The organism is Reichenbachiella agarivorans (assembly GCF_025502585.1).
GTDB classification, from domain to species: Bacteria; Bacteroidota; Bacteroidia; order Cytophagales; family Cyclobacteriaceae; genus Reichenbachiella; species Reichenbachiella agarivorans.
In genome coordinates, this window is record NZ_CP106679.1 from 1,683,770 (window position 1) to 1,741,440 (window position 57,671).

Here is a 57,671-nt window from a genome sequence, read left to right on the forward strand (position 1 = left end):
GTAGTGAATAGTATATGAGAAATAGTCAATTGAGGGCATATAAAGCATGTGCTAAGCTGATTGCTGTTCATCCCTCGAATGCTATTTGATAGAAATTGACAGGCTTCTTTCCTTCTAAGTAGAGGATTCACTCTATTTGCTACAAATTACAAAAGCGGGTTGACAGTCAGTCCACTTTTGGTCATAACGAATTAACTAAACAGTAATGAAGAAATACGATATATATGGCATTGGTAATGCCTTGGTAGATTTGGTATTCGAAGTAGATGAGAAATTCCTATCTGACAATGAGGTCGAAAAAGGTCTCATGACGCTAGTAGAAGAAGACCGACAAAAGCAACTGATCAGCCAGATCCAAGTAAGCGAAAGCATGATGAAAGGCGGTGGATCAGCTGCCAACACGGTCGTGGCTGCTAGCCAATTTGGTGGCACTTGTTACTACTCTTGCAAAGTGTCCAACGATGATTTTGGGACTTTCTACCTCAAAGATTTGAAAGACAATGGCGTGGATACCAAACTTATCCCTGAGACAGCTCCAGCAGGTATTACAGGTAGATGTTTGGTCATGACGACTCCTGATGCTGAGCGTACGATGAATACTTTCTTGGGTATCACCTCTGATTTTTCGGTGGCGGAGATCGACGAAGAGGCGATCAAAAACTCTACTTACATCTACTCTGAGGGATATTTAGTGCCTTCTCCTTCGGGTCGTGACGCCATGAAAAAAGCTATGGAAGTCGCCCGTGCCAATGGTGTGAAGGTTGCACTTTCTTTTTCTGATCCCAGTATGGTCAAGTTTTTCAATGCGGAGATGAAAGAAGTAGTGGGTACCGGGGTTGATTTGTTGTTTTGCAATGAAGAAGAAGCGATGCTCTTTACTGATACGAAAAACATCTTGGATGCCAGAGAAGTATTGAAGGGAGTGGCTAAGAAATTTGTCATCACGATGGGTAAGAATGGTGCGATGATATTTGATGGGGATACCTTCGTCGATATAGAGCCGTATGCAGTAGACGCCATTGATACGAATGGTGCTGGAGACATGTTTGCAGGGGCATTTATGTACGGCATCACGCACGGTCACAGTTATGCCGAAGCGGGAAAGTTGGCCAGTTTGGCATCTTCCAAGGTCGTCTCTCAGTTCGGTCCAAGGCTGGAATGGTCGCAGGCCAAAGAGATTTTGAAACACTTAACAGAATAAAATATTTAAGACCCAAGACCCAAGATTTTGAATTGGTTCTTGGGTCTTGGGTCTAATTTCGCTACCGTTTACATAATATGTTTCGGTGTAGTTTTGATCTATATCATATATTTGTTTTAAATGATAATAGATACAAGACACATGAAGCAATTATTAACCATTTTATTTCTTTCACTGGCAGTCTCGTCAGTTGCGCAAAAGAAAATTACGGTGGAAGATTTCACCGAAAAAGGCACTTTCAGATCTGACTACCTGTCCAGTCTCAACTGGATGAATAATGGTCTGTACTACTCTGCCTTGGAAGACAACCAAATCCTTCGATACAATGTCACCACTGGAGCATCAGATTCGATACTAGTGGATGGTAACAAACTCAATATCAAGATTTCGGATTACGAATTCAGTGACAATGAAAAGAAAATCTTGTTGTTGACGGAGCAAAAATTCATCTACAGAAGATCCTACACAGCAGAGTATTATGTCTATACGTTTGAAGGGAGCGAATTGAAGAAACTTTCAAATGGTGGCCGTCAATCTTATGCGACATTCTCGCCAGACAATTCTATGGTGGCCTTTGTGAGGGAGAATAACCTGTACTATGTCAAGCTTGTCAACATGTCTGAATATGCAGTGACCAAAGATGGTAAATTCGGAAGCATCATCAATGGCAGTACAGATTGGGTGTACGAAGAAGAATTGTACCTAACCAAAGCATTTGAGTGGTCTCCAGACAGCAAAAAAATTGCTTTCTTCCGTTTTGACGAAAGTCAGGTCAAAGAATACAATCTGCAATATTGGGACAATGGAGCCCTCTATCCCCGTGACTACAGATACAAATACCCAAAGGCAGGCGAAGACAACGCTGTGGTGGAGGTTTTCATTCATCAATTGGCTAAAAACGAAAATGTCAAGGTAAAAACAGGCAAAGAGACAGACGTCTATTATCCTAAAATGCAATGGACTCAGGATGCCAACATGCTGTCCTTGATGCAGCTGAATAGATTGCAAAACAAGCTAGATATCTACCATGTCAATGCACAATCTGGTGTGATGACCTTGGTGTTTACAGACAAGTCCAAAACCTATTTGGATGTGACCTATGCACATGAGCTGATTTATCTCAACAATGGGACACATTTTCTTTATTCAACCGAAAGAGAGGGCTACAAGCATTACTACCTACACCGTATGGACGGACAGATGCAAAACCCTATCACCAAAGGCAATTGGGAGGCGGAAGAGTTTGTTGGTTTAGATCAATCTTCTAAGACGCCAGTGCTATACTACATTTCCACAGAGGGATCGTCGATGGAACGCCACTTGTACAAAGTAGACATCAAAGGCAAAGGTAAAATGAAATTGAGCACCAAAGCAGGAACCAATTCTGTGGATATGAGCAAGGATTTCAAATATTACATTGCGTATAACAGTTCTAGTACTACACCTTTGGAGATTTCTTTGGTTTCAACCAAAACCAATAAGCTGATCAAAGTACTCAAAGACAATCAGGCGCTCAAAGATAGAATCCAAGCGTATCAACTCAGCGAAAAAATCTTTTTCCAGATTGACGGGGCAGATCAGAATCAGTTGAATGCCTACATGTTACAACCTGCCAATATGGACAGCACGAAGAAATACCCTGTCTTGATCTATCAATACAGCGGGCCTGGATCTCAAAACGTGACCAATAGCTGGTCTGGTGGACATTACTACTATCACCAAATGCTGGTACAGAACGGCTACATCGTAGTATGTGTAGACTCTCGTGGGACTGGCGGACGCGGAGAGGCGTTCAAGAAAATGACTTACATGAATCTAGGAAAAATGGAAGTAGAAGACATGTTTGCTAGTGCCAAATTCCTAGGTAAGATGAGTTTTGTGGATTCAAATAGAATTGGTATCTGGGGATGGAGCTATGGAGGACACATGTCGTCTCTGGCCATGATGACTGGCGATGGTATCTTCAAAGCAGGTGTAGCCGTGGCACCAGTGACCAACTGGAGATTTTATGACACCATCTACACCGAGCGCTATATGAGAAAGCCTCAGGACAATCCAGAAGGTTATGACAGCAATTCTCCCAACACCTATGCTCAACAGCTCAAAGGGAATTTTCTACTAATCCATGGCACAGGTGATGACAATGTCCATTTCCAAAATGCAGTGATGCTCCAAGAGAGTTTGATTCAGGCCAACAAGCAATTTGATTCATTTTATTATCCAGACAAGGCACATAGCCTATATGGAGGGAAAACACGGACACATCTTTACACGATGATGACCAACTGGATTATGAGCAATTTGTAAAATATAACTACCTTTGTCTTGCGAAAGCAATCCCTTGGTTTACAAGGGATTGCTTTTTTTATACTCTATAGATGAACAGAAAATTTTTCATTGTTGCAAACCCATATTCTGGAAAGGGTAAGGCCCAAGCTGCACTGAGTATGCTCAAAAAGAGGCTGGACAAGGAAAATTTTTACTACGCTATATTCATCACTCCAAAGAGCGAAATCTTAGACGAATTTATAGAGGAAAACCTGTTTACCGATACGACAGATGTGGTCGTGATCGGTGGAGATGGCACAATCAACGCGACACTCAATGCACTCCGCGGAAAAGATATGGTGCTCAGTTTTATCCCTGTGGGGACAGGCAACGATTTCATCAAGACCATTCAAATAGGCAATGATCTGAGTGAGCAAATTCATACGATTATCCATGGTGGAGAAAGAACCATTGATATTGGTATCTGCAATAACCGAAAATTTATCAATGGTGTCGGAGTAGGCTTTGATGGACAAATTGTACATGACGATTTACGATCCAAAAGTATATTTTCTGGACATCTCAAATACCTCTTGCTCGTACTGAAAATATTAGGAAGTTATCGATCAAGAAAGTTTGTCTACTACATGGATGGACAAAGATTGGAAATGAACCTGATCCTAATGGCTGTTCACAATGGGACTACCTTTGGTGGGGGCTTCAAATTGAATCCAGATTCTAAAATTGACGATGGTTTACTCAATATCTGTACTGTTGGCAGAATCTCCTACTTCAGGAGATTTTTTAATGTAGGAAAGTTTAGCTTTGGAACTCATGGTCGATTACCAGAGGTCAATTTTTATCAAGTGAAGCATATCCGTATTGAGACCAATGATGCATTAATGGCTCATATCGACGGAGAGTTTTTTGGTCATCCTCCTTTTGAAATAACGGTGGCAGAAAAAGCGCAGCGAATCAGAGTAAAGAGATAGACTTTTTGCTATTAATCATTTATGAAGAGTTTTCAAAAAGAGATTTTATTGCCAGCCTATCGACGAGGTTTTCATCTCGTAACAGAAGAAATCTTAGCTCATATTCCTGAAATCAAGTCGATTGAGATCGGAATATTCCACGTATTTATCCAGCACACGTCTGCAAGTCTCACAATCAATGAAAATGCTGATCCCACAGTGAGGAAGGATTTTGAAAGCCACATCAACAAAATGGTACCAGAGGATGCTCCATACTACCGTCACAACTATGAAGGGTCAGACGATATGCCCGCTCACATCAAGTCTTCTATGATGGGGAGTTCCGTCTCTATCCCCATCACACACGGGAAACTCAATATGGGTGTCTGGCAAGGCATCTATCTCTGCGAACACCGAAACCACGGAGGCTCTAGGAGATTAGTGCTCACTGCGATGGGGAATTAGAAACAGGGGCAAAGTTCAAATCTTGAATTCATTCTAGCTTTTCATCATAAACCACTTCGCCAGCGTCTTGTAATTCACCTTGGTGCCGTGCATGAAGATGCCCACTCTGTAGATTCTACTGGCGAGCCAAGTTGTGAATAAGAAGCCTCCAATCGTCAATAACATGGACAAAATAATCTGCCATGCAGGTACATCAAACGGAATCCTCATCATCATGATCACTGGGGATGTAAAGGGAATCATTGACAACCAGAAAGCAAAGCTTCCGTGGGGATCGTTGATTACGGCTGACAACACTACCACAGAGAAAATGAGTGGAATGGTCACCGGAAACATGAACTGCTGTGAATCTGCGTCACTGTCCACGGCCGAACCAATGGCCGCAAACAAAGCACCATAAAACAAATAGCCAGCTATGAAGTAAAATACAAAACACGAAATAACCAAAGGCAGATTAATATGCCCTACAGCATTCATGGATTTTTGAATCACCTCTTGAGTTTGCGAGTTGTTGGCTGCCATGGGTGTCGTCTGGTTGGCTTGACTGATGGCTTCCATCTGCTCTGGAGTTGCATCACCTACTACGAATGAACTGATGCCAGTGACAATCGCACTTGATAGCGCCACCCAAAGCAAAAATTGGGTCAGACCTACGCTACCTACTCCTATTATCTTGCCCATCATAAGATGAAAAGGTCTGACCGAAGCAATGATTACTTCGATAATTCTGTTTGTTTTTTCTTCGATCACGCCACGCATGATTTGCGCACCATAGAGGAAGATGAAAAAATAAATAAGAAAGGCACCTAAATACCCTACTGCAGTAGCCGCTCCTGTGCTGCTTTCATTTTCGTCTCCCGACTCAGAGAGGTTGACCGTCTGAACATAGACTTGGGCTTTCAGTCCATCCAAAAACTCTTGGTTGAGTCCTGAGTTCAACAACTTAATATTTTCAACTCTATCTCTCATCATTCCCTCCAGACTGGCTTGAAAACTAATGCCCGGGTTTTGAGTAGCGTAGAATTTGGCACCTTCAGGGTTTTCGATAGTCATTTCTGGAATGTACAGCAGTCCAAATACATCATTGCTATTGAGGGTAGATTTGGCCGATTCTAGATCTTCATCGATGTACTCATAGGTGGTATTGTCATTGCTTACAAACTCATCGGTAAACAACCCAGACTCATCTAGGATTTGTATCACCTTGTGATCCCCTTCGCGAGTAGCCAACCAGATAGGGACAATAAACAGACCTGAGAACAAAAGAGGCCCTAAAATTGTCATAATCAAAAAGGATTTCTTTTTGACTCGTGACATATATTCTCTTTTGATAATGAGTAAAATCTTATTCATGGCTGGTGGGTTTTACAGTGGAAATGAAAATGTCATTGATGGATGGGATTTTTTCGTTGAGAGAAACCAAAGTTGAGTTTTGAGTGATCTTGTTGACCAAATCATTTACGCCGAAGGAATCCAATAACTTGATTTCAGACTGCATCACTCCTTCCTGTTCGTGACTATTTACAATGTCAAACTGATCAGAAGGACTCAACTGTTGGCCAGTATATTCGACGATGAATGTATTGTCTCGGTAGCGATTTTTGATCTCCTTTTTAGAACCTGAAATGACCAAACTGGCGTGATGGATCAAAGCTATGTCATCGCACAGCTCCTCCACAGATTCCATTCTGTGTGTCGAAAAGATGACAGTGGTGCCTCTGTTTCTCATTTCCAATATTTCATCTTTGATCAGGTTGGCATTGACTGGATCAAAACCAGAAAACGGTTCGTCTAAGATGATCAAACTGGGGTCATGAATCACCGTCGCTATAAACTGAATTTTTTGCTGCATGCCTTTGGACAAATCCTCGACATTCTTATTCGTCCAAGAACTGATTTCTAATTTCTTTAACCAAAATTTGATTTTGTCTACTGCATCAGATTTGGACATTCCCTTGAGTTGTGCAAGGTATAGGAGTTGTTCTCCCACTTTCATCTTTTTGTAGAGTCCTCTTTCTTCTGGGAGGTAACCGATTTTTCGGATGTGTTCTGGTTCCAATTTGGAACCGTGAAAAAGAACCTCTCCAGCATCGGGCATGATGATTTGAGTAATGATTCTAATCAGGGTGGTTTTACCAGCACCATTGGGTCCTAATAGTCCAAATATGCTGTTTTCTGGGATTGAAAATGAAATGTTTTCGAGGGCTTGGTGGCTACCATAGGCCTTAGAAATTTCCTTAATGTCTAATAAATTCAAGTCAAGTCGATTATGTGATACGCTAGTTTAGTACCATTTGACAAAAATTTCTTACAAGATTGGAAATTTATTTTACGTACTCGAAGGTTATATTGCCTAATGCCACGTCTATGACGAATTCCATCAGGTTTTTTGCATTGGGTTTGTAGCTTTTGCTAGCATAGATGCCATCGCCTATTTTTTCAAACCCTTGTTCGAGGGAATACTTGCACAAAGGAGAGCTCTTGAAGCGGATGATTGCTGGGAACTCGGACTCTGGGACAATGACTTTGAGCGTACCTGCACCGATGCTTGCATTGACAGTACATTTCTGACTGACCCCTTGTCCAAAATCCAGTACAGCTGTCCCAAATCCCACTTCGGCAATTACATGATTGGCTCTAGCCAGGTGCATCTTTTGTGTGACCAATGTACCCAAGTCTACTATTACCGAAAATGTATCCATTTGACATCTGTTCATTCCGCCAGCACTGTAGTTGATGTTGACATCTGCACTGCCAGATTCTATTTTAAAATGGGCCACTGAGAGGTTGGATAGGTCGATGTAAGTGTCACCCACTCCGTAGTTCAAATTGAGCTTGTAGATTTTTTGGTCTGTGAGGTAGACTTTCCAATAGTCCTTTTCTGAGGCACTGCTTTCACTCCCGAAAACATTGTAAGTGATGGCGTGACTTAATCCCCGCTTGTTGTAGTCTTCTAGTTCTAGGTTGACCCAGTTGGTCGCTCCGCGGACGGATGATTTGAATGTAGGATTGACATCAGAAAGGGAAGGATTACCATATATGGTGAGGGGATCTTGGTGGTGGGAGGGTTTGACGAAGCAAGTGCCAGAAGTGGCCTTCATGGAAAAATCAACAGTGTCGTAGGAAGCATCGTTCTTCAAAGTATAAAACTTCTTCAGTTGACAATGCCCCTCAAATCCCCATGCACATGCTGCCAAAGCAACCAACAATATCCTAAACATGAATGTAGTTACGGAAAACAGAACTTTCTGGTTATAAATCATCTTGAATTACTTAATTCAAGCGGTAATTGCAAAAAATAGTAACAAGTGAAGTACCAACCCTTCACTCTTTTTCTTATCAATACTGGGTCAATTCACGTATTTTCCCAATTATAAACCTCGAAAATAAAATGAAAGGGTTGAAATCAAAAATTCCAGCCCTTTCATTCTCCATTTTCTATCATTCCTTTAGCTCGGATCAAAAGAATTCTTTGATTTTCTCGAAGAATCCTTTATCTGTCTTAGAAGGATTTGGCGCAAAGTTGTCAGAGTTGCGCATGCTTTCGAGTTTTTCACGCTCATCTGCCGTCAAGGTCTTGGGAGTCCATACGTTGACGTGGATCAACTGATCTCCTTTGCCATATCCATTGATATCCTTGATTCCTTTGCCTCTGAGACGAAGAATTTTGCCACTTTGTGTTCCTGCATCGATTTTGATCTTGACCTTGCCATCGATGGTGGGGACTTCTACAGAAGTACCTAATACTGCATCTACGAAATTCAAATAGAGATCAAAAACAATGTTGTTTCCATCTCTTTTGAGGATTTCTTCTTCCTTCTCTTCTATGACGATGAGCAAATCACCAGGTACTCCACCCCCTGGGGCTTCATTTCCCTTGCCAGACATAGAGAGTTGCATGCCTTCTACTACACCAGCAGGAATTTTGACTGAGATGACCTCTTCTTTGTATGTCAAGCCTGAGCTATCTACCCCTGGAGGTTTCTTGTCTATGGTTTGTCCTGCGCCATTGCATGAGGGGCAAGTTGATGCAGATACCATCTGTCCTAGCATGGTGTTGACGACCTTTTGTACCTGACCTGAACCTTGACATTGGGGACAAGTTCTGAAAGTCACGCCATCGGCAGCCACTAGTCTGTTTACCTTTATTTTTTTCTCTACACCGTGTGCGATGTCTTCGAGAGACAGTTTCAGTTTGATACGAAGGTTGGTGCCTTTTCTTCTGCGCTGACGTCCACCGCCTCCACCGAAGAAGCTTTCGAATCCTCCGCCTCCACCTCCGCCACCGAAGATGTCTCCAAACTGAGAGAATATGTCGTCCATAGACATACCGCCTCCACCATAACCACCCCCACTAGAGGCTCCACCCATTCCCGCATGACCAAACTGATCATAGCGTTGTTTCTTTTGTGGGTCGCTCAAGACTTCATAGGCTTCAGCAGCTTCTTTGAAACTCTCTTCTGCCTCTTTGTTGTCTGGGTTTTTGTCTGGGTGATATTTGATAGCAAGTTTACGATAGGCCTTTTTGATCTCATCAGCCGTCGCGGACTTGCTTACCCCCAATACCTCGTAATAATCTCTTTTTGCCATAATTATGCGCCTGTTACCACCTTAGCAAATCGTATGACTTTGTCGCCAAGTAGGTATCCCTTCTCCACTACATCTACGATCTTACCTTTCAATTTTTCTTCTGGGGCTGGGATCTGTGTGATGGCTTCATGTTTTTCCAAATCAAACTCACCTCCGATTTCAGCCTCTACTGCTTTTACTCCTTTGGACTCCAAGATGCTCGTGAGCTTGGCGAACACCAAATCCACGCCTTCTTTTACAGACTTCAAATCAGCCTCTTCGGTCATAGACTTTCCTGCTCTTTCGAAATCATCGACTACAGGAAGCAATGCCTGAAGCAAGCTTTCGTTGGCCGTGGTGATCAAATCCAATTTCTCTTTGGAAGTTCTTCTTCTGAAGTTTTCAAACTCAGAATACAATCTCAAATATTTGTCTTGAGACTCTTTCAACTCCGCTTGCAACTTATCTTCAACAGAAAGTTCTTCTTTCTGCTCTTCCTTTTCTTCTTCTTGAGATTCAGTACCTTCTACTTGATCTAGTACTTCTTCGTTGATCTCTGCTTCTTGAGACTTATTGTCAGCCTTGTTTTTGCCTTTTGCCATTTTTGTCAAAAATTAATTGCTTCCGTACATAGTCAATTACTTTGCCAATGTCGGATTTGTGTCATTATGTCTTGAAATGTGAAAATCTGTGTCTTTCAGCGCCTGCTTAGTTCAATTTTTCCCAAAGCATGTCTTTGAGTTTGTCCAAGTTGTAGTGGGCTACACTGGATATGAAAATGGATGGGACTCCTTTGGGCAATTCCTTCTTCATCTCGTCTATCAAGTCCTCGTCCAACATGTCAGACTTGGTGATGGCCAAAAGGCGCTCCTTGTCTAGCAGTTCGGGGTTGTACTTGGTCAACTCGCCCAGTAGAATGTCATAGTCCTTTTGGATATCGTCCGAATCAGCAGGTATCATAAAAAGCAGCATCGAGTTTCGCTCAATGTGTCGGAGAAAACGAATGCCCAATCCCTTGCCCTCAGCGGCACCTTCGATAATCCCTGGGATATCGGCAATCACAAAAGATTGACTGTCTCTGTATCCTACTACACCAAGGTTGGGTACCAAAGTGGTAAATGGATAATCCCCAATCTCAGGTTTGGCGGCTGACATCACAGATAGCAAGGTAGATTTGCCTGCATTAGGGAAGCCGACAAGGCCCACGTCTGCGAGGACTTTGAGCTCCAACAGTACCCAGTGCTCTAAACCATCTTCACCAGGCTGAGCATAGTGCGGAGTCTGGTTGGTAGCAGTTTTGAAATGGAAATTGCCCTGCCCACCTCGGCCTCCTGGGGTCAGTATGATTTCTTGACCTTCTTCTAGGATCTCTACGATGGTTTCACCTGTTTCACTGTCTTTGGCAACTGTGCCTAGCGGTACTTCGAGGATGATGTCTTTGCCCTCAGCACCTGATCTACAGCCTCCTTCGCCAGGACCACCATCATCTGCCAGCACATGCTTTTTGTAGCGCAAGTGCAGGAGAGTCCAGAGCTGTCTATTGCCGCGTAGGATGATGTGGCCACCTCTGCCACCATCGCCTCCGTCTGGTCCGCCTTTAGGGACGTGTTTTTCCCGACGAAAATGAACCGAGCCTGCTCCGCCTTTACCAGAGCGGGAACAGAATTTTACGTGATCGATGAAGTTTGATGATGCCACTTGATGAAGTTAAACCTGACTGAGTCAGGAGTTATTAGAAAACTGTTAATTGAAAGTAGTCAAGAAAGTCTCAACCATTGTGTTTTTGTAACGAAGAAAGGTTGCCTTGCAAAGTTTATATACTCTCAGGACAACCTTTATTTTCTTATATTGATCAAAATCAGAATTTGTCTATGACAGCACTGATCTCCTGAAATATATCATTTATACTACCTACTCCGTGTATTTGGTTGAACTTGTTTTGCTCATTGTAAAAATTGGCAACAGGGAGTGTTTCGTCTTTGTAAACCTGAATTCGGTTGTTGATTTTTTCTTCGTTTTGATCGTCTGCTCTGCCAGAAGTTTTTCCTCTATCTAGGAGTCTTTTCTTCAATTCTTCATCCGGAACCTCCAAAGCAACCATACCACTGATGGTTGTATCAAATTCCTTCAGCATGTCGTCCAAAGCTACGGCCTGAGGCACTGTCCTAGGAAATCCATCGAAAATGAAGCCTTTGGCATCTGTAGTCGAAGCAATCTTGTCTTTGACCATGTCGATGACAAGAGAATCAGGCACCAAATTGCCCTCATCCATGTATTTTTGAGCCAATTTGCCCAAATCGGTTCCTTCTCCGAGATGTTTTCTGAATAGGTCACCCGTGGATAAATGTGCCAAATTGTATTTTTCAATCAATTTTTCACTCTGAGTTCCTTTCCCTGCACCTGGAGGGCCAAATAGTACTACGTTTAACATAATGTGTTTAATATATGCGTAAAGCTTGAAAAAGGGGTCAAATATAACAAAAATCCATTCAGAATCTTACTCCTCTATTTGATAGAGGTCGACCAATGATCTACCATATCCTTTGTAGTCCATGCCGTAGCCTATGACGAAATCATTTGGAATGGATTTTCCGATGTAGTCTATAGGGATACTTTTATTGTAAACATCTGGCTTGTGAAACAAAGTCAGGATCTTGACGGATTCGGCGCCTTCGTTTTCTAGCGAGGAAATAATGTGTGCGAGTGTGTTGCCCGTATCGACAATGTCCTCTACGATCAAGACGTGTTTTTGATCCAAATCTTCATCCAGGCCAATCAGTTTTTTGACCTTCCCAGTTGATTTTTGACCGTCATAAGAGGCCAATTTCAAAAAACTGATCTCTGGGTCAATGCTCATTTTCTTGACCAAATCAGATAGAAAAATAAAAGAACCATTGAGAATCCCCAGCAAAACCACCGTCTTGTCTTGGTAGTCTTTGCTGATTTGATCTGCCAGTTGGCTGACAATTTCTTCTATCTCCTTGTTGTCTAGGTATTTCTTGAATTTTTTATCCTCGATTTGGATCATGATGGGTCGTCTTATTTTAGATCGGCAATTTACAGGTTCTCCATGAGATATTTGTACAAATCGATCATTGCCTCTATGTCCTTTTTATGAACTTTTTCGTCGGGAGAGTGGACGAAGTCTTCTGGTGCTCCCACAAAGCACCAATCGATGGGGTAAGGCGAGGCTTGGATTTCTCGTCCGTCACTACCTCCACTGCGCTCCACCTCGATTTGAAACGGCACATCTGATTGCTCTGCCAGTTCTATGATTTTGTTGATGTAGGACTTGCGAGGCACGCTCATGTCGCGCATAGAGATGACTACTCCTTTACCTGGCAGTACGCCCTCCGTCACCCATGTGATGTCGGATACCAATGCCTGTTTGACATGGCAGTGCTCATAAATGAACTTGCAAAGAAACGGAACCGTGCCTCCTCCATGCTCTTCGCCACAAGAGAATACAATCAATCCATCTTTGAGTGTCTCTGCAACCTTGAGGGCAGAGAATACCCCTAGTCGGTTATCTAGGTAGCAGGATTGTATGTAATTTTTGGTTTCACGAAAATCACACTTGAAGACCAATTCTGTCCCAGTATCGATCCCACGACCGAAATCATAGAAGAGATAACCCTCGTCTTCTTTGAGTTTGCACTCAATAGGCCCCATACTGTCCTGACCCACGAGTTCATAGCCCGTCTCAGCTTCGGGGCTACCGATGGGTACCAACTGGTTTTCATAGCGGACGGTGAAGCCAATCGAATCTAGGTGAGCGAAGATGGCTGTGCGTGGTTTTCCGAATTTGAGAATCAAACAATCTTGGAAAGCTGCACCATGAATCAACTCCGGCCGGGTGTGCCACGAGGAACTGTTGGTTTCCACGTATTCGATAATAAAATCTTTCATAGCGATCTCATTGCCAGATGGAGCAAACACCTCGCAGAGTTCGTTGAGCAACTGATAATCTGAACTATCCATATAAATTTTATTCTGGACACAAAATTCATTCTTTTTCGTTCATATCAAACCACATTGTTGTTTTACTTCGCACACTCATGGTCACAGAAATCCTCAAATATCTCAGTATTTATCTAGGCAGTATGCTCAAAATCATGGTTGGCCCTGTACTAGGTCTGACCTATGACTACAATATTTTCATCACAGGGACGCTGACTGCACTTGGCATGATGACGAGTGTGTACCTGATCACTTTTTTTGGAGCCAATATTCGTCACTATAGTCAGGCAATCTTGAATAGAAAACGCAAAAACATATTCTCCAAAAAGACACGTCAGTACGTGAGGATCTGGCAAAAATACGGTGTGCCTGGAATCGCCTTTCTTACCCCAGTGCTTTTCATGCCTATCGGTGGAGCAATTATCGCCAATGCCTTTGGTGGCAAAAAGGCCGACATTTTCAAATACATGTGGATCAGCAGTTTGTTTTGGTCGTATTTCCTCGCATGGCTGGTTAGGTTCGCAGGAGACCTGCTTCCTTTTTTGGGCTTGACTGGAGGTGTATGAACAAGGTACCTATCCGTACCAATTCAAAAATTAAGACTATACCTTATACAAAAAAAGACAGCTACACACATGTGCAGCTGTCCAAGCAATTCGCCAATTGCTACAGTCATGAAGTCTTAATGTCTGTCTTTTCTTAGGTTTTGGTAGAAGACTTTTGTTTCTGCGTATTTCTCTTGTCTTTTGATTCTTCCAGCTACACCAGCGAGGTTTAGAGAAGCCTTCATTTCCACAACTGGCAATTGACTGATGAATCTTGCAGATACTCCTAGTGCTAGATTTTCTTTGACGTAGTATTCTGCGATTGCTGCAAAGGTGATGACGACTTTGTCTGTGTCAACCATGCCTGCTCTGGCATTGATTCCTGCGACTAGGTTCTTTGTACCTAATAAATATAGAGTAGTGTAAATGCCTGTGTAATTGGCAGAAGTAGTAAATGAATTTGAAGTGTCTGAGTTTTCTGAATTTTCATTTTTACCTAGGTAACGGTTTCTTTCATAGTAGGCCCCAACTTCGATGTCTCCAATGGTACCTGGTAGCAAGAATCCCATGGATGTACCTATGTCACCGAGTCCACGGCTAGGCATAGAGTAGAGAGAGAGTTTTAGGTCTTGTCCGAAAGTATAGTGAGTGATAGAAACCAAGATTGAGATTGCGATAAATACTTTTAGCTTTTTCATGATATTTAGATTTTGGCGTTTTGTAATTTGTTATAATTCAAAAGTCGCTCAACAAAGGCTCAATTGTAACTCGTGATTTCCGTAATTAAATCTTTGCTAGATTCTCGTATACTGGGGTATACTATTGAAAAAGGTTGATTAGGTAGGGTTTGTGTAGGTTTATCAAGCGAAAGGCTGCCGCCAAGTCCACTTCTTGTGTTTCATTTTGTGCAACATTGAGATTGTGGTAATCCTCTACACTTCACAAAATCAGCTCAATGGCGATGATCTCTATATCTCTCTCCCATGTAAGCTTTGTTCGACTCTCATGTAAACTTACTTCGGGTGTCATGTAAGCTTACATTGAGGCTCATGTAAGCTTACATGAGGGTTCAAGTAAACTTACTTCAAGGTCAAAGTAAGTTTACTTCAGAATTTTGCTTGCTACTCCGCTGAGAAACCCTCGTTTTACCCACGATTTCGCAATTATATGATTGATTGAGGGCAGCAAGGGCTTTTCTCAATCCAGATGATAGAGTAATCGAGCCATACCAAAGGCAGATCCATCCATCACTTCCTATAAAAAAACTCTCCCCACTGTCTGAAAAATCAAAATTCTTTGCCTTGATTTCCTACCTTTACTTCATGAGTAAACCTGATAAAAAATTATTCCTGTTGGATGCGTATGCATTGATCTACCGTGCGCACTTTGCCTTTAGCAAGAACCCCAGAATCAATTCCAAAGGAGTCAATACCAGTGCCGTTTTTGGTTTTATGAATTCTCTCTTGGAGATTTTGAAGAAAGAAAAGCCTACTCATATAGGTGTCGCTTTTGATACGAGCGCACCGACTTTTCGCCACATTCAGTTCCCTGAGTACAAAGCACACCGCGAAGAAACCCCCGAAGACATCCGTACAGCTACGCCGCTGATCAAGGATATCTTGAAGGCCATGAACATCCCGATTCTCTTGCTGGATGGTTTTGAGGCGGATGATATCATCGGCACGCTCGCCAAGGCTGCTGCTCGCAAGGGTTTTGAAGTATTCATGATGACACCCGACAAGGACTATGCACAGCTGGTCGAGGAGCATATCTACCTCTACAAACCTGCCTACATGGGCAATGGTGTGGATGTATTGGGGATTCCCGAAGTGCTGGCCAAGTTTGAGATCGAAAGCGTAGATCAGGTACGTGACATCCTCGGACTGGAAGGCGATGCAGCGGACAACATCCCTGGCATCCCTGGAGTGGGCAAGAAAACCGCCATCAAGTTTCTACAACAGTATGGTTCGCTCGAAGGACTGCTTGCCAACACAGCAGAGCTCAAAGGCAAGATGAAAGAAAAGGTCGAAGAGTTCGGCGCACAAGGCATCTTGTCCAAAGAACTTGCGACCATCAAAATTGACGTACCGATTGTCTTTGACGAGGATGATTTGATCCACTGTGAACCCAACGAAGAAGCAGTCAAAAAAATATTTGAGGAACTGGAGTTCCGCACGATGCTCAAGCGAATCTTTGGAGAAGACAGCAGTGCTGCAACACCAGTGACAGAGGGCAAGAAAAAAACTACAGCTACCGATACCCAACAGTTGGGACTCTTCGGAGCAGTAGAATCCAAGCCTGTACAAGAGGAAATGCCCAGCGAAAAAGGCAACATCGCGACCGTGGAGCATGAATACCACCTAATGGACTCGCCTGCACTCAGAAAATCCCTCGTCAAATACCTGCTGCTGCAGGAGGAATTTTGTTTTGATACCGAGACGACCAGCATCAACCCTGAGGAGGCCGAATTGGTAGGGATAGCCTTTTGCTACCAAGCACACGAGGCATATTATGTGCCACTACCCGAAGATCAACAGGAAGCACAAGCCATCGTAGAGGAGTTTCGTACCGTGCTAGAAAACGAAGAGATTGTCAAGATCGGTCAGAACCTGAAATATGACATTCAGGTGATGAAAAACTATGGAGTGGAAGTCAAAGGCAAGCTCTTTGATACATTGCTGGCTCACTATCTGATTGACCCAGATTCCAGACACAAGATGGATGTGTTGGCGGAGAACTACCTGCACTACACTTGCATCCCGATCGAAGACCTGATCGGCAAAGGCAAGTCCCAACTCAACATGCGTGACATTGATGTAGATCGGGTGGTGGATTATGCCGCAGAAGATGCTGACATCACTTTCCAACTCAAACACAAACTAGCACCCTTGATTGCAGAGAATCAATTGGAAAAACTCCTGCATGAAGTGGAAGAACCTCTGAGCATCGTGCTGGCCGACATGGAATACGCAGGCGTCAAGATCGATCTAGACGTATTGGCAGCCATGTCCAAGGACCTCAATGGACTCAGTCTCACTGCTCAAGACAAGATATTCGAACTAGCAGGCGTAGAATTCAACATCAACTCACCCAAGCAAATGGGAGAAATCCTCTTTGACAAAATGAAGTTGATCGAAAAACCAAAAAAGACCAAAACAGGCCAATATGCCACGGGAGAAGAAATCCTGTCCAAGCTGGCCAGTGAGCATGAGATTGCTGATCGGATATTGGAGTTTAGGGAATACCAAAAGCTGAAATCTACCTATGTAGATGCCTTGCCTCTGTTGATCAGCAAGAAAGATGGCCTGATCCATACAGACTACAGACAGGCTGTGGCTGCCACAGGCCGCTTGAGCTCCAACAATCCCAACCTACAGAATATCCCGATCCGTACGGCAAAGGGAAAAGAGATCCGAAAGGCTTTCGTCCCTAGGAGCAAGGATTTCAAAATATTCGCAGCGGATTATTCTCAGATCGAGTTGAGGATCATTGCGGCATTCGCCAAAGACGAAAGCATGATTGATGCCTTCAAAAACGGCAGAGACATTCATGCCACTACCGCATCCAAGGTCTTCAAGGTACCCATGGAGGAGATGACTCCCGACGTGCGACGCAAGGCCAAGGAAATCAACTTCGGACTCATCTACGGTATTTCAGCTTTTGGTCTATCCCAAAACATAGGCATCAGCCGTACCGAAGCTGCCGAGATCATAGAGGCCTACTTCAAGGAGTTTCCCGGTATCAAACGCTACATGGACGATACCGTCAACCAAGCCAAGGAACTGGAATACGTCGAGACCATCATGGGGCGCAGGAGATACCTGCGAGACATCAACTCTCGCAATGCAACCGTCCGTGGATTTGCCGAGCGAAACGCCATCAATGCTCCGATCCAAGGCAGTGCCGCAGACATCATCAAAGTAGCCATGATCAACATCCACGACTGGATGAAAAAGGAGAAACTCAAGTCCAAGATGACCATGCAGGTGCATGATGAATTGGTCTTTGATGCGCATGTCGACGAACTAGAGTTGCTCAAAGTCAAAGTGGAGGAATTCATGAAAAATGCCATCGCATTGGATGTACCGATGGAGATAGGAATGGGCGTAGGAGACAATTGGCTAGAGGCGCATTAATCAAGGACTTAGCGCTTTCTGAAAAAATGAATTTGCGTCGGATTATAAACCATTGAAATGCTTCAAAAAAAACACTTTTGTCATTTTGATGTAAGGAAACCAGCATGCAAATAATCTAAATAACAATCGTTTAGGTTTCTTCTTACATGTCAACACCATTTTTGTTGTGTTAAAATCAGCCTCTTCATCAAACCAATACACTTGAAAAGCTGCTATTTCTTAATAGAAAGCCAGTCAGGTTTAGTACGATGGCAGAGGTAGCAAATAATTCAAATAACCCTGATTTGAATTATCAGGATTTCATATAAATTTGGTAAACTATACATTCTAACCTAACATGAAAAAACTATTCTTAGCACTTTCCATTGTGCTGCTATTGCTTGCTGGCTTTGCTGGTTATATCAACTATCAAGGTATCCCTAGCTACGAAGTGAAACTCACAGACTACCACGCCTCTATGACTCCCGAGGCGATTGAAAGAGGCAAAAAATTGACCTTGATGCTTTGTGCAGGGTGTCACATGGATCGACCTACTGGCAAATTGATTGGGACACAAATGCTAGATGCTCCTCCAGAATTTGGTAAGATATACTCTCGTAACATTACCCAAGACAAGGAGCATGGCATAGGCGACTGGACAGATGCGGAGCTCCTGTATCTGCTGAGAACAGGTGTCAAACGTGATGGACAATACATTCCTCCCTACATGGCCAAACTCACTGTGATGGCAGACCAAGATGTGGATGCGATTATTTCTTTTCTTCGATCTGATGATCTATTGGTTGCTGCTGATCCTAGTCCAGGTCACGATTCTGAGGTTGCTTTTCTGACCAAATTGCTCAGCCATCTGGCGTGGAAACCTATGCCTATGCCAACACAAGAAATTCCCATGCCAGACAGCACCAATGAAGTACAATTGGGTAAGTACCTTGCACAAAATTTGGAGTGCTTTTCTTGCCATTCAGCAGATTTCAAAACGAACAATTATCTCAACCCTGAGAAAAGTGACGGTTATTTTGGAGGTGGAAATGCGACTTTGAATCAAAAAGGTCAAGTGATCCGCACTGCCAATCTCACCCCTCACGAAACGGGGTTGGGTGATTGGACACAAGAAAAGTTTGTGAAGGCATTGAGGTTTGGATTGAAGCCTGGGGAGCATGCTCTTCGTCCTCCGATGTATCCATATACACATCTGACTGATGGTGAAGCTGCGGCCATCTTCAAATATTTACAAACCATAGACCCCATAGACAATAAGGTAGACAGGGTATTTTATGATTAATGACATGTCCTTAGTCAATTAAGTAAACTGCGCAGATTGACTGCTTAGGTGGTTTTTTCTTTCTAGGTGATTCACCTATTCGTATAGAGGAATACATGAAATTGAAGGAAAACCATGTTTGTACGTATAAATAATATCCAATTTCTCATTTTTTAGCATCTACTTTGCATCTCCAACCCGTAAGTATGGTCGTAGGTCTGAGCAAGACTAGATCGCAGCACTTAATATCTAAGCAAAATGAGAAAAATTATTGCAGCATTAATTTTAATGTCATGGGTGACGTATGCGTCATTTGGGCAATGCCCAACTAGCGGAACAATTACCTCCAATTGTACAACAACGGGAAACCTAACAGTTAGTGGTGGGACACTTACTGTTAATTCAGGTGTCATCGTTACAATAAGTGGAACACTTAATTTGAACAATGGGGGAACCATCAATTCTGCTACTGGTGCAGTCATAAATGTAAACACATTATCTGAAGGGTATGGCGGGCCAAACTCAATAAATGGCGGCACACTCAATGTGTCAAATACTATGACAGTAGGAGGTGGTGGTGCTTTTACTATGAATGGAGTTGATCTGACAGTAACAGGATCTATATCTGTTTCAGGAACCACAATACAAATATTAAATTCTAGTGTTCAATCCTCTTCTTTTGAAACGAACTTAAATAGTTTCATAGTGACTAATAGTACACTGACCACAACTGGAACAGGAGAATTAGAAATTGAAGACGCAACGATCTCCAATTCTACTTTTAATGTTGGTGGGTTTCTCGAGGTTGCTGGTGGAACGAATACTGCTTCAAACTCTGTTTTCAATGTAGGTCAAGGATACGCAGTAACTACTGGTGTTACAGGTATGACTATGAATGGGGGAGGATCCTTAGCACTCACCGATAACTCTACAATGGATATTATCGGAGATGTCACAAACAATGAATTCTATATTGACAATTCAGATGTTGTAATATCTGGTGATTTTGATAATGCTGGAAATGAAGTTCTGGTAGTAAGCAATGGTGGTACTATTAAAATTGGTGGAGACTATAACAATAGTGGTAGTGGTAACACAACTGTAGAAGACGGTGGAATTCTTGAAGTAGATGGTGATTACAACAATTCTGGAGGAGGTAGTACGGATGTTAATGGTGGTGGATTAGTTGTTGGAGGAACGTATACTGGAACGGCCCCTACCGGCACTGATGGAGCTGAAGGTTGTAGTGGAGGAGGAGGAGGGTGCTGTGGAGCAGCATGCTATTCACTTCCAGTTGAGCTAATTAATTATCATGTTGAAACCAAATTAGATCAAGTTAAATTAACTTGGCAAACAGCTACAGAACAGAACAACGACTTTTTTAATATTTACAGATCCAACAATGGCAGAGACTTTGATCTTATCACAAGTATAGCTGGAAATGGAACCACCAATGAAATCTATAATTACCAATATATTGACTACCCTCCGATTGCAGGTATTTATTATTATCAACTAGAGCAAGTGGATTATGATGGGAAGAATGAGTTTTTCGCTATCAAGCAAATAAATTTCAATTTGGCTCAAGCCAACCAAGAAATGCTGATTTATCCTATGCCCTTGAGAGCTACTGAGGATTTTTATATTCGTTATCCAGAAAGCAACGAAAGTGTTTCTGCTAGATTGTATGATCTCTCAGGTAGCATGCAATTGGAACTAAACATCGAGCGAGAATCTGATCGGATCAAATTTTTGACATCTGAGTTGGGACTCAGATCGGGTATCTACATGGTTCAGATCCAAGTGGGACAACACATCACCAACCAAAAGATTAGATTGAATTAAAGAACCAGAGTTCGATTTTGAATAACCCTTCAAAGGCTTCTTTGAAGGGTTTAGTAAACCATTCGTTTTGTCTATGATCTGGAATGAGAACTCTTGAAGGGTTTTTCTGCTCCGTTTATCAAAAGGTTATTTGGTCATTTTAATTTTGCCCTATTGTGGATCATGAGTTCTCTTTAGGAATCAAACTCAGGTTAGGAGCTAGTGCTCTCAAGATATGGTGCCAAGAGCCGGGGTATTAGACAAAGTCTGATGTTCTGGCTCTTGGTCTTTGGAATTGTGCTATGTGGTGTGAGGCAACTTAATGTTCATTAAAGTTGTAAGCCTCTTTGGTTTCTTCTAACTCGCTCAGAAGCAAACAAGTCTCAGACAATTGATTTTCGAGTAGAGACTTTAAAAATACATCATACTCCTTGTCGTTGGATCGAAGGAGTGTTCTGTACATTTCGATCAATTCCTCCTCTCTTCTGACTAGAAAACTGAGGATTTCGCCCTCGTTGTTTTGTATCAGGATATGCTCTACCTCGATACCTATTTTCTCCAAAGTAGCTTTGAGGCGATTGGCTAGGCTGAGATTGTGGTGTTCGATATCTACTTCTACGAGTTTGCTGATGTCTTCAATAAATTTTGTCTTTCGATCTGCGAGCATCAGTATTTGTTCGGTCATGGGTTCGTCGTGTACACGAGATGATGCTTTGCAATAAATCTCCCTGGCTAATACGAGTTTGTCAATCAGGTTTTGTAATTCTGGGGTGAGAGCCTTCATAGTTTTGATAGTTTTATTGAAAATGGAATCACAGGTCGTGATTCATCTGGTAGACGATCGACCAAGAACTATGCCGAGGGCTAATGGGTTGGATAGGGCACGTTTTTCACCCAAAAGTGAGGGTAATTGATGAATTATTCCACACATTTTGAGTCACGATTGTTGCGTTTGTTGCCCAGTGGTTCAACAGCTTTGGAGACTTGTCTACAAGCTCATTCTTTCTTTAAACTTGGAGGCTTGGCGTCTACTCACCTCGACTTTGTCTCCTCCTTTGAGTTCTACCATCAGGCCACCGTTGAACCAGGGTTCTATTTTTTCTACCCAACTGAGATTGATGATGTGCTTGCGGCTGGCACGAAAGAAAGCTTTGGGATCAAGTTTCTCATCCAGTGCGTTGAGGGATTTGTGTATCATAGGCCGCACCGAATCAAAATAGACTTTGATGTAGTTGCCGTCGGACTCGAACATTCGCACCTTGTCCAAGCGTACAAACCAGCACTTTTCGCCGTCCTTGACGAATACTTGGTCTGTATGGGATAGTTTCTGCTGGGGTTCTCCAGCATGAATGGTCGATTTTTTATGCTCATCGAGGAGCTTTTGTACTACTCTTGCCAGACGATCAGTCTCGATGGGTTTGAGCAAGTAGTCGAAGGCATTGACTTCAAAGGCCTTGATAGCATACTGATCATAGGCTGTGGTGAACACAACCAACGGCGTCCTGTCTAGCTCTGCCAGTAGATCAAAGCCGGATTTTTCGGGCATCTGTATGTCTAGGAATATCAGGTCAGGTTGGTGCTGGTCTATCAGTTCCAATGCTTCGTCTGCGTTGGTTGCCTCTGCGACTATTTCGATTTCGCTGTGAGTCTGTAGTAGTGAGGTGAGTTCTTTTCTAGCGAGCCTTTCGTCATCTATGATGATTGCCTTCATATCAGTATTCCTTTGGGATGCTTATTTCGGTCAGCACGACATTGTCTTCTTCGTTGAAGATCCGCAGTGTTGCCTTGTTTTCATAAATCAGTTTCAATCTGTCCACCGTATTTTGTAAACCAGTACCGTGTCCTTTTTCCAGTGTATTGGATGCATTGTAGTGTCCATTGTTGCGAATCTGCAAGATCATGTTCTCTCCCTCATAATACGTCTTCACAGCTACTTTTCCTCCATTTTTTAGTTTGGAAATCCCATGTTTGACACTGTTTTCTACGAGCGTTTGAATCATCATGGGCGGCACTTTGTTGGTCAAGGTTGCCACATCCAAATCAAGAGCTACGGTTAGTCTTTCCTCAAATCTAATCGACTCCAATCCAAGATATGCCTTGACAGTTTCCATTTCCTCCTCCAGTGAGACCAATCTCTTTTTTTCTACAATGAGTGTATTCCTAAAGATACTGGATAGTTGTGTAATCGCCATCTTGGATTTGAGGGGGTCTTCGTCCACGAGTGCCTTGATGCTGTTGAGTGCGTTGAAGATGAAATGTGGGTTGAGCTGCGATCGCAGGTGTTGGAGTTCAGCTTCTTTGATCACGGCTTCATATTGCAGTGACTTGTTGTATTGTTCGAAAAACTGATAGGTAAAATAGACCAACGACCATAGGAAATAAATAGCCATTGGACCTAAAATCCCAAACAAAATATTGATGATCCGAAACTCTACGGACACCATCAAGATCCCCATGAGATAAGAGACCAACAGCAGCAAAAAATAATTAACCACAGACAACAGCAGGTTGCTGGCTATCACAACTGGAATCAGTTTGGAAATACGAAATGACACCCACTTTCCTCGTTTGATCACGGCGCGTAGCAGATGAGTCGATAGCACGTAAAAAAGAATCTGTAGCAGGACGATCGAAAACTCCTTGCCATCAAATCGTCCACTCTGAAAAAAGTAGATCCCAAAATTGAGAAGTCCATAAATCGACCATCCCATAATCTGACACCACCAATAGATACTCTGTTTTGTCATCGACATGTTGCCAAGGTAGTAGATTTACCAGAAAGGTAAAAGCTACAATAAGATGTGGTGATGGTTTTTATGATTAGCGGTGACATGCTTAGATTGAGTAAGGAAATCAGCTCAAATGAATCTTTACACCTAAGACTTTCTCAAAAAACATGTGAATTCTAAAGGTCTGTTCTGCACCCAGTTTTTGTCCAAATTGAGATAGCAAGTAAAGCAAGGCTCCCACGATGACGAAACATGCTGCAACCCAAATTGCCCAAGGATAAGAACCGAGCATCAACTGAGAATAACCGTATATCAGCGCAAAGAGACCTAAAATCCCTGCCGAAGCATAGCTAAATGTGAAAATGGCCCAAATAGATGGACTAGGTCCATAATAACCCCGGACTACCGTTTTGTCCAACTCTTCGTCCAAATTCAAATTGAGTTGGGGAGACCAAAAATGTTGTTCTGCCGCAGGAATCCTGATCACCAAGGTATGATGTGCAAACACAATTTGACAGGGGCATTCAGCAGACTCCTTCTCTGTTTTGAACAGTGTCTTGATTTCCTCAACGCTGTATGCAGAATCTATCTTGAATCGGGGTCTGACACGGATGCTGGTCATTGGACAGGAAGTAGGTCCTTGGGTCTGGATAAATACCTATCTCCTATCCATGTGTAGACCCAACCAAAGGTGGCGCAAGAGATGTGAATGAAAGAGATATGACCATTGTTGCCCAAAACTGTCAAATTGAAGATTTCGAAGGCAAAAACGAGCGACCATAAGAACCACTTCTTGCTGCTGTAGTAAGAGAGTGCCCCGATGATGGCAAATATACCAACAGAGCCTCCCATCCAGCTACGTGCAAATCCATAGCTTACAAAATGATGGTCTGGCCAATAGAGTAGCAAGGTATTGAACAACGAACCTGTGAATAGACCTATGAAGACATAAGAAGCAAAGTAAATCTTGATCGTACTCTTGGTACCATGCTGCTCTTCGTAGGATTGTACTGGGAAGAAAAATCCAAAAATCGTCACAAACAAAATGTGTACAAAATCATTGTGAAACCACGCCGTGGTAAAACAAGTCATCATAAAGTGCCCAAAATCAGATTTGAATTGTCCCATCCACATGGTCATGCTACACATGAATTGGATTTCCCATGGGCCATCACAGTTTTTACGTGAAGCAAATCCAAAAAATGCGAGAAGAATCCATACGATAGCAAGGTACGACAGGGTGAATTTTCTTGACCACAACCACTCTCTGAATGAGGTCATGTTTTCACCATACTTGTTGGTCCATGGCCACTGATAGGGCACCCAACGTTTGTCATATTTCGTCTCCTTCATCTCTACTTTATCCACCATTCCCTGTTCTAGTTGAGATGCAAAACAAGTTAATTTGTTAAGAATTGGACAACTCAGTAGCCAAATATTTGGCTGTGTAACAATTATTTAACGCAACGACCTCTTCTGGTGTCCCTTCTCCGACTATCATACCGCCGCCTACACCGCCTTCTGGCCCGAGATCAACGATATGGTCAGCTACTTTGATCACGTCGAGGTTGTGTTCGATGATCATGACCGTGTTGCCTTTCTCCACTAGGATATTCAATACCTCCAATAGCAACTTGATGTCTTGAAAGTGGAGTCCCGTCGTGGGTTCGTCCAGTACGTAAAAGGTCTTGCCAGTGTCTTTTTTAGAAAGCTCAGTTGCCAATTTCACTCGCTGTGCTTCTCCTCCTGACAGAGTGGTAGCATGCTGACCTAGCGTGACATAGCCTAGTCCCACATCACTCAAGGTCTGGATTTTACGAACAATTTTGGGTTGGAACTCAAAAAACTCGACTGCCTGCTCGACAGTCATATCTAACACATCGGCTATTGACTTGCCTTTGAAGCGTACCTCAAGTGTCTCTCGGTTGTACCTTTTGCCTTTACAAGTTTCGCAAGGGACGTGTACGTCTGGCAAGAAATCCATTTCGACGAGTTTCATCCCAGCCCCTTCACAGTTTTCGCATCTACCTCCCTTGACATTGAATGAAAATCTACCAGGTTTGTAGCCTCTGATTTTCGCCTCAGGCAACTGGGTGAATAAACTCCTGATATCTGAAAAAACACCTGTATATGTCGCTGGATTGGATCGTGGTGTTCGGCCTATAGGTGACTGATCCACCTCTATGATTTTGTCCACGTGATCGACTCCTTCGATTGACTCAAAGGCCAAGGGTTCTTTCTTGGATCGGTAAAATTTCTTGTTGAGGATGGGGACGAAAGTCTCATGGATCAAGGAAGACTTACCACTACCTGACACCCCTGTCACCGCAATCATTTTGCCCAAAGGCAACTTCAAGGTCACATTTTTGAGGTTGTGTCCAGTAGCTCCAGTAAGTTTGATTTCTAGGCCATTGCCTGCACGCCTGACCTTGGGGACTTCAATTTTCAATTTCCCATTGAGGTAGCCTGCCGTACTGGTGTTGTTTTTGAGGAACTCTGCTGGTGTACCCTGTGCTACGACCTGACCACCATGACGACCAGCACCTGGACCAATGTCGATGATGTAGTCCGAGTCCAGCATCATGTCCTTGTCATGCTCCACGACGATGACGGTGTTGCCTAGGTCGCGTAGGTCTTGCAGCGCCTTGATCAGTTTCACATTGTCCCGCTGATGCAACCCAATGCTGGGCTCATCCAAAATGTACAACACACCGACCAACTGCGTACCAATCTGAGTCGCCAAACGGATGCGTTGTGCTTCTCCACCAGACAGTGTTCTCAACGGACGATTCAGCTCTAGATAATTTAAGCCTACGTCCAGCAAGAAGCCCAAACGTTTTCTGATTTCCTTCAGAATCTCTGCTGCGATCAGGTTTTGGCGTTCATTCAATCTTTCTTCTACATCCACAAACCACTCGGTCAGTTCCTCTATATTCATGGATGCCAACTCAGCAATGTTCTTCTCTGCGATTTTGAAATGCAAAGACTCTTTTTTCAGTCTCTGTCCTTCGCAGCTAGGACAGGTGCTGCTGGAGGTAAAATCTTTGATCCATTTTTGGATTTTATCTGTACCTGTTTCTTGTTGCTTTTCGAGGAAGTGAACAATGCCCTCAAATTTTGTATTCCAGTCTGTACCAGGATATTTTTTGGAACTAACAGCCACAGGCTCATCTGCACCATACAATAAGACATCCAGCACTTCCCTTTTCATGTCTTTGATTGGGGTGGTCAATTTGTATTTGTACTGTTTGAGTATCGCTTCTATTTTTTTGAAAATCCAGATATCTCTGAAGTCTCCCAAGGGAGCAAATCCTCCGCGGCTGATGCTCAATTCTGGGTCTGGAATGATGTTAATCTCTTCTATCTTATCAATTTGTCCCAATCCGTTGCATTCTGGACATGCGCCATAGGGGGAATTGAAAGAGAACATGTTGGGGGCAGGGTCGTCGTAGGCCAATCCTGATTTGGCATCCATGAGATGCTTGGAAAAATGGTGTTCCTTGCCTGATTCATCTAGCACCATGATGATGCCCTTGCCATGATGAATGGATGATTTGATTGAGGCATTGATGCGTGCACGATCCTTGTCGCCGACCTTGATGCGATCGATGACAATCTCAATATCGTGCGTTTTGTAGCGATCCACTTGCATCTTGGGTGTCAAATCCGTGATCTCACCATTGATTCTGACTTTGGTGAACCCCATCTTGGCGATTTGCACAAATAGTTCTCTGTAGTGTCCCTTTCGACCTTTGACTACTGGAGCAAGCAAGGTAATTTTTTGACCATCGAAATAGGAAAGCACATGATGAAGAATCTGTTCTTCGGTTTGTTTCTCCATTTTCTCACCAGTGACGTAAGAGTAGGCAATGCCTGCTCTGGCATACAGCAAGCGCAGAAAATCGTACACTTCAGTCACAGTACCAACAGTCGAGCGAGGATTTTTGGAGGTAGTTTTTTGTTCGATAGAGATCACAGGTGACAGACCGTTGATTTTGTCTACATCTGGGCGCTCCATGTCGCCCATAAAGCTCCGCGCATAGGCAGAAAAGCTCTCCATGTACCGGCGCTGACCCTCGGCATAGATTGTGTCAAAGGCCAATGAAGACTTGCCACTACCGCTGATTCCCGTGATCACGACCAATTGCTCGCGCTTGAAGCGAACATCTATATTTTTGAGATTGTGCTCTCTCGCTCCGAAGACCTCTAGGTAATCACTGTGCTCGGGCACCCATGAATTGTTGTCTTCTTGCGTTTTGTTTTCTTTTACCTGCATAACTATTCTGCGCTTGATACCAGTACGGTAAATTTCTGCCCTTTTTTGACTGTCATCTTATAATCCCTGATCCATGGATTGAGTTGCTTGAGTTCGTAAAAAGTCATCTCATGACTCTCTGCAAAATCATTCCAATCCTCTATATCCTCCTCTACCGACACGGGTCTTGATGCGGGCATTTGATACAAATCTGTGCTGTCCACCGCAAAACTATAGTCTGCGGGGTTCTCCAAGAGATTTTTGATCGCGATGATTCTAAAAACGTAGCGAGACGGCTCTTCGCTGACAATCATATCGTAGTAGCTTTTGGCTCTTTGGTTTTTTGCTACTTGTGATACGCCCCTCATTCCCATGTTATAAGAAGCAGCTGCCATGGTCCAATTCCCGAATTTTTGATGGGCCTTTTTAAAGTACTTGGCGGCTGCCACAGTGGATTTGATAGGGTCATAGCGCTGGTCTACTTGGTGGTTGACGATCAGACCAAAATCTTTGGCTGTCCCGCTGAGAAACTGCCAGAAACCTACAGCATTGGCAGGGGAAATGGCGTTTTGAAGTCCGCTCTCTGCTACTGCCAGATATTTGAAATCTGCAGGGACACCGTTGGCCCGAAGGGTCGAATCTATCACAGGCAGCCACTTGTTGGCTCGCTTGATGAGGATGATGGCGTTGGAGTGCCAAAAGGCGTTGACCTGAATCTCTCTGTCTAGGCGCTCTTTGACGTCTGGTCGACCCATAGGGACTTCTTCTCCCGCAAAACTGATTTGCTCTGGGAGTGAATATCCAGAAATGACGGCATTGTTGAGGCGTGGAGTCACAGGTTCTAGAGGCAAAAGTGCTTCTGTCTGCAATTCTTTTTGTGCTGGCTCAGGCTTGATGAAGTAAATCAATACCCCACCCAGCACCAGACCCAACAACAAATACCGAATTTCTTTGAGCATACTTTAGATCAGAAAATTTGGTGAAAGATTGTAGTTGTTGTAGAACTCGTCGATCACAGCCACTGCATCGGATGCCGTGTCTACGATGTGAAATAGATCCAAATCTTTGGGACTGGCATTGCCATTTTTTTCTATGATGACGTTTTTGATCCAATCGATCAGTCCCGACCAAAACTCTGTACCGACTAAGATGATTGGGAATTTCCCGATTTTTTCTGTCTGAATCAAGGTCATTGCTTCAAACAACTCATCCAGTGTACCAAAGCCACCTGGCATGACGATGAAGCCTTGTGAATACCTCACGAACATGACTTTGCGGACAAAGAAGTAGTCAAAGTTGATGAATTTGTCTTGATCAATGTAGATGTTGCCATTTTGCTCAAAGGGTAGTTCTATGTTCAAACCGACAGATTTTCCAGACTCACTGTGTGCGCCTTTGTTGCCAGCTTCCATGATGCCAGGTCCCCCACCTGTGATCACGCCATAGCCATGTCGGACTAGTTTGGCGCCAATCTCTTCGGCCATGTGATAGTAGGGGTGGTCAGGCTTGGTTCTTGCCGATCCAAAGATGGATACGCAAGGACCTATTTTAGCTAGTTTTTCAAAGCCTTCGACCATTTCGGCCATCACTTTGAATATGACCCACGAATCAATGCTTTTGATTTCGTTCCAATCCTTTTTTTTGAAGGCCTGTCTGATTTTTTTTTCGGTTTCTCCGTTGATAGAGTTTTCTCCCATTCCCATTTCCTTATGCTATTTTGATGAATCTTTTTTCGCAAGGAGCGCAAATTTACACATTATCGACTTCAAGCTCAGTCTGAAGTGAGAATATCCTTGATGGCGTCCTCTGCGCTAGTGAATTTAAATTTGAAGCCACTGTCGATGACTTTTTGATTGGATATATGGTGACCTTCCAATACGATCTCAGCCATCTCTCCTAACAATATTTTGAGTACAAACTCAGGCACATTGGGCATCCAAAGAGGTCTGCGTAGTGCACTGGCGATCAATTGTGTCAACCGAAGATTGGTGACGGGATCATTGCCCACGGCATTGTACGCCCCTACGGTCGCCTTGTTGTGCATGAAATATTCGATCATGGCCGCCAAATCATCTACATGTATCCAGTTGCAAATCTGATTGCCACTACCGAGTGCCGCACCGACACACCATTTGATTGGTTGTGCGATTTTATCCAATGCACCTCCTCTGGAGGAAAGTACCAAGCCAATGCGTGGTTTGACCACTCTGATGCCTAAATCCGCAATTTTGTCTGCCTCTTTTTCCCAGTCAATGGTTACTTCGGCCAAAAAGTCTTTTCCTTCTGCATCGTCTTCTTTTGACCAATGAGAAAAGGGTTCATAGCCATAATAGCCAATAGCAGAGGCACAAATAAATGTTGCAGGTTTTTGTTTGCGCTTGGACAGAACTTCATAAAAGAGTCTTGTCGAGTCAATTCTGCTGTCATAGATTTCCTTCTTCCTTTTTTCTGTCCACTTGTGTTCGGCGACACCTGCACCTGCTAGATGAATGATCACTTCTACGCCATCCAACGCTCCCTCTTCGATGTAGCCAGACCGAATGTCCCATTCGAAAACTTCGGCGGTCAAATGCTTAAAATGATTGCGGCTTAGCAGTCTGACAGTGTGACCTTTAGCAATTAACAATGCCGTTAGATGAGATGCTACCAAACCATTACCCCCTGTTATGAGTACTGTCATATGCAAATGTGTTTTTATTGACTTAATTCAATATTAAATCTTTAACGAGATACATTATTAAAGTTATTCACTATTTTAGGAATTAGTCTAAATCAAAATTTAGTTAATGGATTTTTCTCTTGAGTCATATCAGCAACTAGTCATACTCAGCCTTGGATTTGCTGTGATTTGCATCGCAGCGTCTCGAATTGCACCCATCTTTCAGAAGATCAATTTGCCTATCATCACGGGGTTTTTGGCAACTGGGGTTTTGGCAGGCCCGTACATTTTGGATCTGGTGCCCAAGGAATCAACTCATCAACTCAATTTTATCAATGAAATTGCCTTGGCATTTATTGCATTTGCGGCGGGATCAGAGTTGTATCTCCGTGAATTGCGCTCTCGCTTTAGAAGCATCAAATGGAATACAATTAGCCAATTGGTTTTTACTTTCGGGTGTGGTAGTCTGTCTGTATTTTTTCTTTCTGACCTGATACCTTTTATCAAGGGGATGGATTTCAGTACCAAACTCAGTGTGTCATTGCTTGCTGGGGCAATTTTTGTGGCGAGATCACCTACGAGTGCCATCGCCATCATCAACGAACTCCGAGCCAAAGGGCCACTGACACAAACTGTGTTGGGCGTCACTGTGTTGACGGATTTTTTCGTCATTATTCTTTTTGCGGTAGCCATGTCGTTTGCCGTCAGCCTGTCAGGAGGCAACAGTTTTAACTACATCAGCATTATTTTACTATTGATTGAAATTGCCGTGTCGTTGGGTATTGGGTTTTTGTTGGGAAAGGTACTCAATATGACTATTTCGCTTAGGATCAGGCGGTTTGTCAAGTCTATCTTGATCATTGCGCTGGGTTATTCTGTGTATTTGCTCAAATTCTATTTGCAAGAGTTGTCGGCGGGATTTATGTCTCATGCCTTTACGATTGAGCCATTGATTATTTGCATCATTGCGAGTTTTTATGTAGCGAACTACACGAAAAATCGTCCGGAATTTCTGTCCATACTGGACAAAACTTTTCCCCTGATCTATGCAGCATTTTTTACTTTGACTGGGGCATCTCTTTCGCTCTATGCACTTATGGATGCTTCGTTGGTGGCTTTGTTGTTTTTCTTCATCAGGCTTTTATCTATCATGGCGGGCAATTATTTCGGAGGAATGATGGCGGAAGACCCATGGGCTCAGATCCATGTAGGGTGGATGCCCTATATCACGCAGGCAGGTGTTGCACTAGGATTGACTGCTGTGGTTTCTAATGAATTTCCTTCGTTTGGACCTGATTTTGCGGCTTTCATCATTGCCATCGTTGTGATCAATGAAATCGTAGGTCCACCTCTGTTCAAATACGCCATCACCAAGGCTGGTGAAAACCGAAACAAAGGTTCGTTCAAATATGACGGGATACGCGATGCTATTATTTTCGGATATGAATCTCAAAGTGTTTCGTTGGCTCGTCAGCTGATGAACAATGGCTGGCAAGTCCAAATCGCTACCCGCAAAAAACCAGAAGAAATAGAGGTGCCTGATGGGATTGTTCTCAGACACATTGAGCAAGTCGATCTTGAAACACTCAAAGTCATGCATGCTGACAAATCAGAAGCGATTGTTTGCCTCATGTCTGACCGACGAAATCTCGAAGCTTGTGAATTGGCCTACAAACATTTTGGGACACCAGATATGATCGTCAGGCTTGGCGATAGATCATATTATGATAAATTTTTGGCACTAGGCGCCAGAGTGGTCGATCCTTCTACAGCAATCGTCAGTTTGCTCGATCACTACGTGCGATCACCACAGGCTACCTCTCTCTTGCTGGGTATGCAGCCAGGTCAGGATACCAGAGACATGGAGCTACAGGATCCAAGCTTGCATGGGATCACGCTGCGTGATCTTAGGTTACCTTCTGACGTATTGATTTTGTCCATCCACCGTGGAGGACAAATGATTATTTCTCACGGATTTACGCGGTTGAGAGTTGGAGACGTAGTGACTTTTGTTGGGTCTACCGAGAGTCTCAATGTGATGCAGTTGAAGTTTGATCACTACTCCTCGTAAGCCCAGTCGATACCTGTCTTCATGTCTTTGAGGACAATTCCTTGGGCTTTGAGGCTGCTGCGTAGGACGTCTACTTTGTCGTAATCTTTTTGCTCTTTGGCCGCTGCATATTCTTTGATTACTATGTCCATCAGGCTTTCTACATCTAGATTAGATTCTTCTTTCAATCCCAAAATGTCCAAGACGAACTCTTCGTAGGTTTGCTTCATGCGTTGGAATGTCTCAATACCGATTTCTGCTATGGTTAGATTCTGTGTATGGACATTGTTGATTTTCTTGAGCAGGTTGAACAAATGGCCGATGGTCAATGCGGTATTGAAGTCATCATTCATGGCGCGGTAGCAGTTGTCACAAATTTGATTGATTTGCTGTGCTGCTTTTTCATTGAGTGCTCCATCTGTGTCGGGCAACTCAATATTTCTCAAGGTCTTTAGACCATTGACGAGTTTTCTGTAGCCTTTTTGTGCGGCAAACAATGCTTCGTTGGAGAAATCCAAGGTGCTCGCATAGTGTGATTGCAACATAAAGAACCGTACAGTCATCGGGCTATAGGGTCTATCCAATAACTCATGCTTCCCGCTAAAAAGCTCGTGTGGCAAGAAAGAATTATTGAGCGACTTGCTCATTTTTTGGCCATTCACCGTGAGCATGTTGGTGTGCAACCAATACTTCACTGGATCGTGACCATGAGCTCCTATGGATTGTGCCATTTCACACTCATGGTGAGGAAATTTCAAATCCATTCCTCCACCGTGTATATCAAAGGTCTTGCCTAGATATTTGGTTCCCATGACGGTACATTCCAAATGCCATCCTGGGAATCCATCGCCCCAAGGAGACCTCCACCTCATGATGTGATCGGTACCTTCGGCGGACTTCCACAGGGCAAAATCTACAGACTCACGTTTTTCGTCTTGTCCGTCCAATGCACGGGTGTTGGACAACAAATCTTCAATTTTTCTTCCCGACAATTTCCCGTAGTTGTGATCTTTTTGGTAGGCATTGACATCAAAATACACCGAGCCATTGACTTCATACGCCAGTCCTTTTTCGATGAGCAGTTCTATCAACTCAATTTGCTCCAAGATATGTCCTGTTGCACTAGGCTCAATGCTCGGAGGTAGCGCGTTGAATTTTTCCATCACTTGATGAAAATCCTGGGTGTAGCGTTGCACTACTTCCATGGGTTCGAGGTTTTCCAGTTTGGCTTTCTTACCAATCTTATCTTCTCCCGCATCGGCATCATTGACCAAATGCCCCACATCGGTGATGTTGCGGACATAGCGCACCTTATAGCCCAAATGCTTGAGGTATCTAAAGATCACATCGAAGCTGACAAAAGTCCGGACATTGCCCAAATGCACATCGCTGTACACCGTCGGTCCACATACATACATCCCCACGAATGGAGTGTGCAAGGGTTCGAACAATTCTTTTTTACCAGAAAGGGAGTTGTGAAGTCTTAAGTCCTTGAGCATTGAAATGTTTTTTTCAAAAATTGAAGTGCAAAACTGCTTATACGAGTTGAATGAAAAAAGTTATGACATCAATTTGTTCTATAGATGAATTATACATTTGAAACTTTTTCTGAAATACGCGATCAAAAATGATCGTATGTCGCAAACCTATCTAAAAACCAGAGTACGATTTTGAATATCAGTGTTTTTGAAGAGATTAGCACACCATTCATTTTGTTTATGATCTGGTAGAGAACCCTTGAAGGGTTTTTCTGTCCTTTTTATCAATGGTCATTTTAGTTTTGCCCTATTGTGGATCATGAGCCCTCTTTAAGAATCGAACTCAGGTTAAAAATAATAAAGTTGGTCATGAGAATAAATCTCTGTTCATTTTCGACACTTCGTAATTGCATTATCTTTATACTTGAATCAAAATTCTCATTGAATTAATGAAAGGAATAGTTGTCACGGTTCTGGTATCTATGTTTTCGATATGTGCGATGGCACAAACCGATGGCAACTATGAGTACTCAAAAGAAATCATTTGGGGTATCAACAAAAACACCAATGGAGGATTGATTGGCGGTTTTATGCTCAGATGGTCAAGTGCCAGAAGCGAAAAGAAATTTCGAAACATTGGGATTGAATTGATGAATGTCAAAGATCCCCATGAGAACAGAATTTCCAATGGACAAAGTCAGTTCATCTACGGCAAGTCGCACTACCTCTATGCCATTCGCGCACAATATGGCTTTGATCATCTTTTGTTCAAAAAAGCACCTGATCGAGGCGTTCAAATCAATTTTAATTATTCCCTAGGCCCTACGATTGGTGTCATTGCTCCATATTATCTCCAAGATTTTGACGGCAACAGTCACCCTTTTAGCTATGAGCAGTTCCCTACATGGACATCTGTAGCACGAACAGGGTTTTTATTCCAAGGCCTAGGAGAGTCATCATTGACCGTGGGGGTCAATGCACGTGCCGGTCTATTATTCGAAATGGGTGCTTTCAAAAGCAACGTCACAGGTTTTGAAATTGGGGCACTCGTGGAGGGGTTTGCTCAAAAAATCGAACTGATGCCCAATGAGGAGGATAAAGCACTGTTCGTATCTGCTTATATTACCATATTTTACGGAAGAAGGAAGTAAAGTCCGCTGCAGACAATGATTAGGCTATGAAAATAAGTCTATAGTGTGTTTCTTTGCGCAAAGGAAAAAAAATGATTGAATTACCGGTAATCGAACAAGAAAAGGCAAAGAAAAGGCAGAAACCAGATTGGTTGCGTGTCAAGCTACCCGTAGGTCAGGCTTATGCCAATGTGAGAAAGATCGTAGATGAAAACAAACTTCATACGATTTGTGAAAGCGGTAATTGTCCCAATATGGGGGAGTGCTGGGGAGAAGGAACAGCGACTTTTATGATCCTTGGCAATGTATGTACCCGAAGTTGCACTTTCTGTGCAGTAGCTACTGGTCGTCCCCCAGAATATGATGTCAATGAACCCCTCCGTGTGGCGGAGGCGATTAAGACCATGGGTGTGAAACATGCGGTTTTGACTTCTGTCAACCGAGATGAACTCAAAGATCGTGGTGCCGAAATCTGGTATCAAACTGTCGTAGAGACCAAGCGTCTAGCTCCGCAAACTACCATAGAAACTTTGATACCTGATACCAAGGGCAATTGGGATGCACTTTATCGCATGATCGATGGTGGACAAGAAGTGGTCTCTCACAACATGGAGACTGTCGAAAGATTGTACCGAAGAGTGAGACCACAAGCAAGGTATCAACGCAGTTTGGATCAAATCAAATTGACCAACGAATATGGCAAACGTACCAAGTCAGGGATCATGCTCGGACTAGGTGAGACCGAAGATGAAGTGTTCAAAGCCATGGATGATTTGGTTGCGCATGGTTTGCACATCTTGACCTTGGGTCAGTACCTGCAGCCAACCAAGATGCACATTGAGGTGGCTGAGTTCATTCACCCAGATCAGTTTGATAAGTACCGTGAGGAAGGATTGAAACGTGGATTGAAATATGTGGAGTCAGGGCCATTGGTGAGATCGTCCTACCACGCAGAGCGCCATGTCAATGTGCCTATTTAGTCTTTTGATCTAAGTCACTAATTTTTTCAATATCCTATCTAAATCACTCCGATTCCTGTGAATTGGGTTTTTAGGTGAAGGAGATACACTCATAGGTTCAGTCTTTCACACTGAGCCCTAATCATTTAGGAAACGCATGCAGAAAAAAGACTCCCCGTTGGTCTCCATCATCATGGCTGTCAAAGACACCGCGCCCTACCTACCTGCTTGTTTGGATTCGATCATCGACCAAACCTATACAAACTGGGAACTCATAGCTGTCAACGACCACAGCAGCGATGCGACACCTGAGATACTTGACACCTACGCCCAAAAAGATCCACGTATCAAAGTATATAATAGCGACAGACCCAAACTGATCCCAACTCTACAGGTGGCTTATGCTCAAGCTACGGGTACACTGATCAATCGAATGGATTCTGATGACAAGATGCCCGATTACAAACTAGACGTATTGGTCAAAGAGTGGAACAAATATGGCAAAGGACATGTGATAGGAGGAGGAACTGAACACTTCGTGGATGAAGGAGAGGTTGGGGATGGGTTTCGGAGATATGAGGTCTGGCTCAATGATGTCGCTCGGCGTAGTGCCCACTATGAAGAGATTTATACCGAGTGCGTGATCCCTTCTCACTCTTGGATCATCCACCGTGATGATTTTGACCAGGTGGGGGCATTTGATCCGATCGTGTATCCTGAGGACTATGACCTTTGTTTTCGGTTTTATCGTGCTCAGCTCAAAATCATCGGAATTGATGTAGTGCTCCATTATTGGAGAGATCGGTCAAACCGAATCTCCCGTACTTGGGATGAATACAAAGACAACCGCTATTTTGATCTAAAAACAAGGTTTTTCTACGAACTAGACAGAGATAAGACACGACCTCTTGTACTTTGGGGTGCAGGACGCAATGGCAAAGACATGGCTAAAATCCTCATCAGTCATGACGATGAATTCCACTGGGTGTGTGACAATGAGCGAAAGATAGGCAAGGATGTTTATGGCACCATCATGGAGCACTATGATGTGATCCCAACCCTTGACAATCCCCAAATCATGATCGTAGTTTCCTCGCCAGACGGCAAAAAGGAAATCAGAGCACAATTGCACAAATGGGGTAAGGAAGTGGTAAAGGATTATTGGTTTTTTGCGTAGCTCTACATTGGATAACGTGTCATGACATATCTCATCCCTTCTGGCTTGCAGCCCTTATTCAAATGGAATACATTTGCGCTTATTTTAAATTATTCTAAATAAGGTATGATAAAATCAGCAGCAGATTTAAAGCCAGGGCAAAGAGGGATGGTCAAAGACTTTACAGACGAGTATATCTCTCTCAAATTGTTGGAAATGGGTGTACTGCCAGGCACTGAAATCGAAATGAAGTTTGCTGCTCCCCTTGGTGATCCTATCTGTGTCGATGTCTCTGGTTATGCGCTCTCGCTGAGATTGGAAGAAGCCAGAACTATTATTCTTTCTTAATTCAATAGTATGAAGAGAGCAATCAATGTAGCCCTCGTCGGCAACCCCAACGCTGGCAAAACCTCTGTGTTCAACCTACTCACGGGGATGAACCAAAAAGTGGGCAACTTTCCTGGTGTGACCATGGACAAAGTATCCGGACACTATTCCTTTCAAGGGGAATCAACTATGGTGCTGGATCTACCTGGTACCTACAGTATCTATCCTCGGTCTATGGATGAAAGAGTAGTCTTTGACTTCCTCAGTGACGAAAATGCACACGACTACCCAGACAAAATCATAGCTGTCGCTGATGCCTCCAACCTAGAGAGAAACCTACTGCTCTTCTCACAAATTCTGGATTTGGGTCAGCCTACGATATTGGCACTTACCATGCTGGATATGGCCAACAAGCAAGGTATCAATATTGACATCACCGCACTCGAAAAGGAATTTAATACCAAAGTAGTCACCATCAATGGCCGGAATGGTGATGGGCTGGAAGAACTCAAAGAAGCGATCTTAGAAAGCCGAGAGGTAGAATACACCGCACTCTATGATGTCCGAGAGTTGTCTCCCGAAATCATCCCTGTCATCAAAGAAAAATTTGATCTTAAGAACGACTACATTGCCTATCAATATGCCCAGCAGACCTATAGCAAGTCTTTTCTGAGCAATGATGACATGCAATTTATCGCAGATGCGAAAGTCAAGTATAATTTTTGTGACCGTCAATTTCAGACCACAGAAACTGTCGAGCGATACAAAATCATCCGACAAAAACTGAGTGAGATAGTCACCCGATCACAACCTGGAGAGATCAAGACCCGCACCAGCAAACTGGACAAAATCCTGACACACAAAATCTATGGTTATCTGATATTCATGGCGGTGCTGCTACTCATGTTTCAAAGCATTTTTGAGTGGGCCAACCCATTTATGGATTGGATTGATTTGGGTTTTGCACAGCTCAGTGCTTTCGCAAGGAGTATTTTGCCCAGTGGTGTACTGACCAATCTGATTGCCGAAGGAATCATCCCTGGGCTCGGTGGAGTAGTGATATTTATTCCTCAGATCGCTCTCTTATTTTGTTTTATCTCCATCTTGGAAGAGTCAGGATACATGTCACGGGTGGTTTTCCTCACGGACAAAATCATGCGCAAATTTGGCCTCAATGGCAAGAGTATCGTGCCATTGATCTCAGGTGTGGCCTGTGCCATACCGGCCATCATGGCAACTCGCAACATAGAAAGCTGGAAGGACAGAATCATCACGATTTTTGTCACACCATTTATGAGTTGCTCGGCGCGATTGCCAGTGTATGCCATTTTGATTTCTTTGGTCATCCCTGATACCAGAGTTTTGGGAATTTTCAATCTGCAAGGCCTTACTTTGATGTTCCTTTATTTGCTGGGCTTCTTTGGGGCTATTTTTTCTGCTTTGATTCTTCAGAAAATATTGAAAGTCAAAGAGCGTAGCTATTTCATCATGGAGTTGCCCGTGTACCGCTGGCCAAAATGGAAGAATGTATGGATTACGATTTTCTCCAAGAGTAGAACCTTTGTACTCGAAGCAGGAAAAATCATCTTGGCGATATCTATAGTCCTTTGGGTTCTTGCATCCTATGGTCCGGGTGATAGATTTGACCAAGCAAGTACAGCTGTACAAAACACCTACCCCACACTAGATACAACTTCAGTAGAGTTTGAAAACGCACTGTCTGCCTACAAACTAGAAAATTCTTATGCGGGGATTTTGGGCAAATCCATAGAGCCTGTGATCAGGCCACTCGGCTATGATTGGAAAATCGGGATTGCTTTGATCACATCCTTTGCTGCGAGAGAGGTTTTCGTGGGGACCATCGCGACTATTTACAGTGTAGGAGATGAAGAGAATGAAAGCACGATCAAAGACAAATTGAAGGCAGAGATCAACCCCGAAACAGGGTTGCCGATGTACACTTTTGCGTTGGGATTGTCATTGATGATATTCTATGCTTTTGCCATGCAGTGTATGAGTACACTAGCGGTAGTCTATCGGGAGACAAAGTCTATCAAATGGCCTATTTTGCAGTTGATCTATATGTCGGGTCTCGCGTATATTTGCGCCTTGATCGCCTACCAAGTGTTTAAATAATGAGCCAGCAAGACAAAGTCACTTTTTTTCAAGAAAGACGGCAGTACTTCGAACGGAAATATCAAAAGAAGAGAAATCAAAGCTTTCGCTTGGGTTGGGTTCGTGTGTTGAGTTTTTTGGCCATGGCTATTTTACTTTACTTTCTGATGAAGGATAGAGAAACTAGCTGGGCGATTTACAGTCTCATTCTCTATCTTCCAGTATTTGGTCAATTGGTCAATCTTCACAACAAGAAGAAAAATGAAGCCAATTTGGCGAAACATTTGATTCAAATCAATGAAGAGGAAGTGCTCAGACTTGAGCGCAAGCTGAAAACACTGCCTGATGGAAAAAAGTATGCAGAGCACGAGCACCCTTATTCCTCAGACTTGGATATTTTTGGCACGCACTCTCTCTTCCAATTGCTCAACAGGAGCCATTTTGAAGGTAGTCGCCAAACCATGGCGCTTTGGCTCAATCACCCTGCAGATCATCAAACAATCCTTAGGAGACAGCAATCCATCATCGAATTGAAAGATGATATCGATTGGTGCCAAACCAACATGGCACACAGTTATTCACCCAAAGCCAAGAAAGATGAGGAAACACAATCACTCTCCAATATCCTCAGCCACCTAGCCCAAGACACAAAAGTTCTGGATAAGAAAATCTGGCATGTGGCTCAGGTGATTTTACCGCTATTGGCTATGCTGACCTTGGTTGCACACTTTTGGTTGGGGATTGATTTTAGGTGGATATTCCTACCCATGCTGATCAACGTTTTGTTTTTGAGAGTCATATTTGCACCACTGTTGAACCTCACCAGAAATCTCGAAGGAATAACCCATCTGTTGAGTGGTTATGAATCGTTCCTCAGGGCAATCGAAAAAAGAGCGTTCGAATCCAGTCTATTGCAAGAACTGAAATCTACCATCAATCAAGAAGAGCGGGCATCCAAGGTAATCAAACAATTGAAAGCGTCACTGCACTTGCTGACCAACCGCGGCAATTTGTTTTATCAAGTACTCAATTCATTGTTCGTACTAGACATTTTCATGTTGCAGAGAGTGAAAAATTGGCACAAACATTACGGACATGCTGTGATCCACTGGTTGGAAGCTGCAGATCAAGTCTCAGTAATTGCTGATTTGGCTGCTTTCTCTTTCGCTCATGAGGAATATCGGTTTCCAACGGTAGATTCTAGCGACATATGGATACAAAGTGCCGAGATGTCGCATCCACTTTTGGCTTGTGGTAAGTCGGTTTCCAACGATTTTGCCCTGTCAGGCAGGGGGCATCTGGCACTGATCACGGGTTCCAACATGTCTGGTAAGAGTACTTTTCTGCGGACTTTGGGTATCAATTTGGTCTTGGCACAAATGGGCGCACCAGTTTCGGCCAGTTCTTTCCGATTTACGCCGATCAGATTGTTTAGTAGCATGCGCACGCAAGATAATCTCGAAGAGAGCGTCAGCTCCTTTTATGCAGAGATTCGCAGAATCAAACAGCTACTGGATCAAATCAACGAGGAGAAACCCACTCTTTATCTCCTAGACGAAATACTGAAAGGTACCAACACCAAAGACAGACATGCAGGAGCCATCGCGCTGATAGAACAGCTCACAGCGCAAAACTGTATAGGGCTCATATCTACTCATGATGTAGAGCTGGCAGAATTGATCAATCCTAAGATGATCAACTTCAGTTTCAACAGTACTTTAGTCAATGACGAAATCTTGTTTGACTACAAATTGACCAATGGTCCATGCCGTAGTTTCAACGCAAGTGCCCTCATGAAAAAAATGGGGATTATCAAAAAGTAAAAAAACCTTCGCTCCTTGTCTTGGGCTGACTATTTTTGCCGCTCAGACAATGACTGTTCTATGACTTTTGATCCCAGTATTTCAATCGCTGTATTAGGAGGTGGCCAATTGGGTCGGATGATGATCCAATCTGCCATGAATCTCAACCTTGAGATTTCGTGTATGGATCCAGATCCCAATGCCCCCTGCAAAAACCTCGCAAGCCACTTCGTCAATGGTGACATCACCAACTACGACGAGGTATTGGCCTTTGGGGACGTACATGATGTGATCACCGTGGAGATCGAAAACGTCAATGTGGAAGCCCTCGAAGAATTAGAAAGAAGAGGCAAAAAAGTATTTCCGCAACCGCGTGTCTTACGAACCATCAAGGACAAGGGACTACAAAAGGAGTTTTATTTGGAGCACGACATCCCTACTTCGGAGTTCGTTTTCATCCACAGCAAAGAAGACCTGAAAGACTACACCGATCTCCTGCCAGCAGCCAACAAACTGCGTACCGAAGGATACGATGGACGTGGTGTTCAGATCATCAAAACAGAAGCTGATTTGAACAAAGGATTTGACGCTCCTTCTATCCTAGAAAAATTTGTGGATTATGCCAAAGAGATATCGGTCATCGTGGCACGAAACGAAAAAGGCGAAATCTCCACTTTTCCAGTTGTAGAGCTAGAATACCATCCCGAACAAAACCTCGTAGAGTTTCTGTTTTCCCCCTCAGAAATAGACGCTACAATCAGAGCCAATGCCAGAAAATTGGCCGAAAAGGTAATCACGGCATTTGACATGGTGGGTTTGTTGGCAGTGGAGATGTTCGTGATGAAAGATGGCTCGTTGATGGTCAACGAGTGTGCACCTAGGACGCACAACAGCGGTCACCACACCATTGAGGGCAACATCACTTCACAGTTTGAACAGCACATTCGGGCGATTCTCAACCTTCCGCTGGGTAATACAGACACCAAAGGATCAGCCGTGATGATCAATCTGCTAGGTCATCCCGATCATGCAGGTACTGCCAAATACCAAGGCATAGATGAGGCAATGAACATCACCGGCATGCACGTACATTTGTATGGCAAAAAAATCACCAAACCTTTCAGGAAAATGGGACACGTCACATTGGTCGGTCAGGATTTACAAAAACTAAAAGAGACTGCACGATCTCTCAAAGAAAGCATCAAAATAATCGCATAAACTATGACAGCACAAGTAGGTATCATCATGGGTAGCAAATCGGACTTGACCATCATGAATCAAGCCGCAGAGGTATTGACAGAGCTAGGAGTCAGCTACGAACTCACCATCGTATCTGCACACCGGACGCCCCATCGCATGGTCGAATATGCCGAGGCTGCCAAAGGAAGAGGCATCAAAGTAATCATCGCAGGTGCTGGCGGAGCTGCTCACCTACCAGGTATGGTGGCTTCTTTGACCACTCTGCCCGTGATCGGCGTGCCTGTCAAGTCGAGCAATTCCATCGACGGTTGGGATTCTGTGTTGTCTATTTTGCAGATGCCTGGCGGAGTACCTGTCGCGACAGTAGCACTAGATGGAGCAAAAAATGCAGGCATACTGGCAGCACAAATCATCGGTACCCATGACGATACGATTGGAAACAATCTGGCCGAATACAAGATTCAGATGCGCAAGAAAGTGGAAGATTCCATCAAGGAATTGTAATATTCGTACTTTCTAAGTAGCGACCACAATATTCCCTTGTTGGAGCGGTTTAGATTGTAATAATTTGGTGATTTTTATCCTCCGATTATTCCTTTCGACTAGCTAGCATTTTTTTCAAGTACCACTCTAACCAACAAGGATTTGAAACAAGGCATTTTTAAGCTATTATGCTTACCCACTTTCTGTGTGACTGTATTGCTCTCACTGAGCCAGTGCCATACGAACGAGATCGATTTTAGTGATATTGAACTACCCAACTATACTGGAGAAGTAGTAGTCCCCTTGGGTACGGCTACCTATACGGTAGCAGACTTACTCACAGATCTGGAGGACGAAAGTCTGGAAATCGATACTGCCCAATCAGGGCTTCTATCTCTTATCTATCGAGACACGACAACATTCACCAATACAGATGAAGTCATCGTCATCAATGATGTTAGTAACAATGGCTTCATTGATTCGCCAGTGGAGATCATTGGAGCCACACCTTCAGAGGTTGGCGATGTAGAGTTTACCCAAGATTTAGAATTCTTGTACCCTATCGATGGTGGTGATCAGTTGGACTCGATCAACTACAGCATGGGACAGATCACTATTACGTACGAGTCAGATTTTGATGTGCCACTCAGCTTTTCTATGGTGATAGATGATATCATAGACCGAGCAACAGGTAATCCACTTGTGTTGACAGGTATAGCAGCACCTAATGGCTCTGGCAACCAAAGCCAATCTCTTGTCAATCACAAAACCATTGCGCGACAAAATAATTCAAACGAAAACTCCTTTACAGGCACCTTTTTGGGTACGCTGGATGTAGGTGCGGGTGACAATGTTTACACCACGGATCAATTTCGTTATACGATTGACATTACAGGAGCAGATTTCGAAACCATCTACGGTTATTTTGGAGAGAAGAACTATGACCTTTTCGATCAATCCATAGCCATGGATTTTTTTGATCAGTTGGATGGAGAGATTAAATTCAGTTCTCCTGAAGTAAGAATCATCGTTGACAATTCCTTTGGATTGACAATGGGACTGAATTTGTCCAACATTTCAACATCTAATGCTAACAGCAGCCAAACGCTCACTGGCAGTGTCACGGAGCAGTTGCAATTCATCAATGGACCTGATATCTATTCCGTCGGTAGTTCTAGAACCTCCAGTGTTCGTATCAACAATACCAATTCCAACATCGCTGACCTGTTCAGTATCTCTCCAAACATGGTCAACCTCACAATCAACGCACAAAGTAATTATAGCAATTCTCCGAACAGAGTGCCAGAGGACGACCGCAATTTTACCGATCAGAACAGTACGGCCAGTACGATTGTAGAAGTCGAGTTGCCACTTAATTTACAATTGCGTCAATTGACTCGTCACATTGATTACAGCCTCAGTGATTTCAGTTTCGATCAGGCTGACACCATCAACCTACGCATCAAGACCAACAATCGACTCCCTATGAGTGGGACGTTGGATTTGCAATTTCTGGATGCAGACAGCGCGGTGGTTTATGAGAGCAAAAATGTAAGCATTTTCACGTCTCCAGAAGTCCCTGCAGGTAGCAACATCAATGAACCTGTGGTCAACATTGATTTTATCCCGCTATTTGGCGAAGGTTTGGACGCACTGTTCAATCAACCAACCATCAGAATAGTCATCCATGTGGATAGCTATGATGTCGAGAATGATACCTATGTAAAAATATTTGCAGACTATGCATTAGAAATATTGTTGGGAGTGGAGGCCACTTTAGATGTTGAACTTTAAATCCATTTCCTTGAAAACATTTGCAACCTTATTGATGTGTTGTTTTGTCTCACTAGCAAGCTGGGGACAATCTGGTATATCCTTGTATCATCTCAACAATGAAACGTTTCAGGGCAACAACATGAACCCCGCTTTTATACCCGATGGAAAAGTGTTTTTGGGACTTCCCGTACTTTCTGGTGTGATGGTGGACTTAAACGCTACTGCGAGCTACAATGATCTTCAAACCATTGATGACGAAGGAACAAAAGTGTATGATTTCGACAAAATAGTTTCTCAATCCAAAGACAAAAACTATCTCGGTGTAGAGTCAGAGATTTCAACATTTTACTTAGGATTTAGACCCAAAGCTACCATGGCTTTTTCCGTTTTCGTGAGAGAGCGGATTGCTGCCAGAGGATTTTACAGTCATGATGCCGCGGATTTTATTTGGAATGGAAATAAAAACTATGTGGGCAAAAGTGTTGACTTGTCTACTACACTCGTAGATGCTAGGTATTACAGAGAATACGGAATTGGACTGTGGAAAAGCTTTCCAAAAAACAAACTGGATGTGGGTGTCAGGGTGAAATTCCTCAATGGCATGATCAGTGCCATTAGTGATTCGGACTTTGATGGCAGGATAATGGTCAGTGATGACAATTATCAGCATACGCTCAGTCTGTCTCATGCCCGTGTCAATACTGCTGGGATCAACTTGATCGAAAATGGCAATGAGGGCGACCTAGAATCTCATCTCATCAGCAACAACAACCTCGGTTTTGGAATCGATGTGGGGGTCAATTGGAGAATCAATGAAAAATTCTCAACCAGTCTAGCAATCAATGATCTAGGGTTTATTAATTGGAAAACTGATCCTGAAAATTATTGGGTGGCAGATACTACTTTTTCTTTCGATGGGCTCAATCTCAAAGATTCTGACAACATCGTAGATGCTATCAAAGATTCCTTAATCAATAGGTTGCAAGATTCTATCAGTTATGAATCCTACAGTTCTGGTCTCAACACGAGTGCTTATGCCAGTGGCAGTTATCACCTGAGTCGCAGAGACATGGTGACCGCAACAATTTCTAGTCATATCGTGCAGGGGAATTTCCGCATGCTATATGCCCTAGGTTACACCAGAAAATTCGGTAACATTCTTTCTGTATCTGGCAATGTCATCCGCAAACCACAGCAAGGATTTGATGTGGGGTTGGCTACTGCTGTCAACCTAGGAGCACTCCAACTGTATGCTGCTAGCGACCAAATAATCAAAGTATGGAATACCCCAGAAGCCAGTTCATTTGATATCCGTTTTGGCATCAACTTTATTTTTGGGAGATCCAAAGTAAAAGCAGATGCCAAAGACAACCGAAAGGATCTGCAGCACGAATCGCCGTATGGCAAAGGGGCTAAAGTAGAAAAAAGTGATGGTTTATATTGGATCGTCCCCAAACAAAAACCTCGGCCAGTGTACAACGATCATCCAGAGTTTAGTGACAAATAAAAGGGGAGAGAAATTGATCCTCATGTGAGTATCTGTGATTGTAGTATAACTTCACAAGACACAAATCCATGCTCTCACAAGTTTTAGGTTTTAGAAAAACACCTTATCTTGAACCCTATGAAGGACCCACTAAGAAAAGAAGACATTGATCAAGAGGTATTTGATCTCTATGATGATTATGCTCACAACAAGATCGAAAGACGTCAGTTTATTGAGAAACTTTCGCTCTATGCCATAGGAGGTATCACGATATCATCTCTGATGAGCTATATGATGCCCAACTATGTAGATACTCAGATCGTGAAACAGGATGATCCCAGACTCATTTCTGATTACCTCAACTATGAATCTCCCAATGGCGGGGGTACGATTAAGGCACTTTTCTCCAAGCCTAAAGATCCCAAAGCAAAGATGCCAGGTGTCATTGTCGTACATGAGAACCGTGGTCTCAATCCCTACATCGAGGATGTAGGTCGGCGTGTTGCGCTCGAAGGATTCGTTTCCTTGGCGCCTGATGCTTTGAGTCCTCTTGGCGGCTACCCCGGCAATGACGATGATGGACGAGCTCTGCAAAAGCAGCGTGATCGAAGCGAGATGTTGACCGATTTTATTGCAGCCTATGATTATCTGATCTCACGAGACGATTGCAATGGCAAGGTAGGAGTTGTAGGATTTTGTTTTGGTGGTTGGATTTCTAATATGATGGCTGTAAAAATTCCAACCCTGTCAGCAGCAGTACCCTACTATGGTGGACAACCTTCCACAGAGGATGTGCCCAATATCAAAGCACCGCTCATGCTCCAGTATGCAGGGCTTGATTCACGAGTAAATGAAGGTTGGCCAACCTATGAAGCGGCGCTTAAAGAAAATAACAAAACCTTTGTAGCTCACTTTTACCCAGAGGTCAATCATGGCTTTCACAACAATACCACTCCTCGATATGATGAAGCAGCCGCCTTACTATCTTGGGATCGAACAATTGCTTTTTTTAACCAGTACTTGAAATAGCCATCAAGTACATTAAAAGTGCTATTGGATAATCTGGGCTAGACCTATGCTTCTCTTACCTTGTCCATGAGTTCCTTGCGGATACCCCAGTCTTTAGCAAGGTTGAGCATGGCAGTGGCTTCCATTTCGGTGAGGTAGCCCTTTTTGTTGTTGTCTTCCCATACAGAGAATAGATAAGCTAGCTTTTTTTCGACAGGTAGTACGCCGATGATTTTGCTAAGCATCTCTCTTGATCGATCAAATGCCGACATAAAGTCTTCTGCGATGAAGTCATTGGCCCATTGCAGCTCTTCATGTGCAGATAGTTTGTCTGCGGATTCGTTGAGAATCTTCTCTTCGTCCTCATCCAGCCCATGGTAATGGAAGATCAGTGACTTGAGGAGCATAAAGGCTTTTTTCTCTTCTTGGTTCATGGAGACAGGAGGCTAGGTTACAGCGTCACAATTTTAATGATTATTGTGTTAAATTATTAAAAAACTTTTGCTCACGGGGTATTTAATTTATGGAATCAACAACTCCGTGATGTAATCTCCTAACAATTTACCCTTTTTGCTGAGAATAAGTCTATCGTTTTGGATACTAAGTAGACCAGATTGAGTCAGCTGACTTAATTCTTTCTTTTTCTCATGAATCATATCATAACCTAACTGAGATTTTAGTTCCATCATATCTATTCCTGCAATTGTACGTATCTGGGTAAGAATCATTTCTGTGATTTTTTCATCTTGGGTCAATACCTCTATTTCATGATTCAACTGATGAGCGTGAATAGCCTGTATGTATTTGTTGTTGTGCGAGATGTTGTACTGCCTACTTGATCCGTTGTAGGAGTGAGCAGCAGGGCCGATGCCCAAATAGTGTGTTCCAGCCCAGTAAGATGAATTGTGGCGAGATTGATAGTCAGGTTTGCAAAAATTGGAAATCTCATATTGTACATAGCCAGCAGTCTCCAGAGTAGTCATGATGAGACTCAGGTGTTCGGATGCGAGGTCTTCGTCAATGGGCGTGAGTTTATTTTGTTTGTGCCATTTGCCAAACACAGTTTTTTCCTCGATCGTGAGGCCGTAGATGGAGATGTGGGGTGTCTCTAGTGACAAGGCTTGCCTTAGGTCATCAGCCAGCATCTCTAGGCTTTGGTTGGGGACTCCAAAGATCAAGTCAATGCTGATATTGTCGATCCCTGCCTCTCTGGCGTCTCTTACTGCTTGTATGGCGGTTCGACGATCATGGGATCGATTAAAGTACTTGAGCAGCGCATCATCGAAGGATTGTATCCCGATACTGAGACGATTGATACCAAGACTTTTTAGTTCATGTAGTTTGGTCAAGTTCAGGTCGTCAGGGTTGGCCTCCAAGGTGAGCTCTAGGTTTTCGGACAGTACAAATTCCTCTCTAGATGTTTCGATCAGCTGGGCGAGTTCGGATGTGCTCAGGATGGAAGGAGTACCCCCACCAAAATACAGGGTTTGAATCAACGGGTCTGCCAAATAATCCTTTCTTAATTTTAGTTCTTGACTCAGTGCATCTACCATTTGCTGCTTATTTTGCAGACTAGTCGAAAAATGAAAGTCGCAATAATGACAGGCTTGCTTACAATATGGGATATGGATGTAGATACCGCTCAACTAATGATTGTTTTGAATAAGGATGCTAAAGTATAGACAAATCTATTATGTCGTGACGCTGCTTTTGGTTTTTGGGTTATTCTCTTCTGGAGTTTTTGCTCAAAACTATCAGGTCAAGCTCATGGGACTTCCCAAGGGCTTTCATGCACATGATGCCAAGATTGACTCTGCCACCTTGATCTTGTTTGCCAACAAGCAAATCAGTCAATTGCGAAAATCTGGTTATTGGCTGGCAAGTTTGGATAGTTCTGTTTTCTACGCAGATACAGTTAGGCTATATTTTTTTGCAGGCAGACAGTTTGATGAGATCAATCTGTCTGTTTATCTCAATCCTACAGAGGAGGCTTATGTCAGTGAGAGGCGACCTTCTATCCGTGAAGAAAATATCTCTGCGGTCAATAAAAGGATGGATGAAGTTGTCAAGTATTACGAAAACAATGGTTATCCATTCGCATCTATTCAGATTGATTCATCGCGAGTGGTGGGAGAGAAAATCAATTTGTACTTGAGTGTCGATCCAGGTATGTTGATCAAGTTTGACACCTTGGCAGTGTCGCCTGAGGGATTGTTAAAAGACAAGTTTGTCGCCAGATATTTGGGACTCAATTATGGCAAGTATTACTCACAGATACGTGTGGATGATATTGCCAACAAATTGGAAAACATTCCTGCAGTCTCCTTGGTCCATGCGAGTAATTCTTTCAGATTGCATCAGTCCAAAATATCCCTAGAGCTGAAACCTGAAAAGGTGAATTATTTTGACGGTATATTGGGTTTTATTCCCTCTGCTGAGAATTCCAAAAAATTGGAATTTACTGGGGAGTTGAACCTGAGCCTAAAGAATTTGTTTCAGTCTGCCAAGCAATTTGAATTTCACTGGGAAAAGTACACCCGAAACTCCCAGTCTTTGAATACTCATTATATCCACCCAGTATTTTTGGGGATGCCTCTGGATTTGTTTTTAGGCTATGATCAACTCAAGCAGGATACGCTGTTCTCCAACAGAACACTCAAATTGGCCTTCGATTATTATCCCTCAGGTCGGACCAAGCTGCGGACCAGCTATGAAAATCTGTTGGGAAATGAACTGAATGATGGGTCAGGACAAAGTGGAAATTTTCGGATAGATTATTACGGACTGGGACTTGAGTTTTGGAGATTAGACAATCGTCAAAATCCGAAGCAGGGTTTGGCATTTCAATTGGATACCAAGGTTGGGTTCAAAGAAATAGAGCAGGATACTACCGCTCAGATGGATGTTTCACAATACCAGTTCAGTACCCGCATCCAGTATTATCAGAAAGTCAAATCACGGTCTGTGATTTACTTGGCTGGTTCTGCAGGATGGATGCAGAGTGATCAATTGTATCTCAATGACTTGTACAGACTGGGAGGTTTGCGCTCCATCAGAGGTTTCAATGAAAATGAGTTTTTTGCAAGTCAATATGCTTATAGCAATTTGGAGTGGCGGTTTTATTTGGAAGACAATTCCTATTTGGTTGCCTTTGTTGATCAGGCGATTTTGACCTACGATATCGTGACTGGTGATTTGTATGACAATCCATCGGGGATAGGTGTGGGGATGCAATTCAAGGCAGCAGGAGGTAATTTTTTGATGCTGTATGGGTTGGGGAGAAGGAAGAGTCAAGCTTTTTCTTTTGATTCTTCAAAAATACATTTTGGATATAGTGCGTTATTTTGAAAAGCAATCATTAATTCACTTACTTTGGCAGCCAAACTAGGCTTATGATCGAATCTCTACTTATATTTTTCTGGGCAATGCTCATCGCTATGTTTTCGATACCCACTATTATCAATGTGGCGCATAGCAAAAGAATCCTCGATGAGCCAGATCATCGCAAGCATCATGGTATCAATACCCCTCGTTTGGGAGGTTTGGGTGTGTTTGCAGGATTCATGACTGGCGTGGCTATTTTTGGTCAGATGACACTCGGAGTACAACAGTTGTTGGCTGGCTGCTTAATCATTTTCTTTGTTGGAGTCAAAGACGACATCAATGGCGTGTCTGTATTCAAGAAATTTTTTGTGCAGGTTTTGGCTGCAGGTATTGTGCTCTTCTATGCAGATATCAGAATCACTAGTTTTCAAGGACTTTTTGGTGTGTATGATTTGGAAATCGGAATTAGCTATGCTTTTACATTCCTCGTGATACTTTGTGTGACAAATGCCCTGAACTTGATTGACGGAATCAATGGTTTGGCAGGTAGTATCGTTGTACTCATTAGCCTCACGTTTGGGGGATATTTTTTTATGTACGGAGAGGAAAATTATGCCTTTGTGGCTTTTGCTCTAGCAGGAGGGATGGTTGGATTTCTTCGGTACAACATTGGCAATGCCAAGGTTTTTATGGGTGATACTGGGGCACTGGTGAGTGGTTTTATTATTTCCATCTTGGCGATTCGATTTATAGAAATAAGAATGATTGAATCTGCACCATCTTTGGCCATTGGGATTTTATTTATCCCGATTTTTGATACGTTGCGTGTATTCATCATTAGGGTGTACAATGGTCATTCTCCATTCATGCCAGACCGTAACCATATCCATCACTATATGGGGTATTTGGGCTTGTCACATACACAGACGGTTGTGTTCTTGGTTGTTCTCAACTTGGTTGTGATTTTATTGTTGAGGCACTTTTCTGCTTTGGGCAATACGGTCCTGTTGGTATGCTTGGGTGTATTTGCAGTGATTTTTAGCATCGGTTTGGAGCTGATTGTGAAGATGAGAAAAAGGGCGGAGAATGCTTAGGGTAATTTTTTGTACTTTGTTTTGTTTGCTATATAGTGTGCAGACCTATTCTCAGCCAACACATCTAGTCATCAAAGATTTAAGGCATGGCTGGAAAAGCTATGATCAAGAAGCTCGTTCTTGGCAGCCATATTTAAGTGCTACTCCATCCAATACTATTCTGTTCCAGCTTGATCTGAATCGATTTCAAGGAGCTGATTTGTTGCTAGTCGTACCTCCCAATCATTCACTACTCATTAATCATCAATTGATTTTAGTTACTCAGCGAGTAGATTCCTTGTTGTGGTCTGTAGATAGTTTGCGAGCCTATTATCAACTGCCGACTATCAATTTGGAAATTTTCAGCAAGCGTATCAAGGAGTCTGAAATACAGACACTTATTGTAAAAAATGGACAAGCTGGTGTAGCAAATAGTGAGGCTGCAGGATTCGATTCCAGAGAATCGTCAGAGGACAACAATGTAATGATTATGGGAGTCCTTTTTGTTTTTTTTGTATTGGCTATTTTCAGAACTCTCGTATACCGAGTCTACAACGAATATTTTTTGCTCTCAAGAGCTTTTAGCGTTCGTCAAAAATTCGAATTGATTGATTCACAATCTACCATGTCACCCGTAAATCTGGGTTTCATTTTTCTCTATTCGGTTTTCGTAGGGGGACTAGTTCTGAACTTAGCTTCTCAAATTTGATTTCAATACGTTGGTCGACGGGGGAGTTTCTTTGGATCAATCACCGTTGGTACTTTCTATTTATGCAGTCCTGTTTTCATTTGGAGCCATGTTGCTCAAGGTTCCATTGATCAAAATCCTTACGAGCCTATTTAGTGTGCAGAAGCATTCTGATGTGCATTATTTTACGTATTTGCGACTGTCATTGATCATTGCCTTTATTGCTTTCATTGGCAGTGTTTTGCTTTTCCTCTCTCCCGATCATTCTGCTGAGATTGCCTGGGAGGTGTACAGATATTCTCTTTTGGTATTCCTCTTTATTCGACTCATTCTGATGTATTTGGTCTTAAATAACTCGTTTAGTTTTAATAAATTTCATTTAATTTCCTACCTTTGCAGCTCAGAAATTATACCTCTGATTATTTTGGTAAAAACTCTTTTAAGATAAATATACAGGTTACAAAAGGTCATCGGAATGAGTGAAGAATTATTGATTGAAAACAAGGCTAGAATGAAGAAAGTGTCCAGCATATTGGTATCACAGCCTAAGCCTTCGGATGAGAAATCTCCCTATTTTGTATTGGCTGAAAAGTACAAGCTGAAAATCGATTTTAGACCGTTTATTCAAATTGATCCAGTTGATATCAAGGAATTTAGAAAGCAAAAAATCGACATTCTTAGTCATACTGCGGTCATATTCACGAGCCGCAATGCAGTGGATCATTTCTTTAGACTGGCTGCAGAGAGCAAGGTAGAAATTCCTTCTGACATGAAATATTTTTGTATTTCTGAGCAGACTGCCAACTACCTTCAAAAATACATTGTCATTCGCAAAAGAAAGATTTTCACAGGTCTACGGACAGCATCTGAATTGCTGGATATCTTGAAGAAACACGACAAAGAAAAATTCATTTTCCCTTGTTCTAATATCAGAAAAGATGACATCCCAGCTTATTTGAGAGAGAATGGTATTCAGTTTTCAGAAGCCATCATCTACAAAACAGTTGCAAGTGATCTGTCAGACTTGGCAGATGTGAATTATGACATCATTGCTTTCTTTAGCCCTTCTGGAATTAATTCACTGATGGTGAACTTCCCAGATTTTAAGCAAAACAACACAAGAATTGCAACTTTCGGACCTACTACCGCTCAGGCAGTAATAGATGCCAACCTCATCTTGGATATACAGGCACCATTACCAAATGCACCATCAATGACTGGAGCATTGGAGCTATATATCAAAGCAGCGAATAAGGCATAAGACATTTGTCCTTCGAAAATTTGAAGATAAAAGTAATTGTATAGGTTTTTCTGTATAATTACTTTTATAACAAATTTAACCTCTTGGTCATGCGAAAACTGATCTTACTCATGGGTTTCTTATACCTTGGCTTGAGCACATCTATGGCTCAGCAAGATCCAGTTTTTAGTCACTTCATGTTCAATCCATATTATAATAGTCCCGCCTTGACGGCATTTGATGGATTGTCGAGTATTTCATTGATTAGTAGAAATCAGTGGACAGGGTATGACCCGTCATTCGAGTCAGAGGGTGGTGCACCGACCACACAGTTTTTTAATTATACAGCCCCGCTTCATTATAAAAAAGCCCCCATGGGTATTGGAGGGACTTTTATATACGATCAGTTTGGGCCGAGGCAGGATGTGTATGTACAGATGTCTCTCTCTTACCATTTAGATATGCCGAGAGGACGCTTTAGTTTGGGCCTCAGACCGTCAGTGTCTAGGCGTGTACTGGATTATTCTAAATTAGTGACCGTAGACCCTACTGATCTGGATCAGACACAGGTACAATCCCAAATGATGCCAGACTTGGCAGCAGGCTTGGCTTATTCTTCTCATGACTATATGATCGCTTTTGGAATAGATCATTTGTTGACGCCTTCTTTTGATTTTGGTTATGGAGAGGCTCCCACCCAAAGCAACAGGCAAGAAATGGTTTATAGTTTGTATGCCACATATAGCTATTTGATGTCCGAGTATGTGGAGCTCAAGCCAGCCATTTTGGCTAGGACAAACATCAGTGGGTTTAGTTATGACATTAGTGTTAGAGCAGTTTATATGACCAAAGTATGGGCAGGATTATCATACAGAGACTCTGAGGCCATAACTGTATTGTTGGGCTATTCTTTCTTTGGAGACAAGAGCCTCAGTCTCGGGTATTCATTTGACTATATAGTCAATGATAGAGAGTACAAACAATCGACATCTCACGAGCTCTATGTACATTACAATCTACCTACTCTCAACGGACGGACTAAAAAAATAATTAGAACCCCGAGATTTAGGTTTTAAATGACTTTTTTTCAACTTAACATTGTGCGACAATTATTTGGGATTTTTTTTTTCTAAATAAAAGTATAATTTTAAAGGCTATAAATCATGTTTCCGAAAAATGAAACATTATATTTATGGTTTAAACTATGCAATATATTTTGTGTATACTTGTTAAGTTAAAAGTGTGGATATAATATTACGTGTTATGAATAAAATAAGTGTAAGGAAGATTGTGTCAGGTCTGTTCTTGCTGAACGTGTTAGTGATAAGCCAAGGGTGTAGCTTGTCCAACTTGTTCGGTGGCGGAGGTGGCGGTTATGACGATCAAGGCGAATTAATAGGCGCCCAAGGACGAGAAGGCTTTGAAATGGTAAGGCCATTTGGTATGGTAGCAGTTCCTCCAGGAACTTTTCACATGGGTCAAGCTGACCAAGATGTGGCTGCAACACAAATTAATTTTAATAAGCAAGTAACGATCGGGCCATTCTACATGGATGATACCGAGATTACTAACAATGAGTACAGACAGTTTGTTGAGGAGATTACTGAAGGCTCCGAATCAGATCTTCCAGAAGGGTTTGTGGTAGCTGATCTAATTCCAGATTCTACCGTATGGGTCAGAGATTTTACACACCACATGGGAGACCCATTGATGGTGTATTATTGGTCTCACCCAGCGTTTGACAACTACCCAGTTGTGGGGGTTGATTGGGAAGCTGCTAAATACTTCTGTAAGTGGAGAACGGATCATTTGAATAGCTACAGAGCTGATCGAGGCTTGTTCCCAATGCCTAATTTCAGATTGCCATCTGAGGCAGAGTGGGAGTATGCTGCACGTGGTGGTAGAGACATGAATAAATACCCTTGGGGAGGCCCTTATATCAGAAATCAAAAAGGATGTCTATTGGCCAATTTCAAACCAGGTAGAGGTAACTATTTTGATGATGGTTTTGCATACACGGCTCCAGTAGCTACATTCTTTGCCAATGATTACGGTCTATACGAGATGTCAGGTAATGTAGCAGAATGGTGCGAGGATGCTTTCAACCCTGCTTCTATGCCTTTAGTTTGGGATTTGAACCCCACTTTCTTTGATGAGAATGAGCCAAAGAAAGTAATCAGAGGTGGTTCATGGAAGGACATTGCCTACTATTTGGAAACAGGAACAAGAACATACGAATACAAAGATTCTTCAAGGGCTGCAATTGGCTTTAGATGTGCGATGACTCATCTCGGACGATCAAGTGGAACTGAATTTTAATCAAACAAGAAATTAATAACCTAAAATCTTTAAAAAAATGAGCGCAAAAAAAGGTGGACTAAAAGAGCTGTTATTTACAACAATAATGCCGAAGGTGTATGGCATCGGTGCTGCAGTAGTAATTGTAGGTGCGATGTTTAAAATCCTTCACTTACCAGGTGCTGGTGAGATGTTGGGAATTGGATTGACAACTGAGGCAATTATATTTTTCCTAAGTGCATTTGAGCCAAAACACCATGAAGTAGATTGGTCAAAAGTTTACCCAGAGCTAGCGGATGATTATGATGGTCCAAGAGCTCAGCCAAGAGCTGCGGTAGCTTCTACTGGTACTGGTGTGTCACAGCAAATGGATAAAATGTTGGCAGACGCTAAAGTAGGTCCAGAGTTGATTAAGAGTTTAGGTGATGGAATGAAAAATATGGCTGATTCAGCAATGAAAATGTCAAACTTGAGTGATGCTGCAGTAGCGACAAATGAATATGCGCAAAATGTCAAGTCTGCTTCAAAATCACTTGTTGAAATGAATAAGTCTTACGCATCTACTGCTACTTCTATTGCAGCGATGGCTGATGCCTCTAAAGATGCCTCAGCATTTCATTCTCAAATACAAAATGCTACGAAGAATTTAGGTGCCTTGAATGCAGTGTATGAAATGGAATTGAAAGATGCCAACAGTCACGTGAAGGCAATGAATAAATTCTATTCAAATGTAACTTCTGCAATGGAAGGTATGGCCGAGGCTGCTAAGGATACAGAAAACTTCAGATCAGGAATGACTAAGTTGAACACAAACATTACTTCATTGAATAGCATCTACGGAAACATGCTTTCTGCGATGAGAGGTGGTGGAACTCCTGCAAAATAAATCGATCATTTTAACCTAATATTTAAAAAATTATGGCTGGAGGTAAACAATCCCCAAGAGACAAGATGATCGGTATGATGTACCTGGTACTCACTGCCTTGCTTGCTTTGCAGGTTAGTAATAGTGTACTTGAGAAGTTCATATTTATCAATGAGGCATTTGTCGATACTAATACAGGGAAAATCGCTGAGAACGTTGAGAAGGTGAGCAATATACAAGGTGCGGTAAGTGAGTCTGGAAGCAGACCACAAGACGTAGCTGTATTGGAGAAAGCTAAGAAAGTAAGAGAGGCTACTGCCAAGATTTATGAAGAGATTGAGGGATATAAAACCCAATTGATCGAGATGAC

General features: G+C 42.8%; 51 protein-coding genes (1 of these 51 cut by a window edge). 29 read left to right on the forward strand and 22 right to left on the reverse strand.

The genetic code is table 11. The features are described from left to right. The first annotated feature begins 205 nt into the window (after window positions 1-205). From N6H18_RS07055 to N6H18_RS07070, 4 genes are all read left to right on the forward strand, one after another. Window positions 206-1,201, forward strand: a complete 996-nt coding sequence (locus N6H18_RS07055; protein WP_262311136.1) for an adenosine kinase — start codon at window positions 206-208, stop codon at window positions 1,199-1,201. Between the two features lie 141 nt (window positions 1,202-1,342). After that, entirely contained in the window at window positions 1,343-3,508 is a 2,166-nt protein-coding gene (locus tag N6H18_RS07060; RefSeq protein WP_262311137.1) for a S9 family peptidase, read from the forward strand. A 71-nt stretch (window positions 3,509-3,579) separates the two neighbouring features. After that, window positions 3,580-4,461: a diacylglycerol/lipid kinase family protein gene (locus N6H18_RS07065; RefSeq protein WP_262311138.1), complete on the forward strand. Its 882-nt coding sequence runs from the start codon at window positions 3,580-3,582 to the stop codon at window positions 4,459-4,461. Between the two features lie 21 nt (window positions 4,462-4,482). Further along, on the forward strand, window positions 4,483-4,905 hold the full coding sequence (locus N6H18_RS07070) for a secondary thiamine-phosphate synthase enzyme YjbQ (RefSeq protein WP_262311139.1): 423 nt from the start codon (window positions 4,483-4,485) through the stop codon (window positions 4,903-4,905). Between the two features lie 33 nt (window positions 4,906-4,938). Here the strand turns inward: N6H18_RS07070 and N6H18_RS07075 are convergent, their stop codons facing one another. The 9 genes from N6H18_RS07075 to N6H18_RS07115 form a co-directional block, all read right to left on the reverse strand. Next, on the reverse strand, window positions 4,939-6,258 hold the full coding sequence (locus N6H18_RS07075) for an ABC transporter permease (protein ID WP_262311140.1): 1,320 nt from the start codon (window positions 6,256-6,258) through the stop codon (window positions 4,939-4,941). Then, entirely contained in the window at window positions 6,251-7,162 is a 912-nt protein-coding gene (locus N6H18_RS07080; RefSeq protein WP_262311141.1) for an ABC transporter ATP-binding protein, read from the reverse strand. The genes N6H18_RS07075 and N6H18_RS07080 overlap by 8 nt, the downstream gene beginning before the upstream one ends. 67 nt (window positions 7,163-7,229) lie before the next feature. After that, complete coding sequence (locus N6H18_RS07085; protein WP_262311142.1) at window positions 7,230-8,126, reverse strand: hypothetical protein; 897 nt, start codon at window positions 8,124-8,126, stop codon at window positions 7,230-7,232. 238 nt (window positions 8,127-8,364) lie between these two features. After that, window positions 8,365-9,495, reverse strand: a complete 1,131-nt coding sequence (gene dnaJ / locus N6H18_RS07090; RefSeq protein WP_262311143.1) for a molecular chaperone DnaJ — start codon at window positions 9,493-9,495, stop codon at window positions 8,365-8,367. 2 nt (window positions 9,496-9,497) lie between these two features. After that, window positions 9,498-10,076, reverse strand: a complete 579-nt coding sequence (locus N6H18_RS07095; protein ID WP_262311144.1) for a nucleotide exchange factor GrpE — start codon at window positions 10,074-10,076, stop codon at window positions 9,498-9,500. A 106-nt stretch (window positions 10,077-10,182) separates the two neighbouring features. Then, window positions 10,183-11,172: a GTPase ObgE gene (gene obgE / locus N6H18_RS07100; RefSeq protein WP_262311145.1), complete on the reverse strand. Its 990-nt coding sequence runs from the start codon at window positions 11,170-11,172 to the stop codon at window positions 10,183-10,185. A gap of 160 nt (window positions 11,173-11,332) precedes the next feature. Next, on the reverse strand, window positions 11,333-11,905 hold the full coding sequence (locus N6H18_RS07105; RefSeq protein WP_262311146.1) for an adenylate kinase: 573 nt from the start codon (window positions 11,903-11,905) through the stop codon (window positions 11,333-11,335). Between the two features lie 66 nt (window positions 11,906-11,971). Then, window positions 11,972-12,502, reverse strand: a complete 531-nt coding sequence (hpt, locus tag N6H18_RS07110; protein WP_262311147.1) for a hypoxanthine phosphoribosyltransferase — start codon at window positions 12,500-12,502, stop codon at window positions 11,972-11,974. Between the two features lie 29 nt (window positions 12,503-12,531). Next, window positions 12,532-13,455, reverse strand: coding sequence for a M20/M25/M40 family metallo-hydrolase (locus N6H18_RS07115; protein ID WP_262311148.1), 924 nt, complete (start codon window positions 13,453-13,455; stop codon window positions 12,532-12,534). Between the two features lie 77 nt (window positions 13,456-13,532). Between N6H18_RS07115 and N6H18_RS07120 the strand changes: the two genes are divergently transcribed. Further along, a complete protein-coding gene (locus N6H18_RS07120; RefSeq protein WP_262311149.1) occupies window positions 13,533-14,000 on the forward strand; it encodes a hypothetical protein in 468 nt (155 codons plus the stop codon). Window positions 14,001-14,116: 116 nt separating this feature from the next. Here the strand turns inward: N6H18_RS07120 and N6H18_RS07125 are convergent, their stop codons facing one another. Beyond that, complete coding sequence (locus N6H18_RS07125; protein ID WP_262311150.1) at window positions 14,117-14,677, reverse strand: hypothetical protein; 561 nt, start codon at window positions 14,675-14,677, stop codon at window positions 14,117-14,119. A 624-nt stretch (window positions 14,678-15,301) separates the two neighbouring features. Here N6H18_RS07125 and polA point away from each other — a divergent pair. From polA to N6H18_RS07140, 3 genes are all read left to right on the forward strand, one after another. Continuing rightward, the gene (polA, locus tag N6H18_RS07130; RefSeq protein WP_262311151.1) at window positions 15,302-18,115 is read left to right on the forward strand and encodes a DNA polymerase I; all 2,814 of its coding nucleotides are present in this window, start codon (window positions 15,302-15,304) and stop codon (window positions 18,113-18,115) included. Between the two features lie 337 nt (window positions 18,116-18,452). Next, complete coding sequence (locus N6H18_RS07135) at window positions 18,453-19,397, forward strand: c-type cytochrome (RefSeq protein ID WP_262311152.1); 945 nt, start codon at window positions 18,453-18,455, stop codon at window positions 19,395-19,397. A gap of 237 nt (window positions 19,398-19,634) precedes the next feature. After that, on the forward strand, window positions 19,635-21,221 hold the full coding sequence (locus N6H18_RS07140; protein ID WP_262311153.1) for a T9SS type A sorting domain-containing protein: 1,587 nt from the start codon (window positions 19,635-19,637) through the stop codon (window positions 21,219-21,221). A 298-nt stretch (window positions 21,222-21,519) separates the two neighbouring features. On the opposite strand, the gene N6H18_RS07145 is transcribed toward N6H18_RS07140, so the two are convergent. From N6H18_RS07145 to N6H18_RS07185, 9 genes are all read right to left on the reverse strand, one after another. Then, window positions 21,520-21,984, reverse strand: a complete 465-nt coding sequence (locus N6H18_RS07145) for a hypothetical protein (RefSeq protein WP_262311154.1) — start codon at window positions 21,982-21,984, stop codon at window positions 21,520-21,522. 204 nt (window positions 21,985-22,188) lie between these two features. After that, window positions 22,189-22,911 carry a LytR/AlgR family response regulator transcription factor gene (locus N6H18_RS07150; RefSeq protein WP_262311155.1) on the reverse strand — a complete coding sequence of 241 codons (723 nt, stop codon included), beginning with the start codon at window positions 22,909-22,911 and terminating at the stop codon, window positions 22,189-22,191. 1 nt (window position 22,912) lies between these two features. Further along, window positions 22,913-23,953 carry a sensor histidine kinase gene (locus tag N6H18_RS07155; RefSeq protein ID WP_262311156.1) on the reverse strand — a complete coding sequence of 347 codons (1,041 nt, stop codon included), beginning with the start codon at window positions 23,951-23,953 and terminating at the stop codon, window positions 22,913-22,915. A 100-nt stretch (window positions 23,954-24,053) separates the two neighbouring features. Next, entirely contained in the window at window positions 24,054-24,551 is a 498-nt protein-coding gene (locus tag N6H18_RS07160) for a hypothetical protein (RefSeq protein ID WP_262311157.1), read from the reverse strand. Next, window positions 24,548-25,300, reverse strand: coding sequence for a rhomboid family intramembrane serine protease (locus tag N6H18_RS07165; RefSeq protein ID WP_262311158.1), 753 nt, complete (start codon window positions 25,298-25,300; stop codon window positions 24,548-24,550). The genes N6H18_RS07160 and N6H18_RS07165 overlap by 4 nt, the downstream gene beginning before the upstream one ends. Before the next feature lie 37 nt (window positions 25,301-25,337). Continuing rightward, window positions 25,338-28,205 (reverse strand): excinuclease ABC subunit UvrA, encoded by a 2,868-nt coding sequence (gene uvrA / locus N6H18_RS07170; RefSeq protein WP_262311159.1) that lies wholly within the window; start codon window positions 28,203-28,205, stop codon window positions 25,338-25,340. 2 nt (window positions 28,206-28,207) lie between these two features. Next, the gene (locus N6H18_RS07175) at window positions 28,208-29,143 is read right to left on the reverse strand and encodes a lytic transglycosylase domain-containing protein (RefSeq protein WP_262311160.1); all 936 of its coding nucleotides are present in this window, start codon (window positions 29,141-29,143) and stop codon (window positions 28,208-28,210) included. A 3-nt stretch (window positions 29,144-29,146) separates the two neighbouring features. Next, window positions 29,147-29,887 (reverse strand): LOG family protein, encoded by a 741-nt coding sequence (locus tag N6H18_RS07180; RefSeq protein ID WP_262311161.1) that lies wholly within the window; start codon window positions 29,885-29,887, stop codon window positions 29,147-29,149. Between the two features lie 68 nt (window positions 29,888-29,955). Further along, the gene (locus N6H18_RS07185; protein WP_262311162.1) at window positions 29,956-30,864 is read right to left on the reverse strand and encodes a TIGR01777 family oxidoreductase; all 909 of its coding nucleotides are present in this window, start codon (window positions 30,862-30,864) and stop codon (window positions 29,956-29,958) included. A 106-nt stretch (window positions 30,865-30,970) separates the two neighbouring features. On the opposite strand from N6H18_RS07185, the gene N6H18_RS07190 reads away from it, so the two are divergent. Then, on the forward strand, window positions 30,971-32,914 hold the full coding sequence (locus tag N6H18_RS07190) for a monovalent cation:proton antiporter family protein (protein ID WP_262311163.1): 1,944 nt from the start codon (window positions 30,971-30,973) through the stop codon (window positions 32,912-32,914). Here N6H18_RS07190 and cysS read toward each other — a convergent pair. Further along, window positions 32,902-34,392, reverse strand: a complete 1,491-nt coding sequence (cysS, locus tag N6H18_RS07195; RefSeq protein ID WP_262311164.1) for a cysteine--tRNA ligase — start codon at window positions 34,390-34,392, stop codon at window positions 32,902-32,904. The genes N6H18_RS07190 and cysS overlap by 13 nt on opposite strands. Before the next feature lie 428 nt (window positions 34,393-34,820). On the opposite strand from cysS, the gene N6H18_RS07200 reads away from it, so the two are divergent. The 11 genes from N6H18_RS07200 (at window position 34,821) to N6H18_RS07250 (ending at window position 47,834) form a co-directional block, all read left to right on the forward strand. Continuing rightward, window positions 34,821-35,522, forward strand: coding sequence for a hypothetical protein (locus N6H18_RS07200; RefSeq protein ID WP_262311165.1), 702 nt, complete (start codon window positions 34,821-34,823; stop codon window positions 35,520-35,522). Between the two features lie 71 nt (window positions 35,523-35,593). Beyond that, the gene (lipA, locus tag N6H18_RS07205; RefSeq protein ID WP_262311166.1) at window positions 35,594-36,481 is read left to right on the forward strand and encodes a lipoyl synthase; all 888 of its coding nucleotides are present in this window, start codon (window positions 35,594-35,596) and stop codon (window positions 36,479-36,481) included. Window positions 36,482-36,617: 136 nt separating this feature from the next. Beyond that, window positions 36,618-37,637 (forward strand): glycosyltransferase family 2 protein, encoded by a 1,020-nt coding sequence (locus N6H18_RS07210; protein ID WP_262311167.1) that lies wholly within the window; start codon window positions 36,618-36,620, stop codon window positions 37,635-37,637. Between the two features lie 105 nt (window positions 37,638-37,742). Continuing rightward, window positions 37,743-37,964, forward strand: a complete 222-nt coding sequence (locus N6H18_RS07215; RefSeq protein WP_262311168.1) for a FeoA family protein — start codon at window positions 37,743-37,745, stop codon at window positions 37,962-37,964. Between the two features lie 9 nt (window positions 37,965-37,973). Next, complete coding sequence (gene feoB / locus N6H18_RS07220; protein WP_262311169.1) at window positions 37,974-40,079, forward strand: ferrous iron transport protein B; 2,106 nt, start codon at window positions 37,974-37,976, stop codon at window positions 40,077-40,079. After that, window positions 40,079-41,881 carry a MutS-related protein gene (locus N6H18_RS07225; RefSeq protein WP_262311170.1) on the forward strand — a complete coding sequence of 601 codons (1,803 nt, stop codon included), beginning with the start codon at window positions 40,079-40,081 and terminating at the stop codon, window positions 41,879-41,881. Before feoB ends, N6H18_RS07225 begins: the two co-directional genes overlap by 1 nt. A gap of 60 nt (window positions 41,882-41,941) precedes the next feature. Then, complete coding sequence (locus N6H18_RS07230) at window positions 41,942-43,078, forward strand: 5-(carboxyamino)imidazole ribonucleotide synthase (RefSeq protein WP_262311171.1); 1,137 nt, start codon at window positions 41,942-41,944, stop codon at window positions 43,076-43,078. A gap of 3 nt (window positions 43,079-43,081) precedes the next feature. After that, window positions 43,082-43,564, forward strand: a complete 483-nt coding sequence (gene purE / locus N6H18_RS07235) for a 5-(carboxyamino)imidazole ribonucleotide mutase (protein ID WP_262311172.1) — start codon at window positions 43,082-43,084, stop codon at window positions 43,562-43,564. Window positions 43,565-43,750: 186 nt separating this feature from the next. Continuing rightward, window positions 43,751-45,337 (forward strand): hypothetical protein, encoded by a 1,587-nt coding sequence (locus N6H18_RS07240; RefSeq protein ID WP_262311173.1) that lies wholly within the window; start codon window positions 43,751-43,753, stop codon window positions 45,335-45,337. Between the two features lie 10 nt (window positions 45,338-45,347). After that, the gene (locus N6H18_RS07245) at window positions 45,348-46,826 is read left to right on the forward strand and encodes a DUF5723 family protein (RefSeq protein WP_262311174.1); all 1,479 of its coding nucleotides are present in this window, start codon (window positions 45,348-45,350) and stop codon (window positions 46,824-46,826) included. 117 nt (window positions 46,827-46,943) lie between these two features. Further along, complete coding sequence (locus N6H18_RS07250) at window positions 46,944-47,834, forward strand: dienelactone hydrolase family protein (protein WP_262311175.1); 891 nt, start codon at window positions 46,944-46,946, stop codon at window positions 47,832-47,834. Between the two features lie 44 nt (window positions 47,835-47,878). Here the strand turns inward: N6H18_RS07250 and N6H18_RS07255 are convergent, their stop codons facing one another. After that, the gene (locus N6H18_RS07255) at window positions 47,879-48,247 is read right to left on the reverse strand and encodes a hypothetical protein (RefSeq protein ID WP_262311176.1); all 369 of its coding nucleotides are present in this window, start codon (window positions 48,245-48,247) and stop codon (window positions 47,879-47,881) included. A gap of 87 nt (window positions 48,248-48,334) precedes the next feature. Continuing rightward, the gene (hemW, locus tag N6H18_RS07260; protein ID WP_262311177.1) at window positions 48,335-49,459 is read right to left on the reverse strand and encodes a radical SAM family heme chaperone HemW; all 1,125 of its coding nucleotides are present in this window, start codon (window positions 49,457-49,459) and stop codon (window positions 48,335-48,337) included. A gap of 22 nt (window positions 49,460-49,481) precedes the next feature. On the opposite strand from hemW, the gene N6H18_RS07265 reads away from it, so the two are divergent. From N6H18_RS07265 to porM, 9 genes are all read left to right on the forward strand, one after another. Then, complete coding sequence (locus N6H18_RS07265; RefSeq protein ID WP_262311178.1) at window positions 49,482-51,161, forward strand: BamA/TamA family outer membrane protein; 1,680 nt, start codon at window positions 49,482-49,484, stop codon at window positions 51,159-51,161. 44 nt (window positions 51,162-51,205) lie between these two features. Beyond that, window positions 51,206-52,231: a glycosyltransferase family 4 protein gene (locus tag N6H18_RS07270; protein ID WP_262311179.1), complete on the forward strand. Its 1,026-nt coding sequence runs from the start codon at window positions 51,206-51,208 to the stop codon at window positions 52,229-52,231. Continuing rightward, complete coding sequence (locus tag N6H18_RS07275; RefSeq protein WP_262311180.1) at window positions 52,224-52,919, forward strand: hypothetical protein; 696 nt, start codon at window positions 52,224-52,226, stop codon at window positions 52,917-52,919. The genes N6H18_RS07270 and N6H18_RS07275 overlap by 8 nt, the downstream gene beginning before the upstream one ends. 46 nt (window positions 52,920-52,965) lie before the next feature. Continuing rightward, on the forward strand, window positions 52,966-53,346 hold the full coding sequence (locus N6H18_RS18800; protein WP_407692841.1) for a DUF4271 domain-containing protein: 381 nt from the start codon (window positions 52,966-52,968) through the stop codon (window positions 53,344-53,346). Between the two features lie 27 nt (window positions 53,347-53,373). Continuing rightward, window positions 53,374-54,159, forward strand: coding sequence for a uroporphyrinogen-III synthase (locus N6H18_RS07280; RefSeq protein WP_262311181.1), 786 nt, complete (start codon window positions 53,374-53,376; stop codon window positions 54,157-54,159). Window positions 54,160-54,248: 89 nt separating this feature from the next. After that, window positions 54,249-55,214, forward strand: coding sequence for a PorP/SprF family type IX secretion system membrane protein (locus N6H18_RS07285; RefSeq protein ID WP_262311182.1), 966 nt, complete (start codon window positions 54,249-54,251; stop codon window positions 55,212-55,214). Between the two features lie 187 nt (window positions 55,215-55,401). Next, window positions 55,402-56,457 (forward strand): T9SS ring complex lipoprotein PorK/GldK, encoded by a 1,056-nt coding sequence (gene porK, locus N6H18_RS07290; RefSeq protein ID WP_262311183.1) that lies wholly within the window; start codon window positions 55,402-55,404, stop codon window positions 56,455-56,457. A gap of 37 nt (window positions 56,458-56,494) precedes the next feature. After that, window positions 56,495-57,322: a type IX secretion system motor protein PorL/GldL gene (porL, locus tag N6H18_RS07295; protein ID WP_262311184.1), complete on the forward strand. Its 828-nt coding sequence runs from the start codon at window positions 56,495-56,497 to the stop codon at window positions 57,320-57,322. A gap of 32 nt (window positions 57,323-57,354) precedes the next feature. After that, window positions 57,355-57,671 carry the 5' end (the start) of a type IX secretion system motor protein PorM/GldM gene (gene porM / locus N6H18_RS07300; protein WP_262311185.1) on the forward strand. Its footprint extends 1,270 nt past the window's final position, so 317 of the gene's 1,587 nt are visible here — the first part of the coding sequence; its start codon is at window positions 57,355-57,357; its stop codon lies beyond the right edge, outside the window.

What these genes read in the sequence shown, in the direction of transcription:
- N6H18_RS07055 (WP_262311136.1), top strand. Translation starts at nt 206, where the DNA reads ATGAAGAAATACGATATATATGGCATTGGTAATGCCTTGGTAGATTTG.
- N6H18_RS07060 (WP_262311137.1), top strand. Translation starts at nt 1,343, where the DNA reads ATGAAGCAATTATTAACCATTTTATTTCTTTCACTGGCAGTCTCGTCA.
- N6H18_RS07065 (WP_262311138.1), top strand. Translation starts at nt 3,580, where the DNA reads ATGAACAGAAAATTTTTCATTGTTGCAAACCCATATTCTGGAAAGGGT.
- N6H18_RS07070 (WP_262311139.1), top strand. Translation starts at nt 4,483, where the DNA reads ATGAAGAGTTTTCAAAAAGAGATTTTATTGCCAGCCTATCGACGAGGT.
- N6H18_RS07075 (WP_262311140.1), bottom strand. Translation starts at nt 6,258, where the DNA reads ATGAATAAGATTTTACTCATTATCAAAAGAGAATATATGTCACGAGTC.
- N6H18_RS07085 (WP_262311142.1), bottom strand. Translation starts at nt 8,126, where the DNA reads ATGTTTAGGATATTGTTGGTTGCTTTGGCAGCATGTGCATGGGGATTT.
- dnaJ (WP_262311143.1), bottom strand. Translation starts at nt 9,495, where the DNA reads ATGGCAAAAAGAGATTATTACGAGGTATTGGGGGTAAGCAAGTCCGCG.
- N6H18_RS07095 (WP_262311144.1), bottom strand. Translation starts at nt 10,076, where the DNA reads ATGGCAAAAGGCAAAAACAAGGCTGACAATAAGTCTCAAGAAGCAGAG.
- N6H18_RS07105 (WP_262311146.1), bottom strand. Translation starts at nt 11,905, where the DNA reads ATGTTAAACGTAGTACTATTTGGCCCTCCAGGTGCAGGGAAAGGAACT.
- hpt (WP_262311147.1), bottom strand. Translation starts at nt 12,502, where the DNA reads ATGATCCAAATCGAGGATAAAAAATTCAAGAAATACCTAGACAACAAG.
- N6H18_RS07115 (WP_262311148.1), bottom strand. Translation starts at nt 13,455, where the DNA reads ATGGATAGTTCAGATTATCAGTTGCTCAACGAACTCTGCGAGGTGTTT.
- N6H18_RS07120 (WP_262311149.1), top strand. Translation starts at nt 13,533, where the DNA reads ATGGTCACAGAAATCCTCAAATATCTCAGTATTTATCTAGGCAGTATG.
- N6H18_RS07125 (WP_262311150.1), bottom strand. Translation starts at nt 14,677, where the DNA reads ATGAAAAAGCTAAAAGTATTTATCGCAATCTCAATCTTGGTTTCTATC.
- polA (WP_262311151.1), top strand. Translation starts at nt 15,302, where the DNA reads ATGAGTAAACCTGATAAAAAATTATTCCTGTTGGATGCGTATGCATTG.
- N6H18_RS07135 (WP_262311152.1), top strand. Translation starts at nt 18,453, where the DNA reads ATGAAAAAACTATTCTTAGCACTTTCCATTGTGCTGCTATTGCTTGCT.
- N6H18_RS07140 (WP_262311153.1), top strand. Translation starts at nt 19,635, where the DNA reads ATGAGAAAAATTATTGCAGCATTAATTTTAATGTCATGGGTGACGTAT.
- N6H18_RS07145 (WP_262311154.1), bottom strand. Translation starts at nt 21,984, where the DNA reads ATGAAGGCTCTCACCCCAGAATTACAAAACCTGATTGACAAACTCGTA.
- N6H18_RS07150 (WP_262311155.1), bottom strand. Translation starts at nt 22,911, where the DNA reads ATGAAGGCAATCATCATAGATGACGAAAGGCTCGCTAGAAAAGAACTC.
- N6H18_RS07155 (WP_262311156.1), bottom strand. Translation starts at nt 23,953, where the DNA reads ATGTCGATGACAAAACAGAGTATCTATTGGTGGTGTCAGATTATGGGA.
- N6H18_RS07160 (WP_262311157.1), bottom strand. Translation starts at nt 24,551, where the DNA reads ATGACCAGCATCCGTGTCAGACCCCGATTCAAGATAGATTCTGCATAC.
- N6H18_RS07165 (WP_262311158.1), bottom strand. Translation starts at nt 25,300, where the DNA reads ATGGTGGATAAAGTAGAGATGAAGGAGACGAAATATGACAAACGTTGG.
- uvrA (WP_262311159.1), bottom strand. Translation starts at nt 28,205, where the DNA reads ATGCAGGTAAAAGAAAACAAAACGCAAGAAGACAACAATTCATGGGTG.
- N6H18_RS07175 (WP_262311160.1), bottom strand. Translation starts at nt 29,143, where the DNA reads ATGCTCAAAGAAATTCGGTATTTGTTGTTGGGTCTGGTGCTGGGTGGG.
- N6H18_RS07180 (WP_262311161.1), bottom strand. Translation starts at nt 29,887, where the DNA reads ATGGGAATGGGAGAAAACTCTATCAACGGAGAAACCGAAAAAAAAATC.
- N6H18_RS07185 (WP_262311162.1), bottom strand. Translation starts at nt 30,864, where the DNA reads ATGACAGTACTCATAACAGGGGGTAATGGTTTGGTAGCATCTCATCTA.
- N6H18_RS07190 (WP_262311163.1), top strand. Translation starts at nt 30,971, where the DNA reads ATGGATTTTTCTCTTGAGTCATATCAGCAACTAGTCATACTCAGCCTT.
- cysS (WP_262311164.1), bottom strand. Translation starts at nt 34,392, where the DNA reads ATGCTCAAGGACTTAAGACTTCACAACTCCCTTTCTGGTAAAAAAGAA.
- N6H18_RS07200 (WP_262311165.1), top strand. Translation starts at nt 34,821, where the DNA reads ATGAAAGGAATAGTTGTCACGGTTCTGGTATCTATGTTTTCGATATGT.
- lipA (WP_262311166.1), top strand. Translation starts at nt 35,594, where the DNA reads ATGATTGAATTACCGGTAATCGAACAAGAAAAGGCAAAGAAAAGGCAG.
- N6H18_RS07210 (WP_262311167.1), top strand. Translation starts at nt 36,618, where the DNA reads ATGCAGAAAAAAGACTCCCCGTTGGTCTCCATCATCATGGCTGTCAAA.
- N6H18_RS07215 (WP_262311168.1), top strand. Translation starts at nt 37,743, where the DNA reads ATGATAAAATCAGCAGCAGATTTAAAGCCAGGGCAAAGAGGGATGGTC.
- feoB (WP_262311169.1), top strand. Translation starts at nt 37,974, where the DNA reads ATGAAGAGAGCAATCAATGTAGCCCTCGTCGGCAACCCCAACGCTGGC.
- N6H18_RS07225 (WP_262311170.1), top strand. Translation starts at nt 40,079, where the DNA reads ATGAGCCAGCAAGACAAAGTCACTTTTTTTCAAGAAAGACGGCAGTAC.
- N6H18_RS07230 (WP_262311171.1), top strand. Translation starts at nt 41,942, where the DNA reads ATGACTTTTGATCCCAGTATTTCAATCGCTGTATTAGGAGGTGGCCAA.
- purE (WP_262311172.1), top strand. Translation starts at nt 43,082, where the DNA reads ATGACAGCACAAGTAGGTATCATCATGGGTAGCAAATCGGACTTGACC.
- N6H18_RS07250 (WP_262311175.1), top strand. Translation starts at nt 46,944, where the DNA reads ATGAAGGACCCACTAAGAAAAGAAGACATTGATCAAGAGGTATTTGAT.
- N6H18_RS07255 (WP_262311176.1), bottom strand. Translation starts at nt 48,247, where the DNA reads ATGAACCAAGAAGAGAAAAAAGCCTTTATGCTCCTCAAGTCACTGATC.
- N6H18_RS07265 (WP_262311178.1), top strand. Translation starts at nt 49,482, where the DNA reads ATGCTAAAGTATAGACAAATCTATTATGTCGTGACGCTGCTTTTGGTT.
- N6H18_RS07270 (WP_262311179.1), top strand. Translation starts at nt 51,206, where the DNA reads ATGATCGAATCTCTACTTATATTTTTCTGGGCAATGCTCATCGCTATG.
- N6H18_RS07275 (WP_262311180.1), top strand. Translation starts at nt 52,224, where the DNA reads ATGCTTAGGGTAATTTTTTGTACTTTGTTTTGTTTGCTATATAGTGTG.
- N6H18_RS07280 (WP_262311181.1), top strand. Translation starts at nt 53,374, where the DNA reads ATGAGTGAAGAATTATTGATTGAAAACAAGGCTAGAATGAAGAAAGTG.
- N6H18_RS07285 (WP_262311182.1), top strand. Translation starts at nt 54,249, where the DNA reads ATGCGAAAACTGATCTTACTCATGGGTTTCTTATACCTTGGCTTGAGC.
- porK (WP_262311183.1), top strand. Translation starts at nt 55,402, where the DNA reads ATGAATAAAATAAGTGTAAGGAAGATTGTGTCAGGTCTGTTCTTGCTG.
- porL (WP_262311184.1), top strand. Translation starts at nt 56,495, where the DNA reads ATGAGCGCAAAAAAAGGTGGACTAAAAGAGCTGTTATTTACAACAATA.